General features: G+C 54.0%; 44 protein-coding genes, 2 tRNA genes and 2 pseudogenes (2 of these 48 cut by a window edge). 12 read left to right on the forward strand and 36 right to left on the reverse strand.

Annotated elements, in window-relative coordinates:
* The 6 genes and pseudogenes from BG55_RS23275 to rlmD form a co-directional block, all read right to left on the reverse strand.
* Window positions 1–437 carry the 5' portion of an acyltransferase family protein gene (locus tag BG55_RS23275; protein WP_235192762.1) on the reverse strand. Its footprint begins 343 nt before the window's first position, so the window shows 437 of its 780 coding nt (coding positions 1–437); the start codon lies at window positions 435–437; its stop codon lies off the left edge, out of view.
* Between the two features lie 206 nt (window positions 438–643).
* A complete protein-coding gene (gene eno / locus BG55_RS13785) occupies window positions 644–1,939 on the reverse strand; it encodes a phosphopyruvate hydratase (protein ID WP_034938499.1) in 1,296 nt (431 codons plus the stop codon).
* A 78-nt stretch (window positions 1,940–2,017) separates the two neighbouring features.
* Window positions 2,018–3,655, reverse strand: a complete 1,638-nt coding sequence (pyrG, locus tag BG55_RS13790; protein ID WP_034938501.1) for a glutamine hydrolyzing CTP synthase — start codon at window positions 3,653–3,655, stop codon at window positions 2,018–2,020.
* Between the two features lie 187 nt (window positions 3,656–3,842).
* Window positions 3,843–4,649, reverse strand: coding sequence for a nucleoside triphosphate pyrophosphohydrolase (gene mazG, locus BG55_RS13795; RefSeq protein ID WP_034938503.1), 807 nt, complete (start codon window positions 4,647–4,649; stop codon window positions 3,843–3,845).
* Between the two features lie 204 nt (window positions 4,650–4,853).
* Window positions 4,854–7,082 (reverse strand): annotated as a pseudogene (gene relA, locus BG55_RS13800) (GTP diphosphokinase).
* Between the two features lie 13 nt (window positions 7,083–7,095).
* Window positions 7,096–8,430, reverse strand: coding sequence for a 23S rRNA (uracil(1939)-C(5))-methyltransferase RlmD (gene rlmD / locus BG55_RS13805; protein ID WP_034938505.1), 1,335 nt, complete (start codon window positions 8,428–8,430; stop codon window positions 7,096–7,098).
* 111 nt (window positions 8,431–8,541) lie between these two features.
* Between rlmD and barA the strand changes: the two genes are divergently transcribed.
* The gene (barA, locus tag BG55_RS13810; RefSeq protein WP_034938506.1) at window positions 8,542–11,265 is read left to right on the forward strand and encodes a two-component sensor histidine kinase BarA; all 2,724 of its coding nucleotides are present in this window, start codon (window positions 8,542–8,544) and stop codon (window positions 11,263–11,265) included.
* A 55-nt stretch (window positions 11,266–11,320) separates the two neighbouring features.
* Here barA and BG55_RS13815 read toward each other — a convergent pair whose 3' ends face one another.
* The 6 genes from BG55_RS13815 to BG55_RS13840 form a co-directional block, all read right to left on the reverse strand.
* Window positions 11,321–12,469, reverse strand: a complete 1,149-nt coding sequence (locus BG55_RS13815) for a glycerate kinase (RefSeq protein ID WP_034938508.1) — start codon at window positions 12,467–12,469, stop codon at window positions 11,321–11,323.
* A gap of 77 nt (window positions 12,470–12,546) precedes the next feature.
* Window positions 12,547–13,431, reverse strand: a complete 885-nt coding sequence (gene garR / locus BG55_RS13820) for a 2-hydroxy-3-oxopropionate reductase (protein ID WP_034938509.1) — start codon at window positions 13,429–13,431, stop codon at window positions 12,547–12,549.
* A 22-nt stretch (window positions 13,432–13,453) separates the two neighbouring features.
* The gene (gene garL, locus BG55_RS13825; protein WP_034938511.1) at window positions 13,454–14,224 is read right to left on the reverse strand and encodes a 2-dehydro-3-deoxyglucarate aldolase; all 771 of its coding nucleotides are present in this window, start codon (window positions 14,222–14,224) and stop codon (window positions 13,454–13,456) included.
* Between the two features lie 19 nt (window positions 14,225–14,243).
* Window positions 14,244–15,584 carry a glucarate dehydratase gene (gene gudD, locus BG55_RS13830; protein WP_034938512.1) on the reverse strand — a complete coding sequence of 447 codons (1,341 nt, stop codon included), beginning with the start codon at window positions 15,582–15,584 and terminating at the stop codon, window positions 14,244–14,246.
* Between the two features lie 27 nt (window positions 15,585–15,611).
* Window positions 15,612–16,949 (reverse strand): glucarate dehydratase family protein, encoded by a 1,338-nt coding sequence (locus BG55_RS13835; protein ID WP_034938514.1) that lies wholly within the window; start codon window positions 16,947–16,949, stop codon window positions 15,612–15,614.
* A gap of 9 nt (window positions 16,950–16,958) precedes the next feature.
* Window positions 16,959–18,302, reverse strand: coding sequence for an MFS transporter (locus BG55_RS13840; RefSeq protein ID WP_034938515.1), 1,344 nt, complete (start codon window positions 18,300–18,302; stop codon window positions 16,959–16,961).
* Window positions 18,303–18,815: 513 nt separating this feature from the next.
* On the opposite strand from BG55_RS13840, the gene garD reads away from it, so the two are divergent.
* Complete coding sequence (garD, locus tag BG55_RS13845; protein ID WP_034938518.1) at window positions 18,816–20,375, forward strand: galactarate dehydratase; 1,560 nt, start codon at window positions 18,816–18,818, stop codon at window positions 20,373–20,375.
* A gap of 45 nt (window positions 20,376–20,420) precedes the next feature.
* Here the strand turns inward: garD and BG55_RS13850 are convergent, their stop codons facing one another.
* The 4 genes from BG55_RS13850 to syd form a co-directional block, all read right to left on the reverse strand.
* On the reverse strand, window positions 20,421–20,870 hold the full coding sequence (locus BG55_RS13850; RefSeq protein ID WP_034938519.1) for a flavodoxin: 450 nt from the start codon (window positions 20,868–20,870) through the stop codon (window positions 20,421–20,423).
* Window positions 20,871–20,973: 103 nt separating this feature from the next.
* Entirely contained in the window at window positions 20,974–21,795 is an 822-nt protein-coding gene (gene truC, locus BG55_RS13855; RefSeq protein WP_052018858.1) for a tRNA pseudouridine(65) synthase TruC, read from the reverse strand.
* On the reverse strand, window positions 21,795–22,121 hold the full coding sequence (locus BG55_RS13860; protein ID WP_034938521.1) for a YqcC family protein: 327 nt from the start codon (window positions 22,119–22,121) through the stop codon (window positions 21,795–21,797). Before BG55_RS13860 ends, truC begins: the two co-directional genes overlap by 1 nt.
* A gap of 568 nt (window positions 22,122–22,689) precedes the next feature.
* Window positions 22,690–23,253: a SecY-interacting protein gene (gene syd, locus BG55_RS13865; protein ID WP_034938523.1), complete on the reverse strand. Its 564-nt coding sequence runs from the start codon at window positions 23,251–23,253 to the stop codon at window positions 22,690–22,692.
* A 127-nt stretch (window positions 23,254–23,380) separates the two neighbouring features.
* Here syd and queF point away from each other — a divergent pair.
* From queF to xni, 3 genes and pseudogenes are all read left to right on the forward strand, one after another.
* Window positions 23,381–23,546 (forward strand): annotated as a pseudogene (queF, locus tag BG55_RS23525) (NADPH-dependent 7-cyano-7-deazaguanine reductase QueF); the annotation flags it as partial.
* Between the two features lie 308 nt (window positions 23,547–23,854).
* Window positions 23,855–25,213 carry a nucleotide 5'-monophosphate nucleosidase PpnN gene (ppnN, locus tag BG55_RS13870; RefSeq protein WP_034938524.1) on the forward strand — a complete coding sequence of 453 codons (1,359 nt, stop codon included), beginning with the start codon at window positions 23,855–23,857 and terminating at the stop codon, window positions 25,211–25,213.
* 43 nt (window positions 25,214–25,256) lie between these two features.
* Window positions 25,257–26,042 (forward strand): flap endonuclease Xni, encoded by a 786-nt coding sequence (gene xni, locus BG55_RS13875; protein ID WP_034938526.1) that lies wholly within the window; start codon window positions 25,257–25,259, stop codon window positions 26,040–26,042.
* 18 nt (window positions 26,043–26,060) lie between these two features.
* Here xni and rlmM read toward each other — a convergent pair whose 3' ends face one another.
* From rlmM to BG55_RS13895, 4 genes are all read right to left on the reverse strand, one after another.
* Window positions 26,061–27,161, reverse strand: coding sequence for a 23S rRNA (cytidine(2498)-2'-O)-methyltransferase RlmM (rlmM, locus tag BG55_RS13880; RefSeq protein WP_034938528.1), 1,101 nt, complete (start codon window positions 27,159–27,161; stop codon window positions 26,061–26,063).
* Window positions 27,154–27,549 carry a DUF423 domain-containing protein gene (locus BG55_RS13885; RefSeq protein ID WP_034938530.1) on the reverse strand — a complete coding sequence of 132 codons (396 nt, stop codon included), beginning with the start codon at window positions 27,547–27,549 and terminating at the stop codon, window positions 27,154–27,156. The genes rlmM and BG55_RS13885 overlap by 8 nt, the downstream gene beginning before the upstream one ends.
* 48 nt (window positions 27,550–27,597) lie before the next feature.
* Complete coding sequence (locus BG55_RS13890) at window positions 27,598–28,515, reverse strand: transcriptional regulator GcvA (RefSeq protein WP_034938532.1); 918 nt, start codon at window positions 28,513–28,515, stop codon at window positions 27,598–27,600.
* A gap of 346 nt (window positions 28,516–28,861) precedes the next feature.
* A complete protein-coding gene (locus BG55_RS13895; protein WP_034938533.1) occupies window positions 28,862–29,086 on the reverse strand; it encodes a YgdI/YgdR family lipoprotein in 225 nt (74 codons plus the stop codon).
* A gap of 210 nt (window positions 29,087–29,296) precedes the next feature.
* Here BG55_RS13895 and csdA point away from each other — a divergent pair, with 210 nt between their 5' ends.
* Window positions 29,297–30,502, forward strand: a complete 1,206-nt coding sequence (gene csdA, locus BG55_RS13900) for a cysteine desulfurase CsdA (protein ID WP_034938535.1) — start codon at window positions 29,297–29,299, stop codon at window positions 30,500–30,502.
* Window positions 30,502–30,948: a cysteine desulfurase sulfur acceptor subunit CsdE gene (gene csdE / locus BG55_RS13905; protein ID WP_420889620.1), complete on the forward strand. Its 447-nt coding sequence runs from the start codon at window positions 30,502–30,504 to the stop codon at window positions 30,946–30,948. The genes csdA and csdE overlap by 1 nt, the downstream gene beginning before the upstream one ends.
* On the opposite strand, the gene tcdA is transcribed toward csdE, so the two are convergent.
* Together tcdA and mltA are read right to left on the reverse strand one after the other, a co-directional pair.
* Window positions 30,949–31,749 carry a tRNA cyclic N6-threonylcarbamoyladenosine(37) synthase TcdA gene (gene tcdA, locus BG55_RS13910; protein WP_034938538.1) on the reverse strand — a complete coding sequence of 267 codons (801 nt, stop codon included), beginning with the start codon at window positions 31,747–31,749 and terminating at the stop codon, window positions 30,949–30,951.
* A gap of 54 nt (window positions 31,750–31,803) precedes the next feature.
* Window positions 31,804–32,943 (reverse strand): murein transglycosylase A, encoded by a 1,140-nt coding sequence (gene mltA / locus BG55_RS13915; protein ID WP_034938540.1) that lies wholly within the window; start codon window positions 32,941–32,943, stop codon window positions 31,804–31,806.
* 205 nt (window positions 32,944–33,148) lie between these two features.
* On the opposite strand from mltA, the gene BG55_RS13920 reads away from it, so the two are divergent.
* Window positions 33,149–33,225: transfer RNA gene (locus BG55_RS13920), tRNA-Met, on the forward strand.
* Between the two features lie 63 nt (window positions 33,226–33,288).
* A tRNA-Met gene (locus BG55_RS13925) sits at window positions 33,289–33,365 on the forward strand.
* 69 nt (window positions 33,366–33,434) lie between these two features.
* Here the strand turns inward: BG55_RS13925 and amiC are convergent.
* Entirely contained in the window at window positions 33,435–34,685 is a 1,251-nt protein-coding gene (amiC, locus tag BG55_RS13930; protein WP_034938542.1) for an N-acetylmuramoyl-L-alanine amidase AmiC, read from the reverse strand.
* Between the two features lie 237 nt (window positions 34,686–34,922).
* Here amiC and argA point away from each other — a divergent pair, with 237 nt between their 5' ends.
* Entirely contained in the window at window positions 34,923–36,272 is a 1,350-nt protein-coding gene (gene argA / locus BG55_RS13935; protein WP_034938543.1) for an amino-acid N-acetyltransferase, read from the forward strand.
* Window positions 36,273–36,372: 100 nt separating this feature from the next.
* On the opposite strand, the gene recD is transcribed toward argA, so the two are convergent.
* From recD to BG55_RS13980, 9 genes are all read right to left on the reverse strand, one after another.
* Window positions 36,373–38,223: an exodeoxyribonuclease V subunit alpha gene (gene recD, locus BG55_RS13940; RefSeq protein ID WP_034938545.1), complete on the reverse strand. Its 1,851-nt coding sequence runs from the start codon at window positions 38,221–38,223 to the stop codon at window positions 36,373–36,375.
* Complete coding sequence (gene recB / locus BG55_RS13945) at window positions 38,220–41,756, reverse strand: exodeoxyribonuclease V subunit beta (protein WP_034938546.1); 3,537 nt, start codon at window positions 41,754–41,756, stop codon at window positions 38,220–38,222. The genes recD and recB overlap by 4 nt, the downstream gene beginning before the upstream one ends.
* Window positions 41,753–44,641, reverse strand: a complete 2,889-nt coding sequence (ptrA, locus tag BG55_RS13950; RefSeq protein ID WP_034938548.1) for a pitrilysin — start codon at window positions 44,639–44,641, stop codon at window positions 41,753–41,755. The genes recB and ptrA overlap by 4 nt, the downstream gene beginning before the upstream one ends.
* A 131-nt stretch (window positions 44,642–44,772) precedes the next feature.
* Window positions 44,773–48,150 carry an exodeoxyribonuclease V subunit gamma gene (recC, locus tag BG55_RS13955; protein WP_034938564.1) on the reverse strand — a complete coding sequence of 1,126 codons (3,378 nt, stop codon included), beginning with the start codon at window positions 48,148–48,150 and terminating at the stop codon, window positions 44,773–44,775.
* Between the two features lie 108 nt (window positions 48,151–48,258).
* On the reverse strand, window positions 48,259–49,008 hold the full coding sequence (locus BG55_RS13960) for an oligogalacturonate-specific porin KdgM family protein (protein ID WP_034938753.1): 750 nt from the start codon (window positions 49,006–49,008) through the stop codon (window positions 48,259–48,261).
* A 310-nt stretch (window positions 49,009–49,318) separates the two neighbouring features.
* On the reverse strand, window positions 49,319–49,624 hold the full coding sequence (locus BG55_RS13965) for a prepilin-type N-terminal cleavage/methylation domain-containing protein (RefSeq protein WP_034938566.1): 306 nt from the start codon (window positions 49,622–49,624) through the stop codon (window positions 49,319–49,321).
* A complete protein-coding gene (locus BG55_RS13970) occupies window positions 49,617–50,039 on the reverse strand; it encodes a DUF2509 family protein (protein WP_034938568.1) in 423 nt (140 codons plus the stop codon). Before BG55_RS13970 ends, BG55_RS13965 begins: the two co-directional genes overlap by 8 nt.
* Window positions 50,036–50,638, reverse strand: a complete 603-nt coding sequence (locus tag BG55_RS13975) for a prepilin peptidase-dependent protein (RefSeq protein WP_268745062.1) — start codon at window positions 50,636–50,638, stop codon at window positions 50,036–50,038. Before BG55_RS13975 ends, BG55_RS13970 begins: the two co-directional genes overlap by 4 nt.
* Window positions 50,574–51,023: a prepilin-type N-terminal cleavage/methylation domain-containing protein gene (locus BG55_RS13980; protein ID WP_034938570.1), complete on the reverse strand. Its 450-nt coding sequence runs from the start codon at window positions 51,021–51,023 to the stop codon at window positions 50,574–50,576. The genes BG55_RS13975 and BG55_RS13980 overlap by 65 nt, the downstream gene beginning before the upstream one ends.
* A 265-nt stretch (window positions 51,024–51,288) precedes the next feature.
* On the opposite strand from BG55_RS13980, the gene ddpX reads away from it, so the two are divergent.
* Window positions 51,289–51,852: a D-alanyl-D-alanine dipeptidase gene (gene ddpX, locus BG55_RS13985; protein WP_034938572.1), complete on the forward strand. Its 564-nt coding sequence runs from the start codon at window positions 51,289–51,291 to the stop codon at window positions 51,850–51,852.
* A 47-nt stretch (window positions 51,853–51,899) separates the two neighbouring features.
* On the opposite strand, the gene thyA is transcribed toward ddpX, so the two are convergent.
* The 4 genes from thyA to rppH form a co-directional block, all read right to left on the reverse strand.
* Complete coding sequence (gene thyA, locus BG55_RS13990) at window positions 51,900–52,694, reverse strand: thymidylate synthase (RefSeq protein ID WP_034938574.1); 795 nt, start codon at window positions 52,692–52,694, stop codon at window positions 51,900–51,902.
* On the reverse strand, window positions 52,691–53,572 hold the full coding sequence (gene lgt, locus BG55_RS13995; RefSeq protein WP_034938576.1) for a prolipoprotein diacylglyceryl transferase: 882 nt from the start codon (window positions 53,570–53,572) through the stop codon (window positions 52,691–52,693). The genes thyA and lgt overlap by 4 nt, the downstream gene beginning before the upstream one ends.
* A gap of 173 nt (window positions 53,573–53,745) precedes the next feature.
* Window positions 53,746–55,992, reverse strand: coding sequence for a phosphoenolpyruvate--protein phosphotransferase (ptsP, locus tag BG55_RS14000; RefSeq protein ID WP_034938578.1), 2,247 nt, complete (start codon window positions 55,990–55,992; stop codon window positions 53,746–53,748).
* A 12-nt stretch (window positions 55,993–56,004) separates the two neighbouring features.
* Complete coding sequence (gene rppH, locus BG55_RS14005) at window positions 56,005–56,529, reverse strand: RNA pyrophosphohydrolase (RefSeq protein WP_034938580.1); 525 nt, start codon at window positions 56,527–56,529, stop codon at window positions 56,005–56,007.
* 686 nt (window positions 56,530–57,215) lie between these two features.
* On the opposite strand from rppH, the gene mutH reads away from it, so the two are divergent.
* On the forward strand, window positions 57,216–57,671 hold the 5' portion of the coding sequence (gene mutH / locus BG55_RS14010) for a DNA mismatch repair endonuclease MutH (RefSeq protein ID WP_034938582.1). Its footprint extends 231 nt past the window's final position; only the first 456 of its 687 coding nucleotides appear in the window; it begins with the start codon at window positions 57,216–57,218; the stop codon falls past the right edge of the window.

The raw sequence follows: 57,671 nt of genomic DNA on the forward strand, positions 1-57,671 counted from the left end.
ACAATATAGAACTGTTCTTCAACGGCCAGTGACCAGGTGTGTAACAGGGGTTTCAGCTCAGCAGGTCCGGCAAAGTAACCGGTGGTTTTCCAAAAGAAGATATTGGAGGAAAAAAGCAGGGTCGCCAGTGAACTGTTGCTGAGGTCATTGAACTGAACCGGCAGCAAATGGTAGTAGCCAAAGATGAGCGTAGCCAGTAAGACCACAAACAGAGGAGGCAAAATACGCAGGCAGCGGCGCTTATAAAAATCCAGATATGAGAACGTATTGTTAACCGCGCCGGAGTAGATAATGCCGCAGATTAGATAACCCGATATAACAAAAAAGATATCCACCCCGGTGAAACCGCCGGGTATGCCGGTGATCCCCATGTGATAAGCAATTACTGGCAGCACCGCCAGTGCCCGCAGTCCATCCACGTCCGCCCTGTATTTCATTTTTCAATGGTCCTGATTACATTTACTTACCGGAAATTTACATAAAATTGATTAGAAATTCTGTAATAAGCGGATAAATCAGACCATTCCGCAATCAGCGGGGTGACTTAACAAATTAATTTCATTGAATAAAAAATAAAAAAGCCCCGTCCTGAGACGAGGCTTTTCAGAAAATCCTCAACCATAAAGGCGAGGAATATTCAGATTTACTGACCTTTAACTTCTTTCAGACCGTTGAATGGCGCACGGCTTCCCAGCGCTTCTTCAATACGGATCAGCTGGTTGTACTTGGCAACACGGTCAGAACGGCTCATAGAACCGGTTTTAATCTGGCCAGCGGCAGTACCAACCGCCAGATCAGCGATGGTGGCATCTTCAGTTTCACCAGAACGGTGAGAGATAACGGCAGTGTAGCCAGCATCTTTCGCCATCTTGATTGCAGCCAGAGTTTCGGTCAGAGAACCGATCTGGTTGAATTTAATCAGGATAGAGTTGGCGATACCTTTATCGATACCTTCTTTCAGAATTTTGGTGTTGGTCACGAACAGATCGTCGCCCACCAGCTGGATTTTGTCGCCCAGTACTTTGGTCTGATAAGCAAAACCAGCCCAGTCAGATTCATCCAGACCATCTTCGATAGATACGATTGGGTACTGTTTGGTCAGGTCTTCCAGGAAGTGGGTGAACTCTTCAGAGGTGAACGCTTTGTTGCCTTCACCAGCCAGCACGTATTTGCCGTCTTTGTAGAATTCAGACGCGGCGCAGTCCATCGCCAGAGTGATGTCTTTGCCCAGCTCGTAACCGGCTGCTTTTACCGCTTCAGCGATAACCGCCAGCGCTTCAGCGTTGGAGCCCAGGTTTGGTGCATAGCCGCCTTCGTCACCCACAGCGGTGTTCATGCCTTTGGACTTCAGCACTTTAGCCAGGTTATGGAAAACTTCTGAACCCATACGTACAGCTTCTTTCAGGGTTTTAGCACCAACTGGCTGGATCATGAACTCCTGGATATCAACGTTATTGTCCGCGTGCTCACCACCGTTGATGATGTTCATCATTGGCAGCGGCATGGAGAACTTGCCTGGGGTGCCGTTCAGTTCAGCAATGTGCTCATACAGCGGCATACCTTTTGCCGCTGCGGCAGCTTTAGCCGCAGCCAGAGAGACAGCCAGGATGGCGTTAGCGCCGAACTTAGATTTATTCTCAGTGCCATCAAGATCGATCATGATCTTGTCGATGTTCGCCTGGTCTTTGGCATCTTTACCGGTAACCGCATCTGCGATTGGACCGTTAACAGCCGCCACGGCTTTCGTCACGCCTTTACCCATGAAACGGGATTTGTCACCGTCACGCAGTTCCAGTGCTTCACGTGAACCGGTAGACGCGCCAGATGGTGCAGCAGCCATACCGACGAAACCGCCTTCCAGGTGAACTTCTGCTTCAACGGTCGGATTACCACGAGAGTCGATGATTTCGCGACCGATGACTTTAACGATTTTGGACATTAGTTTTTCCTCAGTACAAGTTAACTTAAACTCAGACAAACAACGCGGGGAAATGTGCCCGCGCCGTTATGAAAATACTTATTTTGCCAAACGCTTCTGATACTCGCTGGCCGCTTTAACGAAACCGGCAAACAGTGGATGACCATCACGGGGCGTTGAAGTAAATTCCGGATGGAACTGACAGGCAACAAACCATGGGTGTTGAGGATTCTCGATAATCTCCACCAGCTGATCGTCACCGGAACGCCCCGCCACGCGCAAGCCTGCGGCTTCAATTTGTTTTAACAGCAGATTATTAACTTCATAACGATGACGATGGCGCTCGACAATGGTGTCGGAACCATACAGCTGATGAACCAGACTGTTGCTGGTCAACTGACACTGCTGGCTACCCAGACGCATGGTGCCGCCCAGATCGCTCTGCTCGCTACGGACTTCCACATTGCCTTCTTCATCACGCCATTCGGTGATTAACGCCACCACCGGGTACTTACAGTCTGGCACAAATTCCGTGGAGTTTGCCCCTTCCATACCGGCAACGTTACGCGCGAATTCCATCAGAGCAACCTGCATCCCCAGGCAGATGCCAAGGTAAGGAACGTTGTTCTCACGCGCATAACGAGCGGTCATCAGTTTGCCTTCCACACCACGGTAGCCGAAACCACCAGGGATCAGGATAGCATCCAGATTTTTCAGTAACTCAATACCGCGGCTTTCCACATCCTGCGAGTCGATCAACTTGATGTTCACCGTTACGCGATTTTTCAGACCACCGTGTTTCAGCGCTTCAATCACTGACTTATAGGCATCCGGTAACTCTACATACTTACCGACCATACCAATGGTTACTTCACCGCCCGGATTAGCCTCTTCATAAATTACCTGTTCCCACTCGGACAGGTTCGCTTCCGGTGCGTTCAGATTAAAACGCTTACAAATGTAATCATCCAGACCCTGTGATTTCAACAGCCCTGGGATTTTATAAATAGAATCAACATCTTTCAGTGAGATAACTGCTTTTTCCGGCACATTACAGAACAGGGCGATTTTTGCACGCTCATTGGCGGGAACCGCACGATCGGAACGGCAAATGAGTACGTCAGGCTGAATACCAATCGATAACAGTTCTTTAACGGAGTGCTGAGTCGGTTTGGTTTTTACTTCACCGGCAGCGGCCATGTAAGGCACCAGCGTCAGGTGCATATACATGGTGTGTTCACGGCCCACATCCACCGCCATCTGACGGATAGCTTCAAGGAACGGCAAAGACTCAATATCCCCAACCGTACCACCGATCTCAACCAGCACCACGTCATGTCCCTCACCACCTTCGATGATGCGCTCTTTAATGGCGTTAGTGATATGAGGAATGACCTGAATGGTTGCGCCAAGATAGTCGCCACGGCGCTCTTTGCGCAGGACTTCAGAATAGATACGGCCTGTCGTGAAGTTGTTACGGCGGCTCATTTTAGTGCGGATAAAGCGCTCGTAGTGGCCCAGATCCAGATCGGTTTCAGCACCGTCATCGGTAACAAAAACTTCACCATGCTGAGTAGGGCTCATGGTGCCGGGGTCCACGTTGATATACGGGTCCAGCTTCATGATGGTCACATTAAGACCACGCGCTTCAAGAATGGCGGCCAGGGAGGCTGCGGCAATGCCTTTTCCCAGAGAGGATACGACCCCGCCGGTCACAAAAATATAATTCGTTGTCATGCTGAACCTGAGAAAGTAGGTTTAAAGACGATGGAATAACCAGGACGGGAAAACAGTATACCGGAATCCCTGCATTGCCACAATTGCTCGTTTCTGGTTATCAGCCAGCCATCGCACAGACCGCCATAAGGTTACCCTGGCAGGCACGCTCAGAGGTTGAGCCAGGTCACATTTTTGTTGAATCGAGTCAGCAAATTATTCCTTCAGGCGATGACTCTGCCGCTTTCACCTGCTGCCAGGCAGCTTCCATCTGTTCCAGCGAGGCATCCTGCATCTTCATGCCCTGCGCAGCAATAATCTCTTCCACTTTGCGGAAACGCCGTTCGAACTTATCATTGGCCTTCTGCAAAGCAACTTCAGCTTTGCTGCCAAGGTGGCGGGAAAAATTAACGGTAGCAAACAGCAGGTCACCGATCTCCTCTTCCAGCTTTTGTTGACAGACCACCGCCTGCTGAGCTTCATGCATCACTTCGTCGATTTCTTCATACACTTTATCCAGCACCGGCCCTAACGTGTTCCAGTCAAAACCCACGTTGCTGCAACGTTTCTGGATTTTATGAGCCCGCATCAGCGCAGGTAACGCGCGTGGAATATCATCCAGCGCCGAGTGCTGTTCTTTATCCGCACGTTCATCACTTTTGGTCTGTTCCCAGTTGGTCACCACATCCCCGCTGTTACTGACCTTTTCGTCGCCAAAAATATGCGGATGTCTGCGCTCAAGCTTATCGCTGATGGTGTTGCAGATGTCGTTAAAATCAAACCGTCCTTCTTCTTCCGCTATCCGGGCGTAGAAAACCACCTGAAACAGCAGATCGCCCAGCTCACTCTTCAGCGCATCAAAATCCTGCTGGCTGATGGCATCGAGCACTTCATAGGTTTCTTCCAGCGTGTAGGGGGCGATGGAAGCATAGGTCTGTTCACGATCCCACGGGCATCCTTTTTGCGGATCGCGCAGGGAGGTCATGATGCCCAGCAGGCGATCGAGTGAGTTCATAAAAAATCCTTACGTCGAAATAAAGAGGAAAACAGCAATATAAATGAGCAAAATTTGTGCGGGGAACATCCATTAAATCAGGCTATGCGCTGGCGCTGTGGACCCGGCCCGCTGGCAAACCGCCAGCGCGTTATCCCCCTGGCCACATATCGGTGTCGGTGACCAGGGGAAGCACTCGCCGGAGGCGACAGCGCCGCGTTAAAATCAATGCAACCTTTTGGCGTCGATAATATCCGGCACCTGATTGAGCCGTGCCAGTACCCGGCCCAGTACCTGCTGGTTATAAATTTCAATATCCATATCAATGGTCGCCAGCTGTTTTTTGGTATCGCTTCTGCTGGAGACGCCCAGCACGTTGACCTTTTCATTAGCCAGAATCGTGGTGATATCACGCAGCAGGCCGCTGCGGTCGTTGGCAGTAACGCGCACCACCAGCGAATAGCCGCTGGAATAACTTTCTCCCCAGACCGCATCAACGATACGTTCGGGCGCATTGGTCATCAGCTCGCTCAGCTGGTCACAGTCAGCACGATGGATGGAAATACCACGGCCGTGGGTGATAAAACCAACAATTTCATCACCTGGAATAGGCAAACAGCAACGGGCGATGTGGTGCATCAGGTTACCCACGCCTTCCACCACCACCCTGCCACTCTCTTTACTGCGCGGTGCTGCCGATTTCTGCGTCAGCTGACGCAAGGCTTCACGATCTTCTTCTTCTGCGCTGGGCTTATTCAGTTTAGATTGCAGGAAGTTAGTCATCTGGTTCAGGCGAATATCGCCGCCACCAATTGCCGCCAGCAGCTCATCCAGCGAGTTAAAGTTATAACGCGGCAGCAGCAGTTTTTCGGCCTCTTTCAGGCTGATATCCAGGCTTGCCAGCTCGCTGTCGAGGATCTGCCGCCCCGCGACAATATTTTTGTCGCGATCCTGCTTGCGGAACCAGGCATGAATTTTTGAGCGTCCACGGCTGTTAGTAATGTAGCCAAGATTGGGATTCAGCCAGTCGCGGCTTGGGTTGGGTTGTTTCTGGGTGATGATATCGATCTGATCGCCCATCTGTAACTGATAGGTAAAAGGCACAATGCGACCGCCAATTTTCGCACCGATGCAGCGGTGTCCAATGTCGCTGTGAATATGATAAGCAAAATCCAGCGGCGTGGATCCGGCAGGCAGATCAACCACGTCGCCTTTTGGCGTAAACACATAGACGCGATCATCAAAAACCTGACTGCGCACTTCATCCAGCATTTCGCCGGAATCAGACATCTCCTCCTGCCAGGCAATCAGCTTACGTAGCCAGGCGATCCGCTCTTCATGACCTGATGCGCCACGGGCGCTACCGACGGAGCCGCCCTCTTTATACTTCTAGTGTGCGGCCACGCCCAGTTCGGCATCTTCATGCATCTGTCGGGTACGGATCTGAATTTCCACCGTTTTACCCTTTGGCCCCAGCACAACGGTATGAATCGACTGATAGCCATTAGGTTTTGGATTGGCGACATAGTCGTCGAATTCACTGGGCAGATGGCGATAGAGGGTGTGCACAATCCCCAGCGCTCCATAGCAATCCTGCAAGCGTTCCGCCACGATACGCACTGCCCGCACGTCAAACAGCTCATCAAAAGTCAGCGACTTTTTCTGCATTTTGCGCCAGATGCTGTAGATGTGTTTGGGACGACCATATACCTCGGCCTTTACACCCTCTTTAACGATTTCGGTGCGCAACGACTGCACGAAAGTGTCGATGTACTGTTCACGATCGATTCTTCGCTCGTGCAACAGCCTGGCAATGCGCTTGTATTCATCCGGATGCAGATAACGGAAGCAGAAATCCTCCAGCTCCCATTTCAATTGCCCGATACCCAGGCGATTGGCCAGCGGCGCATAAATATTGGTGCACTCTTTGGCTGCCAGCACCCGTTCATCTTCCGGGGCATCCTTTACTTCACGCAGGTGGGCGATACGTTCAGCGAGCTTGATGACCACACAGCGGAAATCTTCCACCATCGCCAGCAACATACGACGAACATTATCGACCTGTTCCGACGCCATCGAGTCGTTATGCGTGGCTTTAAGCTGGCGAATAGCATCCATATCACGCACGCCATGAACCAGCGAGACGATAGCTTTACCAAATTTCTCTTCCAGCACCGCTTCCGACACGACGTTGGCATCCGCCAACGGGAACAGCAGGGCTGCACGTAAACTTTCGCTGTCCATGCTCAGCATCGAGAGGATTTCCACCATCTCCACGCCGCGCCACAGCAGGAGCGCCGCATCCGCATGGTGCTGCGTCGCCTCCTGACAATAACGCCAGGTATCGGCCAGTCGTTCACATGACTGCTGGTTGGAGATCCCTAAACTGCTTATCCATTGATCGAGAGCAAACTCGCCAGCCGTGTTCAGATGTGCACTTCTTACCGCAACCATAACCTCTCCTGGCTTACTCCCGCTCGGGAGCCTGTTTTCGGCTAAATAACACCATGGACTCCACGTGCCCGGTATGCGGAAACATATCAAGCAGCGAAACCCTTTCCAATTGATAACCGGATGCCAGAAGTTTCTGGCTATCCTGGGCAAGTGTAGTCGGATTACAGGAAACATAGACCACGTTTTGCGGGGCAAGTTTAACGATGTGAGACATCACTGCCGCCGCTCCCGCACGGGCTGGATCCAGTAAAACTTTATTAAATCCTCTGGCAGCCCAGGGCTGCTTAACTACGTCTTCTTCCAGATTGTGCTGAAAGAAATCAATATTATTCAGATTATTTCTGTCGGCATTACGGGCCGCCTGGCTGACTAATGCCGCTATCCCTTCCACACCGGTGACATTTTCAACCCGCTTTCCTGCCGGAAGCGTGAAATTACCCATACCGCAAAACAGATCCAGTAACCTGTCTTCCGGTTGGAGGTCCAGCCATTCCAGAGCCTGAGCGACCATCTGTTGATTCAGTTCACCATTAATCTGGATGAAATCACGAGGGCTGAATGTCAGTGTAAGACCATCGATACGATAAAAGGGCATCTCGCCGTTAACCTGAATCAGTGTATCGCTGTCTGGCGCAAGAAACAGGGCGACCTGATGATTATGCGAAAAGCGTTCCAGTTTTTGCTGGTCCACATGGTCCAGCGTATCAAGATGGCGCAGAACCAGCAGCGGACCATTATCCGCCAGCACCAGTTCGACATGCCCCAGACGCCGGACAGCCTGCAAACTGTTCAGCAACTGATGCAATGGCAGGAGCAACGCATTAAGCTCGGGCTTCAAAACGGGGCATTGGGTCACCGGGACCAGATCGCTGGAAGCAGCCTGACGAAATCCCATCTGCAACGTCTGACTGCGCTTATCATAATTCAGGCTTAGCCGCGCCCGCCGACGGTAACCATAAGCCGGGCCCGAAATAATGCTGTCGAGGGTAACATCATGGCCAGTTTGCTGACTGAGCAGGCGGACCAGTGCGCTGGCTTTACTTTGTTGTTGCAGCTCAGGTGCAGCATGTTGCAGCTGGCAACCGCCACAGCGCGAAAAATGTGGACAACGTGGCACCACACGCTGCGGGCTGGCAGAGAGAATTCGTGTTGCCTTACCGCGCGCCCAGGCACTCTTCTGCTGGGTAATTTCGACTTCTACCTGCTCACCGGGCAATGCACCACTGATAAACAGCGCTTTACCCTCTATCCGTCCGACACCCTGTCCCAAACCATCCAGCTCATTAACTGTCACAGTGATGATCTGGCGGGTCGTCACGCGCCGTTTTGCAGAGTAGAATTGCGCCATTATTCAGTTTCATCCGGAAAAGAGTTAGCAGGAAAGCGTGCGTAGCCTACACCAGCGATCAAAAAAATTCGACCTGTGTAGCCCGGACGGGCAGCGCACTACAGGACCATTATGACCAAATACAGCCTGCGGGCGCGCATGATAATTTTGATTCTGGCTCCCACGCTAATGATTGGGCTTCTGCTCAGTACCTTCTTTATCGTGCATCGCTACAACGAATTGCAGCATCAGCTGGTCGATGCCGGGGCGAATATTATTGAGCCGCTGGCCACCGCCAGCGAATATGGCATGACCTTTCACAGCAAAACATCTGTTTATCAGCTCATCAGCCTGTTACACCGCCGCCATTCCGGTATTGTTCGGGTGATTGCTGTATTTGACGCGCAGAATCAGCTGTTTGTCACCTCTAATTATCATCTGAACGTTGAAAAACTGCGCATGCCGGAAGGCACCCGGTTTGTTTCCGCCTACACCAAAGAGCGCCAGGGAAATTCGGTTATTTTACGCACCCCAATTCTTGCTGAAAGTTATTATCCTGATGAGTCGCCGGATGAAAATGCCAAACCAGACCATAATCCGCTGGGCTATGTAGCCATTGAACTGGACCTACAGTCAGTCAGATTACAGCAGTATAAAGAAGTGTTTGTCTCCACCCTGTTACTGCTGTTCTGTTTGTGTCTGGCTATGCTGTTTGCCTACCGGCTGATGCGCGATGTCACCGGACCAATACGTAATATGGTCAACACCGTTGATCGCATCCGCCGTGGGCAGCTCGACAGCCGGGTCACGGGACATATGCTTGGCGAGCTGGATATGCTGAAAAACGGCATCAATTCTATGGCCATGTCGTTAACGGCTTATCACGAAGAGATGCTGCAAAATATCGACCAGGCGACCTCCGATCTGCGGGAAACCCTGGAGCAGATGGAGATTCAGAATGTGGAGCTGGATCTCGCCAAGAAGCGAGCACAGGAAGCCGCCCGCATTAAATCTGAATTTCTTGCCAATATGTCTCATGAACTGCGCACGCCCCTTAATGGCGTGATTGGTTTTACCCGACAGACGTTAAAAACCACGCTGAACGCCACCCAACGCGACTATCTGCACACGATTGAACGTTCTGCTAATAATCTGTTGAGCATCATCAATGACGTGCTTGATTTCTCCAAACTGGAGGTGGGAAAACTGGTGCTGGAAACCATTCCTTTCCCCTTACGCGCGACGCTGGATGAGGTCGTGGTGCTGCTGGCGCAGTCTGCCCACGAAAAAGGTCTGGAATTAACGCTGAATATTCAGCATGACGTGCCGGATAATGCCATTGGCGATCCGCTACGTCTGCAACAAATCATCGTTAATCTGCTGGGGAATGCCATCAAGTTCACCGAGCACGGCAATATCGACATCCGCGTGGAAAAACGCTCGATGAGTAATAACCGGGTCGATCTGGAGGTACAGATCCACGATACCGGGATAGGTATTGCCGAGAAGCAGCAGTCGCAACTTTTCCAGGCCTTCCGCCAGGCTGACGCCAGCATATCCAGACGGCACGGTGGAACCGGGCTGGGCCTGGTGATCACCCAGAAGCTGGTTAACGAAATGGGCGGTGAGAGCTCGTTCCACAGCCGACTCAACCAGGGGTCAACATTCTGGTTTCATATTAATCTGGCGCTCAATCCGAATGCCGCAAGCGATCCCCGCGCCGTCGACTGTTTGCAGGGTAAAAGCCTGGCTTACGTCGAGGCCAATCCGGCAGCCGCGCAAGCCACCCAGGATCTGCTGGCTGCCACCCGCATGAATGTCAGCCACAACGCCACACTGGAGGGTCTGCCCGGCGAGCATTATGACGTCCTGTTGATGGGTTTGCCGGTAAGCAGACAGCCGGAGCATGAAATCGCCAGTCATGAACTGCTACCGGCGCTGAAACGTGCTGATAGTGTGATTATGGCTCTGCCCTGTCAGATGCAGGTTTACGCCGAAGACCTGAAAGCACGCGGCGTGAGCGCCTGCCTGATAAAACCCGTATCCCTGTCGCGTTTGCTGCCGGTACTGCTGGAAAATCACCTGCGCGATGCAGAATACCGACCAGAGAAGCAGCGTCTGCCTCTGACCGTGATGGCAGTGGATGATAATCCCGCCAATCTCAAACTCATCGGCGCATTGCTGGAAGAACAGGTTGAGCATATCGTTCTTTGCGACAACGGAATTACCGCTATTCAGGAGGCACAAAAGCAGGCGCTGGATATTATTCTGATGGATATTCAGATGCCGGAAATTGATGGCATCCGCACCAGTGAGCTGATCCGTGAACTGCCGCAACATCATTCCACCCCGATTGTCGCCGTCACCGCCCATGCACTGGATGGTGAACAGGAGCACCTGTTTAACGTTGGCATGATCGATTATCTCGCCAAACCTATAGATGAAATTAAGCTGCGCCATTTGCTGTCGCGTTACTCACCGGCTCCGGTCAGCAAAGTACCGACGGTTTCCGCTTCTCTGGACTGGAATCTGGCACTGCGTCAGGCAGCCAACAAAGAAGTTCTGGCGCTTGATCTGCTGCAAATGCTGGTCGATTTCCTGCCCGATGTGCAGATGCTGGTTGAACGCCATATGCGAGAAAATAATACGGAAGGCTTGCTCGATATCATTCATAAACTTCACGGCAGTGCCAGCTACAGCGGCGTTCCCAGACTCAAGAAGCTTTGCCAGCAACTGGAGCAGAACCTGCGGGCAAATAACAGTATTGAAGCGGTGGAGCCTGAGCTGCTGGAGCTGCTGGATGAAACAGAGAATGTGGGCAGGCTGGCAAAAGAGAGGTTGGGATTAGCACAATGAAGAACCGGTACTCCGGGGCGGAACAGCCTCCGCCCTGCCGTGCTTTTTCGTCAGATTACTCCATCCGGATGCTGTTACCGATGGCGATAGCCGCCGCAATATTACGCGCAGCCATCCTCACATTGGCAGCCGCATCTGACAGCGCATCTTCCAGCTTACAAATTCGGTAAATGACACTAAAAACGGCATCCAGACCATGCTGATGAACCACGGCCACATCCGCAGTCAGACTACCGGCAATGCCAATGACCGGCTTGTTATAACGCTTCGCCACCTTCGCCACGCCAATCGGCACTTTGCCATGAATGGTCTGACTGTCAATGCGTCCTTCTCCGGTGATCACCAGGCTGGCATCTTTCACCAGCCGATCCAGACCTAATGCTTCGGTCACTATCTCCACTCCCCGGCGCAACTCTGCCTGACAGAAGGCATGTAACCCGGCCCCCATGCCACCGGCAGCCCCGCCCCCCGCAAGAGACAATACGTCAATGTCCAGTTCGCGATGGATGACTTCAGCATAGTGGGCCAGGGCCCGATCCAACTGTTGCACACGCTCCGGCGTCGCGCCTTTTTGCGGGCCGAATACTGCCGATGCGCCCTCCTCTCCCAGCAACGGATTACTGACATCACAGGCAATCTCAAAGCGACAGTTTTTAATCCGCGGGTCAAAATCCTGCATATCGATAGCCGCCAGCTCTGGCAGCTGTCCACCGCCGTAACCAATCTGCCGTCCCTGCCTGTCCAGCAGCTTTGCCCCCAACGCCTGAACCATCCCTGCACCACCATCGTTAGTGGCGCTGCCGCCAATACCAATAATGAAGTGTTCAACCCCTTTATCCAGTGCGCTTCGTATCAGCTCTCCGGTGCCATAAGACGTGGTTATCCAGGGATCGCGACGGGCTGCGGGAACCAGTTCCAGTCCACTGGCAGCCGCCATTTCAATAAAGGCGCAACTTTTATCCCCGGACAAGCCGTAAAATGCCTCCACCGGCTCGCCCAACGGACCGGTGACCTGAAGGCAGATCACACTGCCGCTGGTCGCCGCGACCATCGCCTCAACCGTGCCTTCACCCCCATCGGCCACCGGCAATTTGACGTAGTCTGCATCAGGAAAAATTTCACGGAATCCCAACTCAATCTGCGTGGCAACCTGCTGGGCGGAAAGACTCTCTTTATATGAATCCGGTGCGATTACTATTTTCATACAGTATCCGTGCGCTGTTGAACTAACCCGAACAAAGCGGGCACAGGGTGCGGCCCGGTATCAGCCGGGCCACGCTGTTATTTACTGATTTCAACTTTGGCTAATTTCTCGTAGTAACAGGCCAGCGCGCTGTGATCGGCGGTGCCCAGCCCATCGGCGCGCAGTGCCTGCATCATCTCCATCACTGCGGCGGTTAATGGCAACTGAGCGCCCACGCCATGTGAGGTATCCAGCGCGTTAGCCAGGTCTTTGATATGCAAATCGATGCGGAAACCCGGTTTGAAGTTGCGATCCATTACCATTGGCGCTTTCGCATCCAGTACGGTACTGCCTGCCAGTCCACCACGGATGGCCTGATAGACCAGGTCCGGATTAACACCGGCTTTCGTCGCCAGCGTCAGGGCTTCAGACATCGCAGCGATGTTCAGCGCCACAATCACCTGATTCGCCAGCTTGGTGACGTTACCCGCACCGATTTCACCAGTATGCACCACCGATCCGGCCATCGCTTTCATAATGTCGTAGCATTGATCGAACAGCGCCTTATCGCCGCCCACCATCACCGACAGCGTACCGTCGATGGCTTTTGGCTCACCGCCGCTAACGGGCGCGTCCAGTAAGGCAATGCCTTTTTTCGCCAGTTCAGCATGAATTTCACGGCTGGCCAGCGGCGCGATTGAGCTCATATCGATAATCACCGTTCCCGATTTCGCCCCCTGAATCACGCTCTCTTCACCCAGCACCACCTCTTTCACCTGGGGTGAATTGGGCAGCATGGTGATGATCACCTCACACTGTTCAGCGACGGCTTTTGCCGATCCGGCAACCGTGGCACCCAGCTGTTCCAACTCCGCTTCATTTTCCCGATTATTGTCGCGTACCACCAGACTGTATCCGGCTTTCAGCAGGTTTTTACTCATGGGTTTGCCCATGATGCCCAGTCCAATAAAACCAATTTTCATGATATTTCTCCTGAAGGGTGGATTATTTTTTGAAGCGATCGCACAAAGCCTGGGTGGCTCCACGGAAGACACCCACATCGCTGCCTACCGCCACAAAGCCGGCCCCCCATTCCAGATAACGGCGGGCATCAGCCTCTACCGGTGCCAGAATGCCGCTGGGTTTCCCTGCCGCTTTCGCCCGTTCAAAAATATGTTTAATCACTTTCAGCACTTCCGGATGTGCCGGCTGGCCGAGATAGCCTAACGCCGCCGAAAGATCGCCCGGCCCGACAAAAATCCCGTCCACGCCGTCAATCGCGGCGATAGCGTCAATGTTGTCCACCGCCTGTTGTGTTTCAATCTGCACCAGCACAGTGATGTTTTCATTGATGGTCAGGTTGTAATCCGGCACGGTGCCATACATGTTGCTGCGATGAGAAACGGAGACGCCACGAATACCCAGTGGGGGATAACGGGTGGAGGCCACGGCCCGCGCCGCTTCCTCTGCGGTTTCCACAAAGGGGATAAGAAAGTTGGAAAAACCGATGTCCAACAATCGCTTGATAATCACCGGCTCGTTGCAGGGCGGCCGCACCACCGGCGCGCTGACGCTCCCCTTGAGCGCCATCAACTGCGGAACAAAGGTGGTAATATCGTTGGGCGCATGTTCCCCGTCCAGCACCAGCCAGTCAAAACCGGCCAGTCCCAGAATTTCAGTGGTAACCGGATTAGCCAGCGCACACCAGCTGCCGATTAAAGTCTCTCCGGCCAGCAGTCGCTGACGAAAACTGTTAGGGGTATTGACGTAGCTCATCACACTCTCCTGAAAAAAGTTAGCGCACCAGACAAGGGCGTTTGTTGTCGAAGGTCCAGTCCGGCACCAGGAACTGCATCGCCTGTGCATCATCACGTGCGCCAAGCCCGTGCTGTTGATACAGCTGATGCGCCTTCATCACCTGGTCCATATCCAGTTCAACACCCAGTCCCGGTTTTTGCGGAACCTCAACCTGGCCGCCTTTGATTTGCAGCGGCTGGCGAGTCAGACGTTGATTGCCTTCCTGCCAGATCCAGTGGGTGTCAATAGCGGTGATTTTGCCGGGCGCAGCGGCAGCAACGTGAGTGAACATCGCCAGCGAGATATCAAAGTGGTTATTGGAGTGAGAACCCCAGGTCAGCCCGAAATCGTGGCACATCTGCGCCACGCGCACGGAGCCCTGCATGGTCCAGAAGTGAGGATCGGCCAGCGGGATATCGACGGATTGCAATGAAAGCGTGTGTCCCATCTGCCGCCAGTCAGTGGCAATCATATTGGTGGCCGTCGGCAGACCCGTAGCACGGCGAAACTCTGCCATCACTTCCCGTCCGGAATAGCCCTGCTCAGCACCACAGGGATCTTCTGCATAAGCCAGCACGCCGCGCAGCGATTTGCCCAGTTCAATCGCCTCATTCAGTGACCAGGCACCATTGGGATCGAGGGTGATACGCGCCTCAGGAAAGCGTTTCGCCAGTGCGGTGACCGCCTCGGCTTCTTCATTGCCTGCCAGTACGCCTCCCTTCAGTTTGAAATCATTAAAGCCGTATTTCTCATACGCCGCTTCGGCCAGCCGGACCACACGCTCCGGGCTGAGCGCTTCTTCATGCCGCAAACGATACCAGTCGCACTTTTCATCTGCCTGACTCTGGTAGGGCAACGAGGTTTTACGGCGGTCACCGAGATAAAACAGATAACCCAGCATTTCAACCTGACGACGTTGCTGCCCGTCACCCAACAGAGAGGCAACATTGACTCCCAGATGCTGCCCCAGCAGATCGAGCAGCGCAGCCTCAATTCCCGTCACCACATGAATGGTGGTGCGCAGATCAAAAGTCTGATTACCGCGCCCGCCCGCATCTCGGTCGGCAAAGGTGTTGCGCACCAGGCTTAGCAGATTTTTATATTCACCGATGGTATGGCCCGTCACCAGCGATGCCGCGTCTTCCAGGGTCTGACGGATTTTTTCACCGCCGGGAATTTCTCCCACGCCGGTATGGCCGGAGTTATCTTTAATAATGACAATGTTACGGGTGAAAAATGGCGCATGGGCACCGCTCAGGTTAAGCAACATACTGTCGTACCCGGCAACGGGGATCACCTGCATTTCGGTGATCTTCGGCGTACTTATAGCTTGATTCATAAAGCGTTCCTTTTGAAGAATCGGGGGTTAACGCCCAAAAACCGGGCGCTTGCGATCGAATGTCCAGCCAGGGATCAGGTATTGCATGGCGACGGCATCGTTACGCGAGCCGCCCGCCAGCGTCTTATACAGCGCATGTGCCTGCTCCAGCCTTGCCCAGTCCAGCTCCACACCCAGACCAGGGGCATCCGGGACGGCAATTCTGCCGTTTACTATCTTCAGCGGTTCTCTGGTCAGACGTTGATTGCCCTCCTGCCAGACCCAGTGCGTATCGATTGCCGTAGGTTTGCCCGGCGCGGCAGCGCCTACATGGGTGAACATCGCCAGTGATATATCGAAGTGGTTATTAGAGTGACATCCCCAGGTCAGGCCCCATTCATCACAGAGCTGAGCGACTCGCACCGCACCGCTCAGCGTCCAGAAATGTGGGTCGGCCAGCGGAATATCGACCGCATTCAGCTGCACCGCATGGTTCATCTCACGCCAGTTAGTGGCAATCATATTGGTGGCGACCGGCAGCCCGGTGGCCCGCCGGAATTCGGCCATCACTTCCCGCCCTGAATAGCCCTGCTCCGCACCACAGGGATCTTCGGCGTAGCTGAGCACCCCCTGTAAGTCTTTGCACAGCGCAATCGCTTCATCCAGCAGCCAGGCGCCGTTGGGATCAACGGTAATACGGGCGTCAGGGAAGCGTTTTTTTAATGCCTTGGCGGTTTCAATTTCCTGTTCACCCGGTAAAACGCCACCTTTGAGTTTGAAGTCTTTGAAGCCGTATTTGTCCTGCGCAGCTTCCGCCAGCCGCACCACAGCAGCACTGTCCAGCGCCTGCTGATGCCGCAGGTGATACCACGCATGACCGCTCTGTTCGCCTGCCAGATAAGGCAGATCGGTTTTCTCGCGATCGCCGATATAGAACAGATAACCCAACACCGTCACTTCATCACGCTGTTTACCTGGCCCCAGCAGTTCTGCCACCGGTACATTCAGGCACTGTCCGAGCAGATCCAACAGCGCGGCCTCCAGCGCGGCCACCGCATTAACCCGCAGTTCGAAAGTCCAGGCTCCCTTACCAAAGGTATCGAAATCCGCCGTCTGATTGCCGCGGTGAACCCGTTGCACCAGGCTGTTCATCCGCGCCACCTCACTCCCCTGCACCAGGGGAACGGCGGCCAGCAACGTCTGATAAATGGTTTCTCCCCCCGGCGCTTCGCCCACGCCGGTATGTCCCGCACTGTCGGTCAGCACCACGATATTGCGGGTAAAATAAGCACCATGTGCGCCGCCGATATTCAGCAGCATACTGTCATGACCCGCCACCGGAATAACTTTCATATCAGTGATAACCGGGCTGCTTTGCGTGTTCATATCGCGTCCTCAGAGGGGTTTCAGCTCAATGCGTTTGATATCTTTCACCAGAACCAGATAGCTCAACACGGCGACGAAAGCATGGATACCGACATAAATCAGCGCGCCGTTGTAAGAGCCGGTGGTGGCGATGATATAGCCGATAGCAATTGGCGTGATGATGCCGGAGATGTTGCCGAACATATTGAATAACCCACCACTGAGGCCGCTGATCTCTTTCGGTGCGGTATCTGCCATCACTGCCCAACCCAGCGCACCGATGCCTTTACCGAAGAAGGCCAGCGCCATAAAGAACACCACCACCCATTCGGTATCGACGTAGTTACACACCACCATGGAAATCGACAGCAACATGCCCAGCACGATGGGCGTTTTGCGGGCAATATTCAGCGAGCCGGTTTTGCGCATCAGCCAGTCGGAGATAATCCCTCCCAGTACGCCACCAAGAAAACCGCAGATGGCCGGTATCGAAGCCACCATCCCGGCTTTGAGGATCGACATACCCCGAGCCTGCACCAGGTAAACAGGAAACCAGGTAATAAAGAAGTAGGTCAGGGCATTGATACAGTACTGGCCGAGATAGATACCAATCATCATTCTGGAGCCAATTAGCTGTTTGATTTGATACATTTTTTCAGCCCAGCTGACTTTACGCGCCTCTTTTTTCTGATCCATATTAATCAGCGCGCCACCCTGCTCCATGTACTCCAGTTCCGCTTTGTTCACCCCTGGATGATCGTTAGGGTCACGGATAACCCGCAGCCAGATAAAGCTGAGAATGATGCCAAGGCCCCCCATAAACCAGAACACGTGCGCCCAGCCGACGGCAGAGACCAGCCAGCCCATGATCGGGGCGAAAATCACCGTGGCGAAATACTGAGCCGAGTTAAAAATAGCCACGGCGGTGCCGCGTTCCTGGGCCGGAAACCAGGCGGCGACAATGCGGCTGTTACCGGGGAAAGAGGGAGCTTCTGCCAGACCGACCAGAAAGCGCAGCATAAAAAGCACGGCGATAACGGTAAAACCACTCAGCAGATCGACAAACCCCTGAAGCAGGGTGAACAAAGACCAGAGGAAGATACTCCAGAAATAAACCCGTCGTGATCCAAAACGGTCCAGCAGCCAGCCGCCAGGGATCTGGCCGATAACATAAGCCCATGAGAAGGCAGAAAAGATATAACCCAGACCGACCGGATCAAGACCTATCTCTTTCGACATTGCCGATCCGGCAATAGCGATAGTTGCCCGATCGCCATAATTAAACGAGGTGACAATAAACAGCATCACCACTATCCAGTAGCGGGCATTAGTTCTTTTTTGCACGTTGCTCGCCGTACCAGTGATTGAATTCATGATGCACTCCTGAAATATAGCCCGCAGGCTACCTGCACTCTGAACTGCATACACATCGCGTTGGGTATCAGAATGATGTTGGGTTAAACACAGCGATTAATATTTACTGGCAGAAAAGTTAAAACGCAGCGTGGCAATCCATCGTCAGTGGAGAGAAGTATAAAAACCGGGAAGCTGGAACACATCGGAATAACGCACAACTAAACCGATACAAAACGGATAATATTATTGCACTTGCACAATACATTGCGGGATGGCTCACGTAACGTCGTTAATCTGCGGGGCCAGTCACACTCTGGTGTGCTTTGTGAGGGTTATCACTGAAACCTGTTCTTACGCCAGAAAAAGTATCGCCGTCTCAGGCCATTTGTCAGACATTTGCATAATGTTTTTGCGCCTTTGCCTTTTTATACTGTTCAAAGCAGAAAGGTTTAAAACGCTGGCGAGCCATCATCGTTGTTCAGGGAAAGATAAAAACGCCCCTACATTCATTTAGTCAGGACTTGTCGAGCAATGAACAACTCAAGAAATGATCCCCCACTCTATATTCAGGTGCATGAAAACGACAATGTTGCCATCGTGGTCAATAATAATGGCCTCCCGGCGGGCACGGAATTTCCCTGTGGCCTGCGCCTGAAAGAACATATTCCGCAGGGCCATAAAGTGGCATTGCAGGATATATCCCACGGCGGCAACATTGTGCGTTATGGCGAGATTATCGGGTATGCCGTGCGGGATATTGCCCGTGGTAGCTGGATCGATGAATCGCTGGTGCTGCTGCCGGAAGCGCCCGCGCTCTCCAGCCTGCCTCTGGCCAGCAATATTCCGCCAACCCTGCCCCCCCTCACCGGCTATACCTTTGAAGGCTATCGTAATGCCGATGGCAGCGTAGGCACGCGAAATCTGCTCGGCATCACCACCAGCGTACATTGTGTGGCGGGGGTGGTGGATTATGTGGTGAAAATCATTGAGCGTCAGTTACTTCCGCGTTATCCGAATGTCGATGGCGTGGTGGCGTTAAATCATTTATATGGCTGTGGTGTGGCGATCAACGCCCCGGCTGCGGTGGTGCCAATCCGTACCATCCACAATCTGGCGCTCAACGCCAATTTTGGCGGTGAGGTAATGATTGTCAGCCTGGGGTGTGAAAAGTTACAGCCGGAAAGACTGCTGGAAGGCACACCGGATGTGCAGGCCATTTCACTGGGTGAAGAAGATGTGGTTCGCCTTCAGGACGAGAAACACATTGGCTTTGAATCCATGGTGGACGATATTCTTCAGGTCGCGGAGCGCCATTTACAACGTCTCAATCGACGTCAGCGTGAAACCGTTCCGGCTTCTGAGCTGATTGTCGGGATGCAGTGCGGTGGCAGCGATGCGTTTTCCGGCGTGACCGCCAATCCCTCGGTCGGATTTGCTTCGGATCTGCTGGTACGCTGTGGTGCCACGGTAATGTTCTCAGAGGTGACAGAAGTACGGGATGCCGTTCATCTGCTGACCCCAAGAGTGATCAACGAAGAGGTGGGACAGCGCCTGCTGGAAGAGATGGCCTGGTATGATGACTATCTGAACATGGGCAAAACCGATCGCAGTGCTAATCCCTCCCCCGGAAATAAAAAAGGCGGTCTGGCAAACGTGGTGGAAAAAGCCCTGGGCTCCATCGCCAAATCAGGCCGCAGCCCGATTGTGGAAGTCCTCTCCCCCGGACAACGCCCCACTAAGCGCGGATTAATTTATGCTGCCACGCCAGCCAGCGATTTTGTCTGTGGTACACAACAGATGGCATCCGGCATCACGTTACAGGTGTTTACCACCGGACGCGGCACCCCTTACGGGCTGGCGGTCATACCGGTGATCAAAATGGCTACCCGCACTGCGCTGGCTGACAGATGGCATGATTTGATGGACATCAATGCGGGCACTATCGCTACGGGAGAGGAAAGCATTGAACAGGTTGGCTGGAGGCTGTTTGAACTGATTCTGGATATTGCCAGCGGCCGAAAACAGACCTGGTCTGACCGCTGGGGAATTCATAACGCGCTGTCGGTGTTTAATCCTGCACCGGTAACCTGAAAAAAGCATTGCAGCAGGCCACCAGTCCGGAGCAGAGCAGTGGCATTAACCGAGGCGCTTTGCCCATTGTTCAACCCAGGGCGAAGTCACTTCTTCCGGTTCCGGATTTTCGCTGGCATCCACCATCAGCACTTCTGCCACGCGCTGTGCAGCATGTTCCTGCAACAGCGCATCGAACTTTTTGCCACCGCCACAAAAATCATCATAGCTGCTGTCGCCAAGGGCTATCACGCCATAACGCAGCGTCGGCTGATGCCCCAGCGTCTCTCTGATACTGTGAAACAGCGGCGCAATACTGTCAGGCAAATCGCCCTGGCCGGTAGTGGAGGTGATCACCAACGCAACCTGATCGCTGTAGCGCTGCCAGTCTTCAAGCGTGGGATCTTCAAAAATTTTAACCTGATGGCCCTGCTCAGCCAGTAACGGCTCTGCTTCTTCAGCTACCAGCAAAGCATTACCGTAAACTGTGCCAACAAAAATACCTATCTGAGCCATGCTTTTCTCCTGTGCTGGCGCTTATGCCCTTCATACTTCAGTTTGCAGATGCCCTGACTGCACGACGCACCCCGGCCACTTACCTGAGTAAGCTCCCGGGGATTTACTCGCTGGCCGTCTTGCTGCAACCCAAATTCTTTTGGCTGGATGTTGAGGCTTTATCCTGAAGATAAACCGATGCAAACTCAACCCCGGCTGGATGGGGGAAGCAATCCTGCCAGCCAAAGGCGTTAATCATATTCTGCCAGACAGCATCCATCCCGGCGCGCAATCGCAGCGTTTCACCGGTGACAGGATGCGTCAGATGCAACTCACTGGCATGCAACATCAGCCGGTTCATACCGAAGTTCTGTGCAGCATGGCGATTCTGTCGCAGATCGCCGTGCGCCGTATCGCCAATAATCGGATGACGAAGATACCGCATATGTCGGCGCAACTGATGCTTACGCCCAGTCTGCGGTAGCAGTTCGGTAAGTGTGTAGCGCGAAGTCTGATAGCGACTGACCGGCACCGGCAGCTCCGCCGTGGCCAGAGTACGCCAGTGGGTTACCGCAGGCTGCGGTGCTTTATCGGGTTGCGCGAATTTGTCGGCTATTTTGTCGACCTGTTCGCTCAGGGGATAGTCCAGCGTATCCTTACCCGACAGCCATCCCCTGACCACCGCATGATAGACCTTCTGCATCTGGTGCTGAGCAAACTGTTCTGATAGTTGACGGGCAACTTCGCTCGACAGTGCCAGCAGCAGCACTCCGGAGGTGGGCCTGTCCAGACGGTGAACGGTATATACGTGCCGACCAATCTGATCCCGAAGCGTTTGCATCACAAACACCGTTTCATGGCGGTCCAGCCAGCTACGGTGTACCAGCCAGCCAGCGGGTTTGTTAACTGCAACCAGCCATTCATCCTGATAGATAATTTCCAACATCAGGAATGCGACTCAAAAAGTTGATCCATCTGGTTCAGAGCATGCAACAACGTCGCCCGGCACGGGATCTCCCCTTCCAGCGCAACCTCAAAATAAGGTGCAATAGCCAGCTTAGCCGGCAACTCTGCCCCGGCACAAAGCAGGGCATCCATCCTTGCCAGAAAAACCCATTGCAGCCACTGCAATGGCATCATGGTATCAACGCAAAAGGGCTCCTGGCTTTCAAAGGCCGCAGCGTTTGGGGCGCAGGTTTGCCACAGCCCGGCGTCCTGTAAAATTTCTTCAATTGCTACCAGGCATTGCCTGACCTGCGTTTCGCGGCTCATCAGCCCTCTCCTCTGGGTTTACAGCTGGCTGCCAGCATACCATTCTCCATCAGCAGCGGTAAAAAGTACCGACGAAAAAAAGGGAGCACTGTAATAACAGTGCTCCCGATTCGTTCGCAACCATCCCGCTACATTAATGCTCCCTGCTCGTCCTTGATAACTTTGTCCTTAAATGTTTCCTACAACTCACCATCAATGGTGATATTCCCTGAGCATCCTGCCTCACTATCTATACTGATAGCTCTCATTCTCCATCCTGGAGGTGTCCCTTATCTCGTCCTGAGATGTTCCTGTTCTTCGTCCTGAAGACTATCCCTGCGTCATCATCCAGATGTGTCCTGATTCATTCCATGAATCACAGCATCCTTTCCGATGAGAGGTATTCTGCCCTAATATGATAAGCAAACAATACGGGTCACATCCGTTTTTGATTAAAATAGTATTTTTACAAAATAATACTGTAAACAAGATTATGATTTACAATGTTTTTAATCAAAAAGCTTGAGAACATTCCGCCCGTTAAATAGCGATCTCTTACAATCCATGTAAGACATATCTCACAAATTCATCAGCAGTTTTCCGCAGAATTGACTGAATTTCTTAATAATGAAAGAAAATCAATGAGATTCGGGGCCAGTACGTTGCGCTTTTTTGTTCCCGTCTTTTCCAGCACCACTTCACCTGTGAGATTACATACCGCAATCACCTCCTGCTCGCTGGCGGATGTCGCGATAAACAGCGTCGGAGAAAGTTTCAGGCGACGTTGCATAACCAGGTGCCCAATCAAATTTTCCTGTAAACGTAGAAAATCTTCTTCGCTCCATGTTTGCAGCAGCGTATACATTTGCCCTGCCAGAGTAACAGTCATATCACCGGAAAATTGCGCTGTATACCAGTCAACCACTGATGGCTGAATACGCAATTCCATTGCACGCTCAACTGCATCAAGATTTTTTGCCAGAGTAAAAGGCTGTGGCAGCCAGAAAACCTGATCGTCACAGCTGCTTTGTATGCAGGGCGATGGCACACCGTACAAATCACGGCTGGCAGGAGGGTGTCCACAGATACGCTGCCAGTCTTCGCAATAGCCCCGGGTAAAATCGGTCAGGGCGCGGGTCGTCTCTTCAGTCATTATTTTTTTCACTCCTGGTGGCCTGAGTTTCACTAAGGCGATGCTCATCCTGGCAGTCGGATCGATAGTGTCCGCTTGCCAACAATTTTTTCACTCTACCTGCTGGTAGCAGGCCGCAAGGTAAACCATGTCTTTACAGGATACAAATCGGACGGTGAATGGTCTGACGCCGGGAAAACCGACAGAATATCACGATATTTATCAACCCTTTTACTGCAAGCCGTGCCACGACGTTTGAACCGTGAAACCCCCGCCTCTTTCCTGAAAGCTTACCCTTTCAGGGTGCCAACATCTGAGCGCTATATGAACTGTCCTGGCTGAATGCACGGGGCGTGTCACAGGTGGCGGCCTTGATATTAATCCGTGGCGAAGCAATGGAATATTCAAACCCGCACGATCCCTTCTGGTACGTCAGTGATTGACTGCATTTTGCGTACCGTTACGCATAAGCACAAGGTACGCTATTGTTAAACCCTGCTGTACAACGCTACTCTGAGAGTGGGCTAAGGTTTTCCTGCCCACGGAAATTTCCTCTTCACGACGAGAACGCCTTGCTGTCGTCGGGAGTGACTACTGCCCGGAGGGGTATAAAGGAGTTAAATTGATTACACAAATCAGCCCGTTAGGCTCAATGGATCTGCTTTCCCAGCTGGAAGTCGACATGCTGAAAAGAACCGCCAGCAGCGACCTCTATCAACTGTTTCGCAACTGTTCTCTTGCCGTACTTAACTCCGGCAGCCAGACCGACAGCAGTCATGAATTGCTCTCCCGCTTTGAAAATTTCGATATCAACGTGTTACGGCGCGAACGCGGCGTCAAACTTGAACTGCTCAATCCCCCGGAAGAAGCCTTTGTCGATGGGCGGATTATCCGTTCGTTGCAGGCCAACCTGTTTGCCGTCCTGCGCGATATTCTGTTTGTAAATGGTCAGATCGACAGCGCCGCGCAGTATCAGAACAGTGATGACCCGGTACATATTACCAACCTGGTATTCTCCATCCTGCGTAATGCCAGAGCGCTGCATGTTGGAGAAGAACCGAATACCGTGGTCTGCTGGGGCGGACACTCAATTAATGACATCGAATACCAGTATTGCCGTAAGGTCGGTTCCCAGCTTGGCCTGCGCGAGCTTAATATCTGTACCGGCTGTGGGCCCGGTGTCATGGAAGCGCCGATGAAAGGGGCGGCGGTGGGTCATGCACAACAGCGCTACAAAGAAGGACGTTTTATTGGCCTGACTGAACCGTCAATTATCGCCGCCGAGCCGCCGAATCCGCTGGTTAACGAACTGATCATCATGCCGGATATTGAGAAGCGACTGGAAGCGTTTGTGCGTATTGCGCACGGTATCATCATCTTTCCTGGCGGGGTGGGCACCGCTGAAGAGCTGCTCTACCTGCTGGGCATTATGATGAATCCGGAGAACCACAATCAGGTGCTACCGCTGATACTGACCGGACCGAAGGAGAGTGCAGACTATTTCCGGGTAATGGATGAATTTATCGTCAACACCCTGGGGGAAGCCGCTCGCCAGCACTACACCATCATTATTGATGATGCGCCTGAAGTCGCTCGCCTGATGAAAAAGGCCATGCCGAAAGTTAAAGAACATCGTCGTGAAACGGGTGATGCCTACAGTTTTAACTGGGCAATACGCATTGCGCCAGACCTTCAGGTGCCGTTTGTGCCAACGCATGAAAACATGGCTAACCTGAATCTTTCACCTGACCAGCCTGCCGAGCAGCTTGCCGCCGCCCTGCGTCGGGCTTTCTCCGGAATTGTGGCCGGAAACGTCAAGGATGTGGGTATCCGGGCGATCAAAGAGAAAGGACGTTACAAAATTCATGGCGACCCGGAAATCATGCGCCGTATGGACGATTTGTTACAGGGATTTGTTGCCCAGCACCGCATGAAGCTGCCGGGAACCGCTTACATCCCCTGCTACGAAATCATTAAATAACTTCAACCCGGGGCGGCATCAGCCGCTCCCTTATTAGCCGATCATGACTATTCATTTGTTAATTGTTGATGCATTGAATTTGATCCGCCGTATTCATGCGGTTCAGGGATCGCCCTGCCTGCAAAGCTGTGTTCAGGCGCTGCAACAGCTGATTGTGCACAGCCAGCCCAGCCATGCCGTGGCGGTATTTGATGATGATGACCGCCACCAGAGTTGGCGTCATCAGCTGCTGCCGGATTACAAAGCAGGAAGAACCCCGATGCCAGAAACGCTACGGGAAGAGATGCCCCGGCTGCGTGACGCCTTCGCTGCGGCAGGCGTAAACTGCTGGCACGCTCCCGGCGAAGAGGCAGACGATCTGGCCGCCACGCTGGCGACAAAAGTGGTCACCAGCGGTCACCAGGCGACCATTGTCTCTACCGATAAAGGCTATTGTCAGTTAGTGGCACCGACTATCCGCATCCGGGACTACTTCCAGAAACGCTGGCTGGATGTGCCTTTTATCAGCAATGAGTTTGGCGTAAGCCCGGCACAACTTGTCGATTACTGGGGACTGGCCGGGATTAGCAGCAGCAAAATTCCCGGAGTAGCAGGTATTGGGGCTAAAAGTGCGGCTCAGCTGCTTCAGCAATTTGGTACGCTGGATGCGCTCTATGAAAACCTGCCTGCGGTGGCCGAAAAATGGCGCAACAAGCTGGAGAAAAATCGTGAGATGGCGCTAATCTGCCGCCAGGTTGCCAGGCTGAAAACCGACCTGGAACTGACAGGCAACCTGAAAGAACTCCGGCTGAATCCCATTCCTCTTCAGGCTGACCCGTTCAGCAACTGAGTTAATTGTGCATGGCCGTCATCGTTCGTCACGACGGCCCGGGGTTGCCCCCCAAATCCGCCGGATATGTACTGTGACTTCCTCTCGGTCATGGTAAAGCTGGCGAGCCTGAATCTGTGCGTTAATACCGTTGGCTTTCAGCTTCTCATTGATCATCGCCAGATTTTGCGTCACTTCTTCATAACGCTTTTTCATCGGCAGCTTCAGGTTAAATATCGTTTCACGGCACCAGCCATTAACCAGCCAGTCCGCTATCAGGTTAGCGACACGCACCGGTTTCTCCACCATATCGCAAACCAGCCAGTAAATGTTGTTGCGCGTGGGACGATATTTAAAACCGTCTTCACGGTGATGGAAAACCTGCCCGCTATCCATCAGGGCTGGAGCCATCGGCCCATTATCCACGGCGTGGACCATCATGCTGCGTTTGACCAGTTGATAAGTCCATCCACCGGGACAGGCCCCCAGATCGACCGCATACATGCCGCTGCCCAACCGCTCATCCCATTCGTCGGCAGGAATAAAAACGTGAAACGCCTCTTCCAGCTTCAACGTAGAGCGACTGGGCGCATCCGCCGGAAATTTCAGCCGGGGAATCCCCATAAAGAACGGCGAATTATTCTGCGTCAGCGAGTAGCCGACGTAGCAGCACCCCGGAGCAATGAAGAAGACATGTACCACCGGACGCTTTGAATTTTCGTGATTAAGCAGCACACCAGCAGCACGCAGAGAACTGCGCAACGGGACGGTGAATTTCCGGCAGAACTTTAACAGCTCTTTGCTCTCATTGGTGTCTGGCACCTCAACGCGCAGCTCTCCGCCTTTTTCCACGTTGCCGTTCAACGCCGCCGTTATCGGTGTTACCCGATCATCCGGGGGCAGGTCACGTAATAACTCCCCCACGACAATCATCTGGCGGGAAAAGATCAGTTCGCTGAACGGCAGCTCGCCGATAAGCTTTTCTGCGTCCTGCGGCTGATAGCACTCAAACAGCACGTAACCCGACTCTTCTTTAACCCTGGCAAAGCCGAAAACCTCACGTGCTGCGGCTCTGGCCGTAATTTCTGCCGCACACTCTTTTTCAAAGCCCTGGCGGCAGTAAAGTAAAATTTTATTCATGGCCCATCGCCTTTTTTTTCAGACGCAGCGCGCCAACTAACATTAATATCCAGCCCACCAGAAAACAGGTGCCACCTACAGGGGTCACATAAACCCACAATCGCAGGTGAGAGAGCGCCAGGCAGTAGAGACTGCCACTGAATAACACCGTTCCCAGCGCCAGAAACGCGCTGCTCCAGTAAAACCAGATATTGGCCCGGCGCAGCATGGCAGCCGCTATTCCCAGAATAGCCAGAGTGTGAAATCCCTGATACTCCAGGCCGGTTTTCAGCCAGGCCATTTCACTCGCACCCAGCGATTTACTCAGCACATGAGCACCAAATGCCCCCAGCATCACAAACATAAATCCACTGATGGCTGAAAAAATCAGCATTGCACGACTCGACATTGACTCATCCTCAAAGATTGCCTGCACCGCACACCGGATAACAAGGCCTCAGCTGTCATAGCGAAAACGAAACTTTTCCTGTTCACTGGCGGCTTTTGCCAGAATCCACCGACGAAAGGCGGCTATTTTACCCAGATCTGCCTGACTGTCATGACAAACCAGATAAAAAGCATTTTTACTCACCAGCACGTCATTAAAAGGACAGGCCAGTCGCCCGGCCTCAATTTCTGTCTGTGCCATCACATTATTTGCCAGCGCAACGCCCTGCCCGTGGATAGCGGCCTGTAACACCATCGCGCTATGGCTGAAAATGGGCCCGTGCTGCACATTGATATGTGCCACGCCAAGCTGACGGGTATAAGATTGCCAGTCACGACGTGATGCGTCATGCAGCAGGGTATGACTTGCCAGGTCCTGGGGGGTTTTCAGGGGGCGATCGCCCGTCAGTAAAAGTGGAGAACAGACCGGCAACAGATATTCAGCATACAGTTTTTCCACCCTCAATCCCGGCCAGTTACCACGGCCATAAAAAATGGCCACATCGACATCATCAGCCAGTTTCGCCTCATCGCGGTCTGTTGCCTGGATGCGCACATCAATCCCCGGATAAGCTGAATTAAAGCTGGCAAGCCTCGGCACCAGCCACTGAATGGCAAAACTGGGCAGCAGACTGACGGTCAGCGCACCTTTGGCGCTGCGAGCCTGAAGCTTGCGGGTGGCCTCATTCAGATCGGAAAAAATCTCTTTAATGTCCAGATAGTAACTCTGCCCTTCTTCGGTCAGCAGCAGCGATCGATTACGTCGACGAAACAGCTTCAGCCCCAAAAAATCCTCAAGTGACTTGATTTGATGGCTGACCGCAGCCTGGGTGACAAACAGCTCTTCAGCCGCTTTAGTAAAACTAAGATGTCTGGCCGCAGCATCAAACACACGCAGCGCATTCAGAGGAGGGAGACGTTTGGACATGATTACCGGACAGTTGTTGGCTGTGACAAAACGTAAGACGCCTGACAGAGTTTTACGTATTAGTTTTTTTTATCCGAGGCATTATAATTTGTCCGTTGAGGATGCACCAGCAAATACCTATAGTTGCGGCACTTCCAGAGCCGGAACGAAAAGCAGGTTAGAAATTCAGGCAGTTAAGTGAGATTTTGGCAGGCTTTTGGCTGGTGGTCGTGATGTTGTGTTTGCAATTGGTCTGACGATTTTCAGACCGTGGGTGGTTCAGCTACCTTTTATCAGTCCCGGATTTATCCTGTCTGTCCACAAAATTAACAGCACCGCAGTTGCGGTGCTTTTTTTTTACGTTAGCTTACTGCCCCATCTCAACCATTTCTTTTACATCAGAACGATTGATCTGTTGTTTGTTACCATTAGCATCTTTGTAGCTGATCATTCCGGTATCACTGTCCACCACTGGTTTGCCACTGGAGACAATGGTCCGGCCATCATTGGTGTGCATCACATAGTTGCTGGAACAGGCAGCCAGAGTAAAAGTCATGGCGCAGGCGGCCATAATAGCAGCGAGTTTTTTCATCTTTTTGTATCTCCTTGCAGTAGTAATGCGATAAACCCCCGCAGATGGCGATAACTGAAGGCCTTTCAGCCAAATACACATTTGCGAGTGATAGTTTAAACCTTGCATAATTGAGGATAACGCGCTTTTTCAACATTGCCAGCCGGGCACCTGCAATTCAGAGTGGTCCTGAATGAAAGCGCATCAATTCATCATCCGCCAGAGGAGAGTATGACGTCATTTATCCCAGCACAGTTTCGCCAGCAGTTCCCGGCACTGGCCGACGCCGGAGTCTATCTGGACAGCGCCGCCACGGCACTCAAACCCGAGGCGGTGATTGAGGCGACACGGCAGTTTTACAGCCTGAATGGCGGAACGGTCCATCGCAGCCAGTTTGCCGCAGCCCGCCAGTTAACTGAGCGCTATGAACATGCCCGCAGCCAGGTCGCCCGCTTGCTGGCTGCTGCAACAGACAGCAGTATTATCTGGACAAAAGGCACCACCGAAGCCATTAATCTGGTGGCCCAGGCCTGGCTACGTCCTCGTCTGCAACCAGGCGATGAGATCGTCGTCAGTGAGGCTGAGCACCATGCCAACCTGGTGCCCTGGTTGATGGTGGAAAAACAGTGTGGCGCGAAAGTCATCCGCTGGCCGCTGGGAGAAGATCTTCTACCTGACATGTCGTTACTGCCAGCGTTGCTTAACTCATCCACCCGGCTACTGGCGCTGGGCCAGATGTCGAATGTCACCGGCGGCTGCCCGGATCTGGCGCAGGCCATTTCGCTGGCCCACCAGGCAGGCGCAAAAGTGATGATTGACGGTGCGCAGGGCGTGGTGCATAGCTCAGTTGATGTGCAGGCGCTGGATATCGACTTTTATGCTTTTTCAGCACACAAGCTGTATGGCCCGATGGGAACCGGGGTACTTTATGCCAGACCCGAACTTCTGGAAATCATGGAACCCTGGCAGGGTGGAGGCAAAATGCTCTCCTCCGTCACCTTTGAGGGCTTTACCGCCATGCCTGCCCCCTGGCGGTTTGAGGCAGGGACGCCTAACGTTGCTGGCGTGACAGGCCTTAGCGCAGCACTGACATGGCTGGAAGATCAGGACCGAACTGAGGCTGAGAACTGGAGTTGCGGACTGGCTGAACTGGCTGAACAACGTCTGAAGAATCTTCCCGGCTTTCGCAGCTTTCGTGCCGGGCGCTCCAGCCTGCTGTCGTTTGACATTGCCGGTATCCACCACAGCGATGTGGTGACGCTGCTGGCAGAAAGTGGCATTGCGCTGCGTGCCGGCCAGCACTGTGCGCAACCTCTGATACAGGCACTGGGCGTGAGCGGTACTTTGCGCGCCTCATTTGCCCCTTATAATACGCACAACGATGTTGACGCGTTGGTACGCGGTATGACTACCGCGCTGGAAATACTGGCAGACTAATAATGACTCTACTCCTCGCTCCCCACCCGTTCGGCACACTGATTACCGCAGACGAACTTAAACAGCAATTTGCTGCTTATACTCAGTGGGAAGAACGTTACAGACAGCTCATCCTGTTGGGCAAACAGCTGCCAGGCCTGCCGGAGGAACTGAAAACCGCTGAAAATGAGCTGCGTGGCTGTGAGAATCGCGTCTGGCTGGGGCATCAACAGCTTGCCGACGGTAACCTGCATTTTTACGGCGACAGTGAAGGTCGCATCGTGCGGGGATTACTGGCCGTCCTGCTCACTGCGGTGGAAGGCCAGTCTGCCACGTTACTGTCACGGCAGTCCCCGCTGGTACTGTTCGATGAGCTGGGCTTGCGCAGTCAGCTCAGCGCTTCACGTAGTGCAGGACTTCAGGCGCTGGCAAACGCGGTAACGGTCGCGGCCAGCCATGCGCAGTAATTAACCGCGTGCCGCTCTGGCCATCATCTTTTTCAGCACATGAGCAACGGCAACAAAGCCAAAAGTCGCGGTCACCATGGTTGCCGCGCCAAATCCTGACGCGCAGTCCATGCGTTTTGGCCCTTCTGCCGTGCTGCGGGAAGCACAGACCGAACCGTCCGGCTGGGGATACATCAGCGCTTCGGTAGAGAACACACAATCTATTCCCAGTTTGCCTTTACTGTTTTTAACCACATTAAAATCGTGCTTCAGCCGCTCGCGCAATTTAGCCGCCAGCGGGTCCTGAATGGTTTTTGCCAGATCGGCTACCTGGATCTGCGTCGGATCAATCTGTCCACCTGCGCCACCAGTGGTCACCAGAGGTATTTTATTACGCCGACACCAGGCCACCAGCGCGGCTTTTGGCCGGACACTGTCGATAGCATCAATCACATAACTGAAGGAATTCGTTATCAGCGTGGCGGTATTTTCCGCCGTGAGAAAATCGTCCACGCAGGTAACCCGACACTCCGGATTGATAGCCAGAATCCGCTGCGCCATCACCTCTGTTTTCGCCTGTCCAACCGTTCCCTTCAGGGCATGGATCTGACGATTAGTGTTGGTGACACAAATATCATCCATATCAATCAGGGTGATAGCACCAATACCGGTGCGAGCCAGCGCTTCAGCCGCCCAGGAACCGACGCCACCAATACCTACCACGCAGACATGCGCATCGGCAAACAGTTGCAAAGCAGATTGTCCATACAGCCGCGCCGTACCGCCAAAACGTTGCAGCCAGGCGTCAGAAAGAGAAGTCATGGATTACCTCAGAATTGACCAGCAGGCGGAAAAGTCGCCTGCTGTCAGAACAGATTACTGCGTTAACAGAGCCGAACCGCCGGAGCTGTTTTGCGCAGCAGAGAAAAGGGGCGCGCCCGCGCCTGGCGCAGATTTCAGTACCCAGACACGGCCATAGTGATTAAACCAGCCGGCCATATGCCCCGCATAAGGTCCAATCCCCTGATAAATATCGAAATGCTGTCCTTTTATCGCGCCGCCCACATCCAGCGATACCATAATGCGCATCTCATACTTTCCGCTAAATTTACCGTTATTATCCAGTAGAGGCACTTCGGCCAGCAGCGCCGTTCCCGGTGGGATCAGCGAACGGTCAGACGCCACGGAGGCTTTCGCCACCAGCGGCACCGCGCTGGCACCGCGCACCGGCGCAAAATTTTCCGGTTTGAAAAACACAAAGGAGGGATTTTGCTCCAGCAGTTCCCTGACTTCCGCCTCGCTGTGCTCTTCACCCCACTGGCGAATGGCCTGCATTGACATATCTTCGCGCTTCACTTCACCACGATCGATCAACACTTTGCCAATACTGCGGTAAGGATGACCATTTTTACCGCCATAGCCAAAGAACATCAGCGGACGGCCATCGCCATAATCAACATAGCCGCTGCCCTGCACATCCATAATAAAGTTATCCATCAGCGAATTGCTGTAGCCGATGACATACCGCTCATCCAGCGCTCCGCTGTAGATTTGCGCACGAGAGGGCAGGCGGCGCTTACCGGCGGGCATACGGTAGAGCGGGTACTGAAATTCACCCTGCCGGGTGTAACGTGCCTTAATAACCGGGGTGTAATAGCCGGTAAACTGCACGTTACCGTAATTATCCGCCCCTTCCATCTGATAAGTATCCAGGCCGAACTGACGCAGTTGCCGGGTGTCTCCCCCCGCCATCAGCCAGCTTTTAATCGCGCTATAGGTACTGCTCTGACGGGCAAACATGCCGGGCGAAGCGTACTGGATTTCTGACACCTGGTCGGCAAAGTCTTTACCGTTAACCGGACGCCCTTTCACATTGGGCTGATTGACCAGTCCCAGAGGTTCTTCGAGCTTTCCGTCTTTATATTGCTGCCCGCGATCGGTCGGTCTGGAAGAACATCCCGCCAGCAGGGCGATCAGCACCCCGCTAATAACATACTTCGCCCAACGTCCTTTCATTACTTTGCGCCCTCTTCGCGAAATTGCTGGCCGAAGATAGCAAAGCCATCAGCGTTTTGAAATGTGCTGAGCGTAAAGATCGTCCGGCGCTGTTCAACTACAGTACAGATGGCGGAAAAATTAAGCAGGCGGCGCTGTTTCTGAGACTTTCTATAAAAAAGAGGTTGCAACAAAACTCACGGCGAGTATAGTGCGCATCCACGGACGCGGGATGGAGCAGCCTGGTAGCTCGTCGGGCTCATAACCCGAAGGTCGTCGGTTCAAATCCGGCTCCCGCAACCAATTTCCTTCAGAGAAAAGTAGTAAAAGAAAAGAGTGTCGTGACGGAAGCGACAGCAACGCGGACGCGGGATGGAGCAGCCTGGTAGCTCGTCGGGCTCATAACCCGAAGGTCGTCGGTTCAAATCCGGCTCCCGCAACCAATCAAACACCCTCAAGGGTGTTTTTTTGTTTCTGCCCTCCCCCTCATTGTTGATTCACACCCGCTTCTGTTACTTCGCTACCCGTGAAGCGCTCCGGGAAAAATACGCTTTTATTCCTGACAGAATGGCCTCCGCGACCTGCTGCTGAAAATGCGCGGTGCGAAGCTTACGCTCTTCTTCCAGATTACTGATAAATGCCGTTTCCACCAGAATGGATGGGATGTCCGGGGCTTTCAACACCGCAAACCCGGCCTGATCCACCGTTTTTTTATGCAGATGATTGATTCTGCCCATCCGTAATAACACTTCATGACCAAACTTCAGACTGTCATTCACCGTCCGGCTTTGCACCATGTCGAAAAGGGTATGATCGAGGTAGCGATCGCCACTCAGGCTGACGCCGCCAATCAGGTCGGATTCGTTCTGGGTTCGTGCCAGATAGCGGGCGGCGGTACTGGTCGCGCCTTTGGTCGAGAGCGCGAAAACTGATGAGCCTCTGGCCGCACGACTGGTAAATGCATCGGCATGAAGCGAGATAAACAGATCGGCGCGCAGCCTGCGGGCCTTTGCCACTCTCACTTTCAGCGGGATAAACACATCTTCATTGCGGGTCATGTGCGCGCGCATACTGCCTTCTTTATCAATCAGCGTTTTTAGCCGCCTGGCAATTTTCAGCACGATGTCTTTTTCCCGCGTTTTGTTTTTGCCAATCGCACCAGGGTCTTCCCCGCCATGTCCGGGATCGATCATGATCACCAGCCGGCGATCTTTTCCCGCCTTGCCCGGCAGCGGGGCTTCGACAGGCTGATGCTGTGCCAGCCTGCCCTGATTGTAATCTTCCAGTAATGCCAGCAGTGGATCATCCTGATGATGGTTGCTGATGCCCTTTGCCGGATAGAGATCCAGCACCAGCCGGTTTTTAAACCCGGCCACCGGCTCCAGAGTAAAAATTTGCGGCGTGACGTTTTGCTTCAGTTCCACGACCAGGCGCACGGTATTGCTGTTGAACTGTCCTACCCTGACGTGGCGGATCCAGGGATCGTCACTGCGCACCAGATTTCCGACATTTTTCAGTACCGGGTTAAGATGCAGATCAGTGATATCCACCACCACCCGCTCAGGATGGCTGAGGGCAAACTGCTTATATTTTAGCGGCGTGCTGGATTCCAGCGTTAAGCGAGAGTAGGTCGAAGACGGCCAGATGCGGATAGCCACCACCTGCGCCAGCGCCGCGAAACCCACTTTGCTGACGCTGAGCAACACAACTGCGCCGACGCTTTTTAACCATCGGCGTCGGCCGGGGGAAGGTAAATCGGACATGCAACTCCAGGTTGTTTGCTGTTTTTAATCAGAAAGTCGAGCCAAATCACTGCCATAAACTGAAACTTTAGCGAATCCTGCTAAGGGTGTCATGCGGAAAAAGGTCAGGTAATGCAAACTGTAAGCGACCCTTGCCAGCTATAGTTAAACAGCCTCGGGATCAATTGCCCCTTGCACCCGGCTCACAAAAGAATAAAAATACATTTTTATCGAATAATCATTCACAGAGGGTTTGCCGTGAAGGAACGGAGTACCGAGCTGGTTCAGGGCTTTCGTCATACAGTCCCCTACATTAATGCCCACCGTGGTAAAACGTTTGTCATTATGCTGGGTGGTGAAGCTATCGGGCATGAGAACTTTTCCGGCATCGTTAATGATATCGGCCTGCTACACAGCCTTGGCATCCGGCTGGTGCTGGTGTACGGTGCCAGACCGCAAATTGACGCCAATCTGGATGAGCATCATCTCGAGCCGGTCTATCACAAGCATACCCGCGTCACTGATGCACAGTCGCTGGAGCTGGTCAAACAGGCTGCGGGGCGTTTGCAGTTGGACATCACCGCCCGCCTGTCAATGAGTCTGAACAATACCCCCCTCCAGGGCGCTCACATTAACGTGGTCAGCGGCAACTTTATTATCGCGCAACCGCTGGGCGTGGACGATGGTGTTGACTACTGCCACAGCGGGCGCATCCGCCGCATAGATGAAGAAGCGATACATCGCCAGCTTGACAGCGGTGCCATTGTGCTGGTTGGCCCGGTGGCGGTGTCTGTGACCGGCGAAAGCTTTAACCTGACCTCAGAAGAGGTCGCCACCCAGCTGGCGATCAAACTGAAGGCTGAAAAGATGATCGGTTTCTGCTCAGGTCAGGGCGTGACTGACAGTGAAGGCGAAATTATCTCTGAACTCTTCCCGAACGAAGCGCAGCAGCGCACCGAAGAACTGGAGCAGAGCGATGATTATCTCTCCGGGACGGTGCGCTTTCTGCGTGGCGCGGTAAAAGCCTGTCGCAGCGGCGTCCGCCGCAGCCATCTGATCAGCTACCAGGAAGATGGCGCGCTGATCCAGGAACTCTTCTCCCGCGATGGTATTGGCACCCAGATTGTCATGGAAAGCGCCGAGCAGATCCGCCGGGCAACCATCAATGATATCGGCGGCATCCTTGAGCTGATCCGCCCACTGGAACAGCAGGGAATTCTGGTGCGCCGCTCCCGTGAGCAGCTGGAAATGGAGATTGATAAGTTCACCATTATTGAACGTGACAATCTGACTATTGGCTGTGCCGCGCTCTATCCCTTTCCGGAAGAGCAGATTGGCGAAATGGCTTGTGTGGCGGTACATCCGGACTACCGCAGCTCCTCCAGGGGAGAAGCGTTACTGGAACGCGTCGCGCTTCAGGCACGTCAGATGGGACTGAAAAAGCTGTTTGTGCTGACCACCCGTAGCATCCACTGGTTCCAGGAGCGCGGTTTCATGCCGGTGGATGTGGATCAGCTGCCTGAAAGTAAAAAACAGATGTACAACTATCAGCGCCGCTCTAAAGTGCTGATGGTCGATTTGCGTCACGCCGCCAGGTCTGAAGCCTGAAAATCAGGGGCGGGACAGCATAATCCGCCCCAGCCCGGCGGCTGAAAATCAATCCGCTGGCGGGCCTGCCGACGCATCTTTCAGACCGTCCATGCCCTTTTCACCCGCACTCCGCCGCTCCCCGCAGACGTTCGACCAGTCCGCTACGTCTCAGGGTGCGGATTTTTACCGCGTTACTGAACACCGTCATCTCGGCAAACAATGTCAGCTTTAAGCGGGCCCGGGTGATGGCGGTATAAATCAGTTCCCGGGTCAATACCGGAGCAAACTGTCCCGGCAATACCAACAGTGTGTGCTCAAACTCTGAACCCTGCGACTTATGCACGGTCATGGCAAACGCCGTCTCGTGCGGGGGCAGACGACCTGGTTGCACCGCCTTGATGGAGCCGTCAGGCAGCGGGAAAAACACTTTCAGTCTCCCCTCTTCATCGTTCATCGCAATGCCGATATCCCCATTGAACAACCCCAGCACGCTGTCGTTGCGGGAGATCATCACCGGACGCCCCGGATACCATTTGCCGCTGACGCCCGGCGCGCGTTGGATCAGGCGATGCTGCGCCAGAAAGGTTTCAATCCGCTCATTGAGTCCGGTAACCCCAAATGGCCCTTCACGCAGAGCGCAAAGCAGACGGAAACGGCCAAAAGCGGCAATCACCGCTTCGGGTGCGGCTTCTGCTTTTAACAGCAGCAGATAATCCTGATATCCCGTCAGACAACTGTTCAACAACTGCTGATAATCTTCACTGCTGTGCATTGAAAACCGTGCAATATCGTCAAAACCGGCGGCGAAGACCTCATCCGCCCGACGGGTGTCCCCGGCGTTGACGGCCAGCGCCAGTTGCCCGATACCGGACGAACGGTCAAAACGATAGCTTTTACGCAGCAGACAGATACTGTCGCGCACGCTGACCGCCCCGCCATCGTCATGCCCCACCACCTCACAGCCGGTCAGGCTACTGAGCTCTTTCGCCCTCGCCTCGCTGTACCCCGCCTCGGCACAGCGACAGATATCGCCCAGTATCGCCCCGGCTTCCACCGACGCCAGCTGATCGCGATCGCCAAGAAAAATCACTCTGGCCTGCGGCGGCAGGGCCGCAATCAGGCTGGCCATCATCGGCAAATCCACCATAGAGGCCTCATCCACCACCAACAGATCCAGATGTAAAGGATTACCGGCGTGATAGCGCATTCGCTGGCTGCCGGGAATGGCACCAAGCAGGCGATGCAGAGTGGTGGCTTCCGTCGGAAAATCTTGTTTTACCGTCTCACTGACATCCAGATTTTGCAGGGCTTTTCCCAGCGACTCGGTGAGACGTGCTGCCGCCTTGCCGGTGGGTGCCGCAAGGCGGATACGCAGGTTTGCGCCGGAAAGCGCCAGCAGAGAGGCCAACAGCTTAGCCACTGTGGTGGTTTTACCGGTGCCGGGGCCACCGGAAATGACCGCGATCTGCCGGGTAATGGCCACCGCTGCGGCAATTTTCTGCCAGTCATCACGCTCACATCCAAAATGGCGGTCGAGAATGGCCCGCAGTTGCTCAGGCTGGGCAATAACGGGCGAGACATCGTTAACAAAAAATCGCGCCACTTCGCCTTCAGACTGCCACATCCGGTGCAGATAAAGCCGCTGCTGCCAGAGAACCAGCGGGGTGGCCGAAGAACCATCGCCCACCGCCTCTTCGGCTGATAACAGGCTCTGCCAGTCCGGTTCGCCAGCTTCCTGCGAGATCTGTCGGGCCAGTTCCGGATGGCGACCGGCAAACAGCAGCTGACCGGTAAATTGCGCCAGTGGCAGACAGACATGCCCTTCCCCCGCACCGACGCTGACACAGGCAGCTGCCAGCATCAGCGCCGGCCTGTCATCACCGGCGATCAGGCGCGCAAACTGCACATCCAGCGGCCGGAACAGTCGCTGCTCGCAGGCTTCTGCTAACAGTTCAGCCATCCTGCTCATAAATCTTCCTCATTCTCACCGGTAAACAACGCATCCATCCCGCTAATCAACGCGGCATCAGGCCGGTTGAACCAGACGCCGTTTTCCCGGCACTCCCCATCAACACCCCGTAAAAACAGATAGATAACGCCGCCAAAATGCTGCTGATAGTCATAGTCCGGCAACCGGTGCCGCAGATAGCGGTGCAATGCCAGCGTATAAAGCTGATATTGCAAATCGTAACGGTGAGAACGCATCGCCTGGGCCATGGCTTCCTGGGTGTAATCTGCTGCCGCGTCACCCAGCCAGTTTGATTTGTAGTCCAGCAGGTAATATTTGCCCTGCCAGCGAAAAACCAGATCGATAAATCCCTTCAGCATCCCCTGTACCTGCTGAAAATTCAGCGGTGGACATCCGGCTGAGAGCGGGTCATAGCGCTTCACCAACTGATCAAGCGCTTCAGCCCTGAGCAGACGCCCGACGGGCAGAAAAAATTGCAGCTCAACCTGATAACAGGCAGGCGGTAGCTGATGCAGACTGGCCCCGCTGTCATTCAGCGGGGTCTGCAATACCCGTTCAATCCACGCCAGCATCACCGGCAACCAGGCCGCATCGTAACCCTGCCGGGTCAGCTGTGCACTGAGCCACTGCGGGTCAACCGGTTGGGTAAAATCGATATTTTCAAACAGGGCATGAAGAAATGTTCCCGGCGCGGCCCCTCGCGGAAAGTTGTATGGCGTCAGCTGCACGGCCTGGTGGCCCTGAGCTTCACCCGCCGCATCCACGTCGAGGCGCGGTAACAACTCAAAACCAGCATTGTGACCATGCTGCTGCAATCCGGAATAGCTGGTAACCCGCCAGTCATCGCGCAGCGAGCGGGTCATCTGTCGGCTACTGAGAGGCGGCAGCGACAGCGAAAGCGGTTGCCATGTCCGATCGTTAACCTCGCCCGCAACGCCGATCGCCAGCGCATCGCTACTGAGTGCCCGCAGATGCTGTTGCAACCCGTCAGCATCCGCCGCTTCTCCCTGTTGGATAAGATAACCCACCGCGCTGCGATGCAGGTCACTGAGTCCCTCTTTCTTGCGGTTACCCTTCACCAGAGGCGCGATACCCACGCTACATTGCCAGACTGAACGGGTCAGTGCGACATATAGCAGGCGCAGATCCTCCGCCAGTCTTTCCTGCTCGGCCAGCTCAAGGCTTTCAGCATCGTCGTGTAAATCGAGCAGTGCCTGAAAACTTTGCCGGTCGTGATAGACCCCCTGTCCCCCTTCACGAAAACTGGCAATAAAGGGCAGCCAGACCAGCGGATACTGCAACCCCTTGGATTTATGGATAGTGACAATCTGCACCAGATGGCGATCGCTCTCCAGCCGCAGCTGCTGGCTGGCGGACTGACCATCAGGCTCTGCCACTTCCTGCGCGAGCCAGCGCAGTAGTGCATGTTCACTGTCCAGCTGCGTCGAGGCTTCCTGTAACAGTTCCCCCAGATGCAACAGGTCGGTCAGACGACGTTCACCGCTTTCAGAGGCCAGCAGATTTTCGGCAATGTGCCGCCGGACCATCAGCTCGCGCAGCATGGGCAGCACGCCTCGCTTCAGCCAGCGCTGTCGGTAAAGATCGAACTCCTCCACCAGCGCGTCCCACTGGCGTTCATCCTGGCTGAGCGCTTCCAACGTTAACGCATCCAGCCCGAGAATGCTGGTCGCCAGCGCGTTGCGTAAAATGCGCTCCTGGTCGGGAGCCAGCACCGCCTGAAGCAGCCATACCATTTCACGCGCTTCCTGGGTACTGAAAACGCTGTCACGGTTAGAGAGGTAAACGGAGGGAATGTGCAGACGGTTCAACGCGTCGCGCATCAGCGCAGCCTCCTGGCGACTGCGCACCAGAATCGTGATATCGCAAGCCTGCACCGACCGCAGCGTATCGCCTTTACCGATTAACGCTTCACCCCGCTGTCCGGCCGTCAGCCAGTGGCAGATATCCGCCGCGCACTGTCGGGCCATAAACTGCTGGTAATCACTTACTCCGACGCCTTCGCCAGGCTGTAACCAGAAGCGTAACGCGGGCTGCTCCTCGCCATCCAGCATAAAACGTAATGCTGCATTTGCGGGGGCGGGCTGGACGGGGATGAAGGGGATTTCACTGAACAGAAAAGGCGCAGGCAGACAGCTGAATAACTGATTTACGCTGTCCACCATCGCCGGGGAAGAACGCCAGTTGGTTTCCAACGTGTAGTGAGCGCTGACTTCATTACGTGCCCGCATATAGGTGAAAATATCCGCCCCGCGAAAAGCGTAAATTGCCTGCTTGGGGTCGCCGATCAACAACAGTGCATGGTCAGGCTGGTGGGCGTAGAGCTTGCTGAAAATGCGGTACTGCTGCGGATCGGTATCCTGAAACTCATCGATCAGCGCCACCGGATAACGACTGCGGATAGCCGAAGCCAGTGCGTCTCCCCCGGCCTGCTGTAAGGCACTGTCCAGTCTGCCGAGCAGGTCGTCGAAACCGAGCAACGCCGTGCGCTGCTTCTCTTTTTGCGTAGCGGTGCGGATTTCACTCAGCGCGCGCGCAATCACCAGATCGCGCAGGGAGAGGGGTTCAGCAAGAAAGAGATCGATCTGTGCAAACAGCGGATGTTGTGGCGGCTCGCCTTTTTTGGTCTTCTCCAGCAACATACGCTGTCCGAAACGTTCCAGTTCCGGCGGAGTTTGATAATCTTCCGTCTCGCTTTGCGCCCACTGGTTAACTTTTTCCAGCCAGACGGGTAAGTGCTTACTGCTGTAACTCCGTTTGTCCACACCAGACTGCACCAGCAGATCGTGCAGATTGCCCGCCGCCAGCCACAGCGCCTTCATTTCATTGATACGGGCAATAATTCTCTCGTGCCGCTCGACAAAGCTTTCCTGTAAATCGGGCGGATGTTTCAGGGTTGGCGTTTCGCCATTCAGCCAGGGCGAGAGCGATGAGAGCAGCTGTTCCGGCCCCTGCCACATCTGCACCATCACCCGCGCCACCGGCAGCGGCAAGGGATAACAGTGGCGTCGCCAGAAATCTGCGGCGGCGCGATGTCGCAGCGGCAGCTCATCTTCAATCAGTTGCTGCTCAAACAACATACCCGACTCAAAAGCATTGAGGTTGAGCATACGCTGGCAGAAACCATGAATGGTGAAGATCCCGGCATCATCCATCTGCCGCTCGGCTGCCAGCAGTTGTGCCGCCGCGCGCGGTAAATCGCCGATCTCCTGCATCAACTGCTGCAACATGTTGTCTGTGGTGTGACCACGGACACAGGCGATACGCAACTGATGGATGTTCTGCCGGATACGGCCCCGTAGCTCTGCCGTGGCCGCCTCGGTAAAGGTCACCACCAGAATCTCCTCCACCGCCAGCGGACGGGAAAAGGCGGCTTCACCACCCAGTCCCAGCAGCAGCCGCAGATAGAGCAGGCCGATAGTGAAGGTTTTTCCCGTGCCTGCCGAGGCCTCAATAAGCCTTTCGCCGTGCAGCGGCAGCGTCAGGGGATCAAGACGGCGGGCAGCTTGATTCATGGTTTATCATTTTTCGTCGGAAAAGATTGCTGCAAACGGGTCACGTCCGGCCAGGTGGTAAACCCTGCCGGTGCCGCATAGTCTGCCTTATCGTGCTGGCTGCCGGAGATCTGTGACAGCAGTACCAGCCCCTGAGGTTTTATCACCGCGTCATGGAAAAAGGTTGCCAGTTTTTCTGGCGTCAGCGCGCCGATCGCGGCAATCAATCTGGCACGGGTATCAAAACGGTAATTCTCGCGGTTAAAGTCCTTACTGAAGCGTCCGGCCTCTTCATCCAGCGTTTGCGGGCGCTGTTTCAGCTCATTGATCATCGACGCCTGATACTGAGCAAAGTCTTCCTTGCTGATAGCACGCAGGCGCTTCTCCGCCGTGGGATAGAACGCCTCAAAACGGCGCAGCAGATAAGCCGGTTGTTTAACATTGCTTTGTAACAGGAAACCCAGCCCCCACTGACGCCCGACCGGCATCTGGAAGGAAAACACCGCGTAGCCCAGCTGTTCTTCCGTACGCAGTTGGTTATAGAACCACGGCTGCACTATCTGGCTGAGCATCGCACTGCTGGCAATGCTGGTTAATTCGTCATAGCCCAGAGGCACATACAGTGCCGCCAGTGCAGAATCGGTGCTGCTGCCCGGCTTTTGCAGGTTTGCCAGCGTTTTTTTGTCAATCTGAATGTACTGACTGTGCCACCAGCTGTCGCCCTGGCAGTTAAGCTGCGATTTAATCTCCGTCGCCAGGTTTTTGCTGCTCTCCGCCGTCATATTCCCCACCACCAACAGTTCCGGAGTGGATTTCTGCAACAGCATCTGCCGGTAGTCATTGAGATCCTGCAAGGTGATAGCGGCCAGCTGCTGGCGACGCTCGGCACGCGGCGTGTAGGGCAACTGCGGCAGCACCTGCGCTGGCTGAATCGCCAGTTCAAAAGCTTTGCCCTTCTCCGCCGCATCCAGACGCTCACGATACCAGGATTTGGCCTGCTCCAACTGTTGCTCCGTCGGCTGATAGCTGGCATAGCCCTTCAGCAGCGCTTTCATCAGCTCCGGCAGGTGCTGGGTAAAGCCGCTGACGTTAAAGGTGACGCCGTTATCCTCCCCGGTGGAAAAACTGATCCCGCCCACAGAGGCCTGGGAGTTCAGCTCATCAAGCGCCAGCCCGGCAAGGTAATCGTTCAGCCCGAACAGCACCTGATTTTTCGCGGTGCTCATTGCCTCTTTGTTACGCAGATAGAGGGTAATGTTGGCTTTGGGATCGTCAGCGTAGTACTGGCTCGGCATATAAAACACCCGCAGTCCCGGCTGGCTGATAAGCGGCTCAGGATGCGCCGAGGCACGCTGAGTGGGGATCAGCGTGAAATTATCCGGGATCCACGGATTCAGTACCGGCAATGATAAAGCAATTTTTTCACTGGCGGTCTGCCAGGCGGCAAAGCGCTCCGGGGCGATAGTGTCCACCTGATAAGGGGCGTTAACAAAATAGGCAACTTTATTGTGCGGCTCATCCGGGCTGATAAACCAGATCCGTGCGTTCTGCGGGGTCATTCCGTCCAGACGCGCTTTGATCGCCTGCGGATCGTAGCGGTCAGCAATGTAGCCGGCATCAAGGATATTTGCCACTGGCACACGCAGCATGGTATCAGCCAGCCACTCAATGTAATCCATATCACGGGTAATTGACGGATAGCGGAAATCGAGGTCCAGCACGTGGGCCATTTCATCAAAGTATCTTTTATCGATTCCGCCACTGCGTAAGGTATGGAGATAGCTGAACACCGCCGCAATCACCCGATCGCGCTCTGCCAGGCCTTTATCGGTGAGCGACACCGAAATGGAGAATACGCCCCCATTACGGTCCACCATCGGGTCGGCACCGGCATCAACCGCGTCGGCCAGCCCGTTGTTTTGCAGCCAGTCTGAGAGGGTATTTTTGCTGCGATTACCGATCAGATAAGCAATCAGGGTATCGGTTTTGCTGCGGAAGCGATCGCTGTTATTTTCAATACGAAATTCTATTTTCAGCTGCTTACGAGGCTGCGCGGGCACATAGTGAATGATGATGCCCTTCTGTTTTTCGGTGACCACCGGTACGGTAATTTCCGGCACCTCTGCGTTGCGGTTCTCCACCCGGCCAAAGGTGCTGACGGCAACCTTTTGCAGCTCCTCAAGCGGCTTATTGCTGTAGATCACCGCCTTCATCAGGTTGGCCGAATAGTAACGATGATAAAACGCCTTCAGCGCGTCATGCAGCTTACTTCCGGGTTTATCCTGCAATGTCTCCAGATTGCCACCGGAGAACAGTGAGCCCGGATGCTGCGGGTTTAAGGTTTCTGCGCCAACCTGCGCCATGCGCAATCCATCACGGGAGCGCGCCATGGTCAGTTCGGCATTGACCGCATGGCGCTCCCGGTCGGCATTGACCGGATCCAGCAACGGCTCTGCGATAGCGTCCGCCAGCCGGTCAACCGCGGGTTGCAGCGCGTCATTTTCCACCTCAAGATAAAATGCCGTACGATAAGACGCGGTGCTGGCATTGTGGCTACCACCATGTTTTTTCAGGAATTCGGCAAGGTTATCGGGCTGCGGATAGCGCTTCGAACCCATCAGCAGCATGTGCTCCAGATAATGGGCCAGCCCCTGCTGGTTACGGGGATTCTCCAGCGAACCCACCGGCAGGGTCAGCGCAGAGAGGGATTTAGTCGCCTGCGGATCGGAAACCAGCAGCACCGTCATGCCATTATCCAGACGGATGGCCTGGTACTGACGCGGGTCTTTTTCACTTTTACGTATCGTTTCAGGGATCGGTTGCCAGCCAGGCTGAGCCTGAATCAGTGGACTCCAGAATGTGGCAATAAGAAACAGAGTGGTGAACCAGACTGCAAAACGACGCATTCAAACTCCTCGACAATCTCATTATTTGTCAGCCCCCATGCAGCCGGGCGACCGGTATTTACCCTGGATAGTTCACTTTCGGCTGTGAGCGAAGGTGAACAGAAAAGCAACAAAATAGTTATAAAATAACACTACAGGATGTCTGACTTAATGTCATTGATCTGCGCAAGAGGCAGCAGCCAGGCCTGCGCATTAGCGATTATTGCCTGCACGGTCGGCTCATCCAGCGTGCGAAACAGGCGGGCCAGACTGGGATCGCTGCCTTCGCCCTCAATCTGGGCATTTCCCTGCCAGGCCTGTAACAGCTTGATGCGCGCTTTTGCCCGGCTGGCATCATCATCAGACAGGGTCTGCGTTTTTTTATCAAAGCAGGCTTCCAGCCAGGCACCACCTGAACGGGGCAGCAGCAGCAGCGGTGTGCACATTCCCTGTCGGTATCCTTCGACATAGCGTTGCAGCCAGTCAGCGGCCTGCTGTTCTGAGAGTGGCGGAAAACGCCACTGGCTCTCTTTACGCCCCAGCATCCTGCTCTCACCCGCTCCGCCACACAGGCAGTAAACCAGATGCTCCAGCCACAGCGTCAGCCCGTCGGTAAAATTTAGCTGTGCTGGCCGCCAGCGTAACAGGCCATCTTCCTGCACGGCCGGTAGCCAGCCATTCAGTTGCAGCCCATCTACCTGAAGATTGATTTCGAGGCTGGCGGCCGCTTTTCGCTGATGACGAATCTTTCCGGCCAGCTCTTCCATCTCGGCCTGTTGCGCCTGCCAGAACAATTCGCCATAGACACCGTAAGGCAGGGTCCCTGAGGCACGTTGCCGGTCGTATAACCATTGTGCAGGTTGCTCATCGAGCAACGCATTCAGCAGCTGATGATTCAACTGATAGCGGCTGAGATTATCCAGCACGAAGGTTTCGGCATCGGGCAGTTCCGGAGGTGACATAGTAAAACTGACGCCCAGACGCTGGCTGAAAAAGGCACGTACCGGATGACGCCAGAATCGCACCAGCTGTTCGAAATTCAGCTCGCTGATTTCCAGTGGCGGGAGAGGCTGCATAAAGGGCGGCTGCGCCACACCGCTGCCGTTTGCCGCAGGCAGCCATTCAGCGGCAAAGCTTTGACAACCGGCCGCTGGCGTGAAATTTTCGGCGGCAAACGGCATCCGGCTGTGCAGATGCTGAAGATGCTTCTCTACCGCCGCCGCGCTGCTGTCCACATCGCGATCCCGGTCATCCGGCAGACAGAAACTCTGGCTGATGTATCCCACCAGCTCACTGACCAGCACCGAAGGGAACCGCTCTGAATTATCCTGGATGCTGCGACCTATAAAGCTGATATACAGCTGAAGCTGTGCTGAATTAAGCGCCTCCAGAAACAGATAACGGTCATCGTCACGACGGCTGCGATCGCCTTTTTCCGGCTGTTGGCTCATCAGGTCAAAACCCAGCGGCGGCAGTGTCCGCGGATAAACACCGTCGTTCATTCCCAGCAGGCAAACGACCTTAAAAGGAACAGAGCGCATCGGCATCAGTGTGCAGAAGTTTATCTGACCGGCAAGAAAACGCTGGCTTATCCGTTGCTGGTCAAGTCGCGATGCCAGCTCATCACGCAACAGCGACAGCGGGATCGCCTGAAGATACTGCGCCCCGATACCGTAACTGATAGCCTGTTGCCACTGCTCTTCGATCAGTGCCAGCGCAGCTTCGGTATCGGCATCGCCAGCGAAAAAGTCATCAAGCAGCTCACGGCAGAGTGGCAGCCACTGCTCCAGCGTACGGGGTTCAGTCAGTCGCTCGCGCCAGCGGCGCAGACGCATCAGCAGCTCTGCCAGGTTCCCGGCCAGCACGGCAATCAGCCCGCTTGACTCGTCATAAGGCAAAATCCCCTGCCACAATCCTGCCTGGCTGTTCATGGCGTAACCCAGCAACATCCGCGACAAGCCAAACTGCCAGGTGTGTTGCCCGTCAGAGGGGAGATCCAGCCCCGACAGCGTGTCATCATCCAGCCCCCAGCGGATGCCGGATTCGCCCACCCACTGCCGCAGCAGCCGCAACCCCTCCTCATCAACAGAGAAACGGCTGGCCAGCGCGGGCACCTCCAGCAGCGCCAGTACTTCTTCTGAAGTAAAGCGACTGTCCGGCAGATTCAGCAGTGAGATAAAGGCCTGTAAGGCTGGATGAGCCTGGCTGGCGCGCCGATCGGAAATGGCAAAAGGCAGCCAGCGGTCCGTCGGGGCGTTGCCAAACACCGCCTGAATAAACGGCGTGTAAGCGTCGATATCGGCCACCATGACGATGATATCGCGTGGGGAGAGTGACGGATCGTTCAGCATCATCTCCAGCAGGCGATCCTGGAGCACTTCCACTTCACGCTGCGGGCTGTGACAGAGATGAATACTGACAGACTGGTCTTCAGGATCCAGCAGCCGTTTGTTTCTGCTGGTTGCCCACTCTTGCGGATTCAGGCCAATAACCGAGTGATCCGCCAGCTCCAGCAGGTCATGTTGCAAACTTTTTAACAGATTGGATGGCTCGATATCCACGAAGGCATCGATCTCCTGGCTGGTCATTTGCGACAGCAGGTAGAGGTTATCGCGTCCCAGTTTGCCCCAGGACGCCAACAGCGGATTACTCAGTTGCTGTTCGCCAGCGTCATTAAACAGCGCTGATGCGTCCGCCTGACGAAACAGTGCACTTTCACCCTGCTGTTGGTAGTGCTTCCTGCGACGACTTTGCAACTTCGCCAGAAAAGCATAATCCTGGATGTCTCCCCAGTAATGACGACAGGGATTAGTGAAAAGCAGATGGATATCAATATGTTTGCCCAGCGCCTGCAAAGCCTGCAAATAGACCGGCGGCAGCGCTGAAATCCCACAGATAAATACGCGGTCTGGCAGATCTGCCGGACGTTCAGCGCTGTTTTCCAGCGCAGCGATGAAACGGGAATAGAGATTAGCCCGATGCCACTCTGGCTGGCCCAGCTGGCGGGTGTAGTCCACCAACGCCGCCCATAACGGTGCCTGCCACCGCTCGGCCTCTCCCAGCTCAAGCCTTTTACCCTTTTCCCAGCTGTTGAGCCACTCAGGTCGGTAGACCAGATACTGATCGAACAGGTCAGCCACGCGGGATGAGAGCTGAAACAGTTTTCGCTGATCTTCATCGTCGGCCAGGTAGTGTTGTAACAGGGCAAATTCATCACGCCTGAGCATCTCAGGCAGAATCGCCATCAGCTTCCAGCTCATAGCGGATTTATTGAAAGCACTCTCTTTGGGAATATCCGGCAGGACACGTACAAACATATCCCAGATAAAGGTAGCGGGCAGCGGAAAAGCGATATTGGCAGCAATACCAAACTGTTCTGCCAGCGCAATTTGCAGCCACTGTGCCATGCCGGGGCTTTGCACCAGCACCACCTCCTGCTGGAAAGGGTCCCGCAAAGGCTGGTTCTCTATTTGCCAGGCCGCCAGCGATTTCAGCAAATCCAGCTGATTTGAGTGGTAAACGGTAAACATCACTGCTCCTGCATCCGGGGCCAGACTTTGAGCGGATACTTTACCCCGTCCGGCACTCATTGCAACTTTACCGGACGGTGTGCTTACCGTTAATGCTTCAGGCGAGGTTTATTTGAAGGTATAGGTTACTCCCAGTCTCAGGCGCAGCTGGCGTTCACTGGTATAAGCACTTCGGCCTATGTCAGCAAAGGTGATATAAGGCCCCCACTCTCTCTGCGCGCCCATTGCATAATTAAATTGCAGTTCCTGCTCATAATTATCGTTGTGATTAGCAAACAGTTTGTCATCCCCGTGCATGTAGATAATTTTGTAGGTGGTGGTCAAATCATCCCAACGATAGCGGAAATAAGCATCAAAGCGGTTTACCGTTCTGTGTTTATCCAGACTACAAAAATCGTGGCCTGCGTCGCCGCACTGGCTGTCGTGAGCATAATCACTTAATTCCAGACGATACAGACCACCAATCGACCAGCTGTCATTAATTTTATACCAGGGTGCCACACCAAATTTCCATTCCGTTCTGGACGAGCTGAACTCTGGCTGAATAAAGGGAGACCATGACCAGTTTCCCCAGTTGTAGGTTTTAAGCAGCGTCATTTCGACAACATTAAGCACCACGTCGTTGTAATATTTATCTTTTGGACTGGGGCCACCGGTTTTAAATTTTGTCTCCACATTGAATGCCCAGTTATCTGGCAGGCTGGCACCCAGCGCTAATTTATCGTAGTGCGTCCTGTCACGCAGGCGGTAGCCATGCCGGTAATCAACCGTGACATCTTTGACCGCCTCAGCGCCTGCCTGAGGGAGAAAAATGGCGAATAATGAGAGAGAGAGTAAAAGCTTCTTTGCTATTTTCATATTATTTTCATCCATGAAAAGACTGATAAATGACAATTTTCCCTGGACGCCAGGTTAACCAACCTGACATCGTTGCTTTCTGTTTATCTCCGACAGAAAACCTTTATCCCGAAAAAAACTAATCGATGATAAACGGCTAAACCTTCGCGATTTCGCCACGCTGTTTTAATTCTGGCAGCGAGAGAAAGATTACGCACTTTTACCTCGCAGAAAAAACAATCCCGGTTTTTACAAAATGGGCTGAATCAGCTGAAATAATTTTTTATTACAGGAAAATCGTAATTTATTCACAACTTACAAATTAAAAACATTATTCGGTTAACAGCTCACAGCGCAGCTGGGACAATTCCGCCTGCTGGCCGCCATGACTCACCGCGCTGGCCGTCATCATCGTGCATCCCTGCACAGGCTCCTGCTTCAGGGTAGTCTGCCAGTCAGGGGACTGATAACCCTCAAAACGTAGCCATGCCTGCCGCCAGGCCTCTCTCTGCTGCTGCTGTAGCTGAAAACCGCTGCCCAGCATCCGCTGATAATGCAACAACGCCGTGAAGCTGAGGGTAAACAACAGCAATGCCACCAGCGTCTCTGGCAAACTGAAACCGCGCTGCTTATTCATCCGGTTGACATCTCCTTTCTTCCGTCAGTGGACAGAAATCCAGCCAGCCATGCGGTACAGCTTGCAGATAGCCGTTTTCACTTCGTTGCACCCACTGCCAGAATGCAATGGTGTTGCTGCCACTGTCTGCACGCAGCAGGGCGGGTTGCTGTTGCTGTTGCAGCAGGCAGGCACGCCAGCCCGAAGCTCCCCTCACTTTACACTGCCAACCCATCTGGTCCCCCCACTGCTGCTGCATTCCCCAGTTCAGTGCTGATACAGCCTCGCTGGATTGCTGATACCCGATACGCTCACCGACCAGCAGGCTTAGCGAATCCTCCATTTGATGCCGGGTAGCATTAAGTAATGCCGCAGACATCAGCAGCAGGATAATCACCATAATCATTGCCCCGCTTCCCTGCTCAGCGCGATTCACAGATTATTCGCTGTCAGCCAGCTTTCCAGCATCAGTGGGGAATGCGGCGCTGCCAGCACATAGCCGCCCAACCTGATACGGATCTGAGCCCCAGTGCGCAACACCTGAAATTCGCTAATCGTCACGGTGGCAGGATCGTTGAGCTTTTCCCATCCGCTGCTGCTGCATTCCGTCACCCCGCGCTGCATTTCCAGGTTCCCCTGCCGCAGGCGGTAACCGTAATAATCGCTTCTGTCATTTTCCACTCCCTCCCATTTGCCATTGCTGTTTTCATCCCAGCGCAGCAACAGACAGCTTCCCTGCTGCCCGAGGGTTAACCCTGCCGCGCCACACTCTCCCCGACAATAGCCCGCCCGCCGCACCGCTTTTTCCAGCGTTGCCATCATCAGCCGAAGCTCTTCATGAAGTTGCACCATCAGCAACATGCGCAGATCCGCCAGCTGTAATTGCGGCAAAAACCGCGCAGCCCCGATCAGTAATACCGCGCTGATTGCCAGAGCAATCAGCATTTCCGGCAGGGTAAATCCCCCGGTTTTATGGGCAGACGTCCTGGCAGATGCGGACTCTTGCGCGTGACGAGACGATAATGTGTCGCTCACCGGCCGCATTGCTGATGACGATCCTGCCCGGTTTTGCCATATTGCTGCGACCATAGAATCCCATTCCTTCTGTCAAAGAGTGCAGCCTGATTTCCGGCCACGGCAGGACCAGCACCCGTTTGCGTGGCGAACAGCCCTTCGCCGACGGCCCGCTGCCAATACACCACACGGCTGCGGAACGTTGCCATAACAGTTGCTGCTGGTTATGCCAGTTTGCCTCGTTGCGTAACCGCAACAGAAAATGTTGGATCTGTCTGGCGCTGGCATTAAGGCGCTGTCGTTGCTGCCACTCCTGCCAGCCACCCACCGCCGTCAGCGTCAGGGTGCCGGCAATCACCATCACCACCAACAGTTCGATTAATGTAAATCCCTTTATCTTTTGCATGGCTGAAGGATGAAATGTCCCGCGCAGCGCGTCCAGTGCGGAAGACGCCCATTGCGCGGCGGCTTACAGACAAATGCGGTAAAACAGAAAACAGGCAAAATCGTTGCGGCACAGGCCGCAAAATCTGCATACTGTCGCAGGGCCATAAGCGGGGCTAACCTTTTCAGTCCTCCCTTTTTGACACAGTCATGCTGATTTCCCCATCGCTTCCCCGGAAGGAATGCCCACCCGACAGGGCAAAATAAAACGAGAGACAGGGTTTGTTATGACCGACGAATGCAATCTGATAAATCTGGCGGAAGCCTTTCCACAGCTGATTATCGATATGAAATATGCCACCGCAGACAATATCTGCGGCCAACCTGTCTATTGTGAAGATCGTTGCCTGCTGCATCCTGATGCCGCTACTGCGCTGGAGAAAAGTATCGCGATTGCGGCGCTGGCAGGGTTTTCTTTGCTTATTTATGATGCTTACCGGCCACAGCAGGCACAGCACAGCCTGTGGCAGGCCTGCCCCGATCCCCGCTGGGTTGCAGAAGTGTCACTGGGCTCAAACCATAGCCGGGGGGTCGCTGTTGATCTCACGCTGACAGACGCTGAAGGAAGGGTACTGGATATGGGAGCCGGATTTGATGATATGCATGAACGCTCACATCCTTATTATCCGGGATTATCCCAGGAGGCACATCGCAACAGACTGTTGCTGAATGCCATCATGTTCGGCGGCGGTTTTCGCGGGATTGCCACCGAATGGTGGCATTTTGAACTACCCGATGCACAAACCTATCCCCTGCTGAGGGATCGCTTTGCCTGTTTTTCAACTTTCTGAACGGCGACATCTTCTCAGCAGCGGCAACCTCGCCGCTGCTGACTGACTCATACCGCTACCGGTGCTTTAATCGCCGGATGGGGGTCGTAGCCTTCGATCTCAAAATCTTCAAAGCGGTAGTCAAACAGTGAAGAGGGTTTGCGTTTAATGGTCAGTACCGGCAGTGGACGTGGCTCACGGCTCAGTTGCAGCCGGGTCTGCTCCAGATGGTTGTTGTACAGATGCGTATCACCGCCCGTCCAGACAAAATCGCCCACCTGCAAATCACACTGCTGGGCCATCATATGTACCAGCAGGGCATAGCTGGCGATATTAAACGGCAGGCCAAGAAAAATATCACATGAGCGCTGATAGAGCTGGCAGCAAAGTTTGCCGGCCGCAACATAGAACTGGAAGAAAGCATGGCAGGGAGCCAACGCCATTTGGTCCAGTTCGCCAACGTTCCAGGCAGAGACAATAATGCGTCGTGAGTCCGGGTCGCTTTTCAGTTGCTGTACCACCTGGCTCAGCTGATCGATTTGCCGCCCATCGGCAGCGCCCCAGCTGCGCCACTGTTTACCATAAACCGGCCCCAGGTCGCCCTTTTCATCCGCCCATTCGTCCCAGATGGTCACCTTATTATCTCGCAGATAAGCGGTATTGGTATCGCCATTCAGAAACCACAGCAGTTCATGAATGATTGAGCGCAGATGGCACTTCTTGGTGGTCACCAGGGGGAAACCTTCCTGCAAATTGAAACGCATCTGATGACCAAATATTGACAGGGTGCCGGTGCCGGTACGGTCATTTTTTGGCGTGCCCTCAGTCAGCACTTTTTGCATTAATTCCAGATATTGTTTCATTTTTCCTCACCCGGTTGCAGCGCACCACGACGCCGATAAGCCCAAATCATCATCACCACACCGGCAAAAATCATCGGCGTGGAGAGGATCTGTCCCATGCTGATAGCATTGTCGAACAGGCCCAGCTGCGCATCCGGCTGACGGAAAAACTCGACGATAAAACGGAACAGACCGTAGCCAATCAGGAACAGCCCGGAAACAGCCCCCATCGGGCGACGTTGACGAATAAACAGGTTCAGAATGATAAACAGTACCACCCCTTCCAGCAGCAGCTCGTAGACCTGCGAGGGATGCCGCGGCAACACGCCGTAAGTGGATAACAGTGACTGCCATTCCGGATGGGTCGCCACCAGCGCAACATCTTCACTGCGCGAACCCGGAAACAGCATCGCCCAGGGGAGATCCGGTGCCACACGCCCCCACAGCTCGCCGTTAATAAAATTCCCCAGTCGGCCTGCGCCCAGACCAAAGGGAATTAACGGTGCAATAAAGTCAGAAACCTGGAAGAAATTGCGTCTGGTACGGCGGGCAAACCACAGCATCACCACAATGACGCCAATCAGTCCACCGTGGAAGGACATGCCACCGTCCCAGACTTTGAACAAATACAGGGGGTTATCAAGAAACAGCGGCAGATTATAAAACAGCACATAGCCGATACGCCCACCGAGAAAAACGCCGAGGAAACCGGCATAGAGCAGATTTTCAACCTCCTCTTTTTTCCAGCCGCTGCCGGGTTTGTTGGCACGACGTACTGCCAGCCACATCGCAAAAATAAAACCCACCAGATACATCAGGCCATACCAGTGCAGGGAGACAGGTCCGACAGAGAAAATTACCGGATCAAATTGGGGGAAAGCCAGATAGCCGTTAGTCATCTTTCACCATTCAAATTATCGCTCCTGACCGCAGGCGGCGAAGCAGATCAACCGTGTGCACACGGCGCTAAAACGAGGCGCGCATCATATCACAGCCTGAAATGACCGGACCTCGCTTAACTGTAAACTTTATTAAGCTATCAGCCGTCATGCGGATTTTTCTGCCGCTGGCGCTAGCGACCGCCTCTGATCAGGCCGCCCAGTCCGCGCCGCTCCATAAATGCCGCCACCTGATGACGCACCTCGGTCGCCAGCTGCGCCTGTAAACCGGCTTTTGCCAGCTTTTGCGCTTCTTCATAATCCAGATGGTGTAGCAGGTATTTTACCCGCGCCACGTTACGACCATTCATACTCAGATGGTGATATCCCAGACCGATCAACAGCGGAACGCAGGCCGGATCGCCCGCCATTTCGCCGCACAGGCACAACTCAATCCCGGCCCTTTTCACCTCATCAGCGATGGTTTTCAGCGCCCTGAGCATTGCCGGATGCAGACTGTCATACAGGTTAGCAACCCGGGTGTTGTTTCGGTCCACCGCCAGCAGGTACTGGGTGAGATCGTTTGTGCCGACAGAAACAAAATCGACGCGATCGGCAAGATGGCCGATCATAAAAATCATTGATGGTACTTCAATCATCACCCCAATTCGCGGTCGGGGGATGGCATACCCCAGCATCTCTTCCACTTCACGTGCCGCACGTTCAATCAGGCGGATCGCTTCATCAATTTCATCAATGCTGGTGATCATCGGCAGCAGAATGCTGAGGTTATCGCTGGCCACGTTGGCCCGTAACATCGCCCGCACCTGCACCAGGAAGATTTCCGGCTGATCGAGCGTCAGGCGAATACCACGCCAGCCCAGGCAGGGATTTTCTTCGCTGATCGGCATATAGGGCAGCTGTTTATCCGCACCAATATCCAGCGTGCGCAGGGTCACGGGTTTATCAAGAAACAGTTGCAGCATCCCCTGATACTGCGCCACCTGCTCTTCTTCCGACGGAAAGCCGTTTTGCAGCATAAAAGGTATTTCAGTGCGATACAGGCCAACGCCATCCACTCTGTTTCCCAACGCTTTTTCATGCTCAGCACTCAATCCGGCATTAAGCATAACACTGACAGGCTGACCACTTTTCAACGCGGCGGGACGCTCCACCACATCTTCCGCCAGCTTGCTCAGCTCATGTTCTTCGCTGATCAGCCGCTGATACTCCTGCACCAGCACCGGTTCCGGATCGACCAGCAACTCCCCGCGATAACCGTCGACAATCAGCAGCCGTCCGTTCAGCAGTTCAGGCTGCGCATCCACCCCCATCACCGTCGGGATACCCATCGCCCGCACCATAATCGCCGCGTGCGAGTTGGCAGCACCGTCTCTGACCACCACGCCAGCCAGACGATCATGAGGCAGCTCGGCCAGGGTGGTGGCGGTCAGCTCATCCGCTACCAGCACAAACTGCTCAGGCCAGCTGTTGGTACTCTGCATACTGTCGTCGAGGTGGAACAGCAGGCGCTGACCGAGAACGCGTAAATCACCGGAGCGCTCGCGCAGATAGCTGTCCTGAAGGCTGGCGAACTGTGCAGCGAACTTTTCGATAACCTTCTTTACCGCCCACTCCGCCACCGACCCGTTGTCGATTTCCGCGTAGAGATCTTTTTTCAGCCGGTTATCGCTTAACAGGTGAGAATAGAGATCGAAGATTGCCGCGCTCTCTTTCTGCACGCTGGCCGTAAAACGTTTGCTGTAACGGCGAAACTCACCCGCCGCCTCATCCATTGCCAGTGAAAGCCTTTCGCGCTCACGCACCGTGTCCAGGGTGGAAGCAGCAAAAACGTTATCCAGCGAAGGCTGGGTGCTGTCCAGCCATCCGGTCGCCACCGCCACGCCGGGCGCGGCGGCCAGCGCCCGGATACGAGTCTGCCGGTACTGACCAAATAAGGCATTAAGCTGCGACTGGGAGAGAATGGTCGCCATCTGAGTGGCTAAGGTGACAAGAAACGATTCTTCACTCTCGTCAAACTGCCGGTGTTCGCGCTGTTGCACCACCAGCACACCCAGCAACTGGCGTCGGCTGATAATAGGCACGCCCAGTAAAGAGCGGAAGCGCTCCTCTTTCACGGAAGGAACATATTTGAAGCTGGGGTGACTTTGCGCATCCGCAAGGTTAATCGGTTCTGCCAGACGTCCCACCAGGCCAACGATGCCCTCATCAAAGGCCAGCGCAACGGTGCGACCACGTGGCTTTTTCAGCCCCCGGGTCGCCATCAGGTAATAGCAGCGGCGATCGTGGTCAGCAAGATAAACCGAGCACACCTCGGTTTCCATCGCCAGACAAATCTCATTGACCAGAATATCAAGTGCTTCCGTCAGCCGGGGGGCCCCGGCCACTTTTTCAACTATTTCGCGCAGCTGTGTGAGCATAATGGGTCTGGCTTAACCTCGCTTTCGACGGTAGAAGGCATTTCGCTGTCCGGCACTCTCCTGCAATGGCATTACCACCCCGGCGAACTCCTTCATTACCCGACGGTAAACGTCGCGTTTGAAAGAGACAACCTGACGAACCGGATACCAGAAGCTGACCCAGCGCCAGCCATCGAATTCCGGCGTGCTGCTGGTTTGCATGTTGATATCCGCGTCATTGCACAATAATTGCAGAAGAAACCACTTCTGTTTCTGGCCGATACAAACCGGCTTTGTGTCCCAACGCACCAAACGTTTTGGCAATTTGTAGCGTAACCAGTTGCGGGTAGAGGCAAGAATGCGTACGTCTTTACGATGTAAGCCGACTTCTTCGAAAAGTTCTCGATACATCGCCTGTTCTGCTGTTTCTCCGGGATTGATGCCACCCTGAGGAAACTGCCAGGAGTGCTGACCATAGCGTCTGGCCCACAATACTTGTCCCTGCCTGTTACAAATTACGATACCAACATTCGGGCGGTAGCCATCATCATCGATCACGGGACTACCTCAAACTAAAAACTCGGATGTTCTGATTGTTTCATACTCCTTACAGGTGGTAAACCACTGGTTTAGCCGTCTGTAACGTGCCACAGCAGGGATAACTTAAGATTTCAGGCAAAGTTATAAACAGAAATTCCATTTTACGGCGATCTTATTCACCTTTTCTGTGGGTAACTTTGTGCAGAACTTTGTTAACCCATGGGGAAAACTTTTTAGCCCAACGTTGACAGGATGGCACAGGACAGTCTTAAGCTGTTATTTAGCAGGGAATTATCCGAATTATTCACCTTTAATCACCGCGTTCATCATCCTGTCACAGTTACCGGAATCCGTACTGGTGAAAGATCGAACATTAAAAATGTTATCCACAGATAATGCCGTTAAGATGAGCAATAAAACGGTTAAAAAGGGTTTTAAGCCGTCAGTCAAGGCTGTAAATTGAAACAGTATTCTCGTTAACGACAAGTTATCCCATTTTTCTGTGGATAACAGGGTGTAAGATCCTGTTCATTGTCGGTGACAACTCTGGCATAACCCGATCCGCAGAGGGAGAAAGTCCCCAGGTAGCAAATAAAAAAACATGATTAATCATGCTATTATTCGACTTTTACACAATCAGCGCTATGGGATAACCCATAACCGACAAGAGTGGTGTTTTTTTAGACGGCAACAGTGAGTGATTAATGAGCCTGACTTTCAGTCCCGTTTCGCCTCCGGAAAATGAAGCCCAGCTTCTGGAGCGCGCACAACGCTTATCCGGCCTGACGCTGAGAGAACTGGCGCAGAGGGCCTGTCTTACCCTTCCCCCCGACCTGCGCCGGGACAAAGGCTGGGTAGGCACCCTGCTGGAGCGTCATCTGGGGGCCACGGCGGGCAGTAAACCGGAGCAGGATTTTGCCGGAATCGGCGTGGAGCTGAAAACTATCCCGATTGATGCGCAGGGACGCCCTCTGGAGACAACCTTCGTCTGCGTGGCCCCGCTGACCGGCAACAGCGGTGTGGTATGGCAGACCAGTCATGTGCGTCACAAGCTGGCAAGGGTGCTTTGGATCCCGGTGGAAGGCGATCGTGGCATTCCGCTCGGCGAACGCCGGGTAGGGTCGCCGCTGCTGTGGAGCCCGAATCAGCAGGAAGAGATG

It is taken from the genome of Erwinia mallotivora (genome assembly GCF_000590885.1).
Taxonomy (GTDB): Bacteria; Pseudomonadota; Gammaproteobacteria; order Enterobacterales; family Enterobacteriaceae; genus Erwinia; species Erwinia mallotivora.

What these genes read in the sequence shown, in the direction of transcription:
- eno (WP_034938499.1), bottom strand. Translation starts at nt 1,939, where the DNA reads ATGTCCAAAATCGTTAAAGTCATCGGTCGCGAAATCATCGACTCTCGT.
- pyrG (WP_034938501.1), bottom strand. Translation starts at nt 3,655, where the DNA reads ATGACAACGAATTATATTTTTGTGACCGGCGGGGTCGTATCCTCTCTG.
- mazG (WP_034938503.1), bottom strand. Translation starts at nt 4,649, where the DNA reads ATGAACTCACTCGATCGCCTGCTGGGCATCATGACCTCCCTGCGCGAT.
- rlmD (WP_034938505.1), bottom strand. Translation starts at nt 8,430, where the DNA reads ATGGCGCAATTCTACTCTGCAAAACGGCGCGTGACGACCCGCCAGATC.
- barA (WP_034938506.1), top strand. Translation starts at nt 8,542, where the DNA reads ATGACCAAATACAGCCTGCGGGCGCGCATGATAATTTTGATTCTGGCT.
- BG55_RS13815 (WP_034938508.1), bottom strand. Translation starts at nt 12,469, where the DNA reads ATGAAAATAGTAATCGCACCGGATTCATATAAAGAGAGTCTTTCCGCC.
- garR (WP_034938509.1), bottom strand. Translation starts at nt 13,431, where the DNA reads ATGAAAATTGGTTTTATTGGACTGGGCATCATGGGCAAACCCATGAGT.
- garL (WP_034938511.1), bottom strand. Translation starts at nt 14,224, where the DNA reads ATGAGCTACGTCAATACCCCTAACAGTTTTCGTCAGCGACTGCTGGCC.
- gudD (WP_034938512.1), bottom strand. Translation starts at nt 15,584, where the DNA reads ATGAATCAAGCTATAAGTACGCCGAAGATCACCGAAATGCAGGTGATC.
- BG55_RS13835 (WP_034938514.1), bottom strand. Translation starts at nt 16,949, where the DNA reads ATGAACACGCAAAGCAGCCCGGTTATCACTGATATGAAAGTTATTCCG.
- BG55_RS13840 (WP_034938515.1), bottom strand. Translation starts at nt 18,302, where the DNA reads ATGAATTCAATCACTGGTACGGCGAGCAACGTGCAAAAAAGAACTAAT.
- garD (WP_034938518.1), top strand. Translation starts at nt 18,816, where the DNA reads ATGAACAACTCAAGAAATGATCCCCCACTCTATATTCAGGTGCATGAA.
- BG55_RS13850 (WP_034938519.1), bottom strand. Translation starts at nt 20,870, where the DNA reads ATGGCTCAGATAGGTATTTTTGTTGGCACAGTTTACGGTAATGCTTTG.
- truC (WP_052018858.1), bottom strand. Translation starts at nt 21,795, where the DNA reads ATGTTGGAAATTATCTATCAGGATGAATGGCTGGTTGCAGTTAACAAA.
- BG55_RS13860 (WP_034938521.1), bottom strand. Translation starts at nt 22,121, where the DNA reads ATGAGCCGCGAAACGCAGGTCAGGCAATGCCTGGTAGCAATTGAAGAA.
- syd (WP_034938523.1), bottom strand. Translation starts at nt 23,253, where the DNA reads ATGACTGAAGAGACGACCCGCGCCCTGACCGATTTTACCCGGGGCTAT.
- xni (WP_034938526.1), top strand. Translation starts at nt 25,257, where the DNA reads ATGACTATTCATTTGTTAATTGTTGATGCATTGAATTTGATCCGCCGT.
- rlmM (WP_034938528.1), bottom strand. Translation starts at nt 27,161, where the DNA reads ATGAATAAAATTTTACTTTACTGCCGCCAGGGCTTTGAAAAAGAGTGT.
- BG55_RS13885 (WP_034938530.1), bottom strand. Translation starts at nt 27,549, where the DNA reads ATGTCGAGTCGTGCAATGCTGATTTTTTCAGCCATCAGTGGATTTATG.
- BG55_RS13890 (WP_034938532.1), bottom strand. Translation starts at nt 28,515, where the DNA reads ATGTCCAAACGTCTCCCTCCTCTGAATGCGCTGCGTGTGTTTGATGCT.
- BG55_RS13895 (WP_034938533.1), bottom strand. Translation starts at nt 29,086, where the DNA reads ATGAAAAAACTCGCTGCTATTATGGCCGCCTGCGCCATGACTTTTACT.
- csdA (WP_034938535.1), top strand. Translation starts at nt 29,297, where the DNA reads ATGACGTCATTTATCCCAGCACAGTTTCGCCAGCAGTTCCCGGCACTG.
- tcdA (WP_034938538.1), bottom strand. Translation starts at nt 31,749, where the DNA reads ATGACTTCTCTTTCTGACGCCTGGCTGCAACGTTTTGGCGGTACGGCG.
- mltA (WP_034938540.1), bottom strand. Translation starts at nt 32,943, where the DNA reads ATGAAAGGACGTTGGGCGAAGTATGTTATTAGCGGGGTGCTGATCGCC.
- amiC (WP_034938542.1), bottom strand. Translation starts at nt 34,685, where the DNA reads ATGTCCGATTTACCTTCCCCCGGCCGACGCCGATGGTTAAAAAGCGTC.
- recD (WP_034938545.1), bottom strand. Translation starts at nt 38,223, where the DNA reads ATGAGCAGGATGGCTGAACTGTTAGCAGAAGCCTGCGAGCAGCGACTG.
- recB (WP_034938546.1), bottom strand. Translation starts at nt 41,756, where the DNA reads ATGAATCAAGCTGCCCGCCGTCTTGATCCCCTGACGCTGCCGCTGCAC.
- ptrA (WP_034938548.1), bottom strand. Translation starts at nt 44,641, where the DNA reads ATGCGTCGTTTTGCAGTCTGGTTCACCACTCTGTTTCTTATTGCCACA.
- recC (WP_034938564.1), bottom strand. Translation starts at nt 48,150, where the DNA reads ATGTTTACCGTTTACCACTCAAATCAGCTGGATTTGCTGAAATCGCTG.
- BG55_RS13960 (WP_034938753.1), bottom strand. Translation starts at nt 49,008, where the DNA reads ATGAAAATAGCAAAGAAGCTTTTACTCTCTCTCTCATTATTCGCCATT.
- BG55_RS13965 (WP_034938566.1), bottom strand. Translation starts at nt 49,624, where the DNA reads ATGAATAAGCAGCGCGGTTTCAGTTTGCCAGAGACGCTGGTGGCATTG.
- BG55_RS13980 (WP_034938570.1), bottom strand. Translation starts at nt 51,023, where the DNA reads ATGCAAAAGATAAAGGGATTTACATTAATCGAACTGTTGGTGGTGATG.
- ddpX (WP_034938572.1), top strand. Translation starts at nt 51,289, where the DNA reads ATGACCGACGAATGCAATCTGATAAATCTGGCGGAAGCCTTTCCACAG.
- thyA (WP_034938574.1), bottom strand. Translation starts at nt 52,694, where the DNA reads ATGAAACAATATCTGGAATTAATGCAAAAAGTGCTGACTGAGGGCACG.
- lgt (WP_034938576.1), bottom strand. Translation starts at nt 53,572, where the DNA reads ATGACTAACGGCTATCTGGCTTTCCCCCAATTTGATCCGGTAATTTTC.
- ptsP (WP_034938578.1), bottom strand. Translation starts at nt 55,992, where the DNA reads ATGCTCACACAGCTGCGCGAAATAGTTGAAAAAGTGGCCGGGGCCCCC.